The 57,671-nt window shown below is 70.7% G+C and carries 51 protein-coding genes and 2 pseudogenes (1 of these 53 running past the window's edge); 29 read left to right on the forward strand and 24 right to left on the reverse strand.

The features are described from left to right. Window positions 1-494 (reverse strand): RICIN domain-containing protein (locus tag AB0M79_RS28015; RefSeq protein WP_364219370.1); only part of this gene is annotated, 494 nt, incomplete at its 3' end. Between the two features lie 353 nt (window positions 495-847). Between AB0M79_RS28015 and AB0M79_RS28020 the strand changes: the two genes are divergently transcribed. The 3 genes from AB0M79_RS28020 to AB0M79_RS28030 are packed head-to-tail and all read left to right on the forward strand — an operon-like array spanning window position 848 to window position 3,458. Continuing rightward, on the forward strand, window positions 848-1,207 hold the full coding sequence (locus tag AB0M79_RS28020; protein WP_364219018.1) for a helix-turn-helix transcriptional regulator: 360 nt from the start codon (window positions 848-850) through the stop codon (window positions 1,205-1,207). Then, a complete protein-coding gene (locus AB0M79_RS28025) occupies window positions 1,204-2,526 on the forward strand; it encodes a tetratricopeptide repeat protein (RefSeq protein ID WP_364219021.1) in 1,323 nt (440 codons plus the stop codon). Before AB0M79_RS28020 ends, AB0M79_RS28025 begins: the two co-directional genes overlap by 4 nt. Next, window positions 2,523-3,458 carry a sugar phosphate isomerase/epimerase family protein gene (locus AB0M79_RS28030; RefSeq protein WP_364219024.1) on the forward strand — a complete coding sequence of 312 codons (936 nt, stop codon included), beginning with the start codon at window positions 2,523-2,525 and terminating at the stop codon, window positions 3,456-3,458. Before AB0M79_RS28025 ends, AB0M79_RS28030 begins: the two co-directional genes overlap by 4 nt. Window positions 3,459-3,509: 51 nt before the next feature. Here the strand turns inward: AB0M79_RS28030 and AB0M79_RS28035 are convergent, their stop codons facing one another. The 12 genes from AB0M79_RS28035 to fes all read right to left on the reverse strand — a co-directional run bounded on the left by AB0M79_RS28035 (window position 3,510) and on the right by fes (window position 17,731). Beyond that, complete coding sequence (locus AB0M79_RS28035) at window positions 3,510-4,469, reverse strand: glycosyltransferase family 2 protein (protein WP_364219027.1); 960 nt, start codon at window positions 4,467-4,469, stop codon at window positions 3,510-3,512. Continuing rightward, a complete protein-coding gene (locus AB0M79_RS28040) occupies window positions 4,457-5,650 on the reverse strand; it encodes a 4-hydroxybenzoate 3-monooxygenase (protein ID WP_364219030.1) in 1,194 nt (397 codons plus the stop codon). Before AB0M79_RS28040 ends, AB0M79_RS28035 begins: the two co-directional genes overlap by 13 nt. Next, the gene (locus AB0M79_RS28045) at window positions 5,647-6,300 is read right to left on the reverse strand and encodes a chorismate pyruvate-lyase family protein (protein WP_364219033.1); all 654 of its coding nucleotides are present in this window, start codon (window positions 6,298-6,300) and stop codon (window positions 5,647-5,649) included. Before AB0M79_RS28045 ends, AB0M79_RS28040 begins: the two co-directional genes overlap by 4 nt. Continuing rightward, entirely contained in the window at window positions 6,297-9,029 is a 2,733-nt protein-coding gene (locus tag AB0M79_RS28050) for a non-ribosomal peptide synthetase (protein ID WP_364219036.1), read from the reverse strand. The genes AB0M79_RS28045 and AB0M79_RS28050 overlap by 4 nt, the downstream gene beginning before the upstream one ends. A gap of 98 nt (window positions 9,030-9,127) precedes the next feature. Beyond that, complete coding sequence (locus AB0M79_RS28055) at window positions 9,128-10,204, reverse strand: glycosyl hydrolase (protein WP_364219039.1); 1,077 nt, start codon at window positions 10,202-10,204, stop codon at window positions 9,128-9,130. Between the two features lie 108 nt (window positions 10,205-10,312). Next, complete coding sequence (locus tag AB0M79_RS28060) at window positions 10,313-10,537, reverse strand: phosphopantetheine-binding protein (RefSeq protein WP_364219042.1); 225 nt, start codon at window positions 10,535-10,537, stop codon at window positions 10,313-10,315. A gap of 25 nt (window positions 10,538-10,562) precedes the next feature. After that, window positions 10,563-11,183, reverse strand: a complete 621-nt coding sequence (locus AB0M79_RS28065; protein ID WP_364219045.1) for an isochorismatase family protein — start codon at window positions 11,181-11,183, stop codon at window positions 10,563-10,565. Next, entirely contained in the window at window positions 11,180-12,964 is a 1,785-nt protein-coding gene (locus AB0M79_RS28070) for a (2,3-dihydroxybenzoyl)adenylate synthase (RefSeq protein WP_364219048.1), read from the reverse strand. Before AB0M79_RS28070 ends, AB0M79_RS28065 begins: the two co-directional genes overlap by 4 nt. A gap of 52 nt (window positions 12,965-13,016) precedes the next feature. Continuing rightward, on the reverse strand, window positions 13,017-14,210 hold the full coding sequence (dhbC, locus tag AB0M79_RS28075; protein WP_364219051.1) for an isochorismate synthase DhbC: 1,194 nt from the start codon (window positions 14,208-14,210) through the stop codon (window positions 13,017-13,019). After that, on the reverse strand, window positions 14,203-15,003 hold the full coding sequence (locus AB0M79_RS28080) for a 2,3-dihydro-2,3-dihydroxybenzoate dehydrogenase (protein WP_364219054.1): 801 nt from the start codon (window positions 15,001-15,003) through the stop codon (window positions 14,203-14,205). Before AB0M79_RS28080 ends, dhbC begins: the two co-directional genes overlap by 8 nt. A gap of 107 nt (window positions 15,004-15,110) precedes the next feature. Next, window positions 15,111-16,487 carry an amidohydrolase gene (locus tag AB0M79_RS28085; RefSeq protein WP_364219057.1) on the reverse strand — a complete coding sequence of 459 codons (1,377 nt, stop codon included), beginning with the start codon at window positions 16,485-16,487 and terminating at the stop codon, window positions 15,111-15,113. Continuing rightward, window positions 16,484-17,731, reverse strand: coding sequence for an enterochelin esterase (gene fes / locus AB0M79_RS28090; protein WP_364219061.1), 1,248 nt, complete (start codon window positions 17,729-17,731; stop codon window positions 16,484-16,486). The genes AB0M79_RS28085 and fes overlap by 4 nt, the downstream gene beginning before the upstream one ends. A gap of 215 nt (window positions 17,732-17,946) precedes the next feature. Between fes and AB0M79_RS28095 the strand changes: the two genes are divergently transcribed. The 13 genes from AB0M79_RS28095 to AB0M79_RS28155 all read left to right on the forward strand — a co-directional run bounded on the left by AB0M79_RS28095 (window position 17,947) and on the right by AB0M79_RS28155 (window position 34,775). Beyond that, complete coding sequence (locus AB0M79_RS28095; RefSeq protein ID WP_364219064.1) at window positions 17,947-21,921, forward strand: amino acid adenylation domain-containing protein; 3,975 nt, start codon at window positions 17,947-17,949, stop codon at window positions 21,919-21,921. 436 nt (window positions 21,922-22,357) lie between these two features. After that, window positions 22,358-22,612 (forward strand): hypothetical protein, encoded by a 255-nt coding sequence (locus tag AB0M79_RS28100; RefSeq protein ID WP_364219067.1) that lies wholly within the window; start codon window positions 22,358-22,360, stop codon window positions 22,610-22,612. A gap of 772 nt (window positions 22,613-23,384) precedes the next feature. Beyond that, window positions 23,385-24,383 (forward strand): DUF1028 domain-containing protein, encoded by a 999-nt coding sequence (locus AB0M79_RS28105; RefSeq protein ID WP_364219070.1) that lies wholly within the window; start codon window positions 23,385-23,387, stop codon window positions 24,381-24,383. After that, window positions 24,380-25,987, forward strand: a complete 1,608-nt coding sequence (locus AB0M79_RS28110; protein WP_364219073.1) for an ABC transporter substrate-binding protein — start codon at window positions 24,380-24,382, stop codon at window positions 25,985-25,987. Before AB0M79_RS28105 ends, AB0M79_RS28110 begins: the two co-directional genes overlap by 4 nt. Window positions 25,988-26,041: 54 nt before the next feature. Continuing rightward, on the forward strand, window positions 26,042-27,076 hold the full coding sequence (locus tag AB0M79_RS28115; RefSeq protein ID WP_364219076.1) for an ABC transporter permease: 1,035 nt from the start codon (window positions 26,042-26,044) through the stop codon (window positions 27,074-27,076). Then, window positions 27,073-27,927 carry an ABC transporter permease gene (locus AB0M79_RS28120; protein ID WP_364219079.1) on the forward strand — a complete coding sequence of 285 codons (855 nt, stop codon included), beginning with the start codon at window positions 27,073-27,075 and terminating at the stop codon, window positions 27,925-27,927. Before AB0M79_RS28115 ends, AB0M79_RS28120 begins: the two co-directional genes overlap by 4 nt. After that, window positions 27,924-28,877 (forward strand): ABC transporter ATP-binding protein, encoded by a 954-nt coding sequence (locus AB0M79_RS28125; protein ID WP_364219082.1) that lies wholly within the window; start codon window positions 27,924-27,926, stop codon window positions 28,875-28,877. The genes AB0M79_RS28120 and AB0M79_RS28125 overlap by 4 nt, the downstream gene beginning before the upstream one ends. After that, the gene (locus AB0M79_RS28130) at window positions 28,874-29,812 is read left to right on the forward strand and encodes an ABC transporter ATP-binding protein (protein ID WP_364219085.1); all 939 of its coding nucleotides are present in this window, start codon (window positions 28,874-28,876) and stop codon (window positions 29,810-29,812) included. Before AB0M79_RS28125 ends, AB0M79_RS28130 begins: the two co-directional genes overlap by 4 nt. A gap of 3 nt (window positions 29,813-29,815) precedes the next feature. Further along, entirely contained in the window at window positions 29,816-31,006 is a 1,191-nt protein-coding gene (locus tag AB0M79_RS28135; RefSeq protein ID WP_364219088.1) for a M20 family metallopeptidase, read from the forward strand. Then, window positions 30,999-32,411 carry an amidase gene (locus AB0M79_RS28140; RefSeq protein WP_364219091.1) on the forward strand — a complete coding sequence of 471 codons (1,413 nt, stop codon included), beginning with the start codon at window positions 30,999-31,001 and terminating at the stop codon, window positions 32,409-32,411. The genes AB0M79_RS28135 and AB0M79_RS28140 overlap by 8 nt, the downstream gene beginning before the upstream one ends. A gap of 13 nt (window positions 32,412-32,424) precedes the next feature. Next, window positions 32,425-33,027 carry a hypothetical protein gene (locus tag AB0M79_RS28145; protein ID WP_357543800.1) on the forward strand — a complete coding sequence of 201 codons (603 nt, stop codon included), beginning with the start codon at window positions 32,425-32,427 and terminating at the stop codon, window positions 33,025-33,027. Window positions 33,028-33,040: 13 nt separating this feature from the next. Further along, window positions 33,041-34,036: an LLM class flavin-dependent oxidoreductase gene (locus AB0M79_RS28150; RefSeq protein WP_364219095.1), complete on the forward strand. Its 996-nt coding sequence runs from the start codon at window positions 33,041-33,043 to the stop codon at window positions 34,034-34,036. A 67-nt stretch (window positions 34,037-34,103) separates the two neighbouring features. Next, window positions 34,104-34,775 carry a MurR/RpiR family transcriptional regulator gene (locus AB0M79_RS28155; RefSeq protein ID WP_357543802.1) on the forward strand — a complete coding sequence of 224 codons (672 nt, stop codon included), beginning with the start codon at window positions 34,104-34,106 and terminating at the stop codon, window positions 34,773-34,775. A 147-nt stretch (window positions 34,776-34,922) separates the two neighbouring features. Here the strand turns inward: AB0M79_RS28155 and AB0M79_RS28160 are convergent. Continuing rightward, window positions 34,923-35,996 (reverse strand): annotated as a pseudogene (locus tag AB0M79_RS28160) (RNA-guided endonuclease TnpB family protein); the annotation flags it as partial. Between the two features lie 181 nt (window positions 35,997-36,177). On the opposite strand from AB0M79_RS28160, the gene menC reads away from it, so the two are divergent. Further along, window positions 36,178-37,299: an o-succinylbenzoate synthase gene (menC, locus tag AB0M79_RS28165; protein WP_357543804.1), complete on the forward strand. Its 1,122-nt coding sequence runs from the start codon at window positions 36,178-36,180 to the stop codon at window positions 37,297-37,299. Window positions 37,300-37,378: 79 nt separating this feature from the next. Here the strand turns inward: menC and AB0M79_RS28170 are convergent, their stop codons facing one another. The 8 genes from AB0M79_RS28170 to AB0M79_RS28205 all read right to left on the reverse strand — a co-directional run bounded on the left by AB0M79_RS28170 (window position 37,379) and on the right by AB0M79_RS28205 (window position 41,618). Then, window positions 37,379-37,678 (reverse strand): hypothetical protein, encoded by a 300-nt coding sequence (locus tag AB0M79_RS28170; protein ID WP_357543805.1) that lies wholly within the window; start codon window positions 37,676-37,678, stop codon window positions 37,379-37,381. Window positions 37,679-37,730: 52 nt separating this feature from the next. After that, window positions 37,731-38,144, reverse strand: coding sequence for an Imm1 family immunity protein (locus tag AB0M79_RS28175; protein WP_364219100.1), 414 nt, complete (start codon window positions 38,142-38,144; stop codon window positions 37,731-37,733). Further along, window positions 38,141-38,308 carry a DddA-like double-stranded DNA deaminase toxin gene (locus tag AB0M79_RS28180; RefSeq protein WP_357543807.1) on the reverse strand — a complete coding sequence of 56 codons (168 nt, stop codon included), beginning with the start codon at window positions 38,306-38,308 and terminating at the stop codon, window positions 38,141-38,143. Before AB0M79_RS28180 ends, AB0M79_RS28175 begins: the two co-directional genes overlap by 4 nt. Then, window positions 38,275-38,484, reverse strand: coding sequence for a hypothetical protein (locus tag AB0M79_RS28185; protein WP_364219105.1), 210 nt, complete (start codon window positions 38,482-38,484; stop codon window positions 38,275-38,277). The genes AB0M79_RS28180 and AB0M79_RS28185 overlap by 34 nt, the downstream gene beginning before the upstream one ends. Next, window positions 38,411-39,160, reverse strand: a complete 750-nt coding sequence (locus AB0M79_RS28190) for a DUF6244 family protein (protein WP_364219108.1) — start codon at window positions 39,158-39,160, stop codon at window positions 38,411-38,413. The genes AB0M79_RS28185 and AB0M79_RS28190 overlap by 74 nt, the downstream gene beginning before the upstream one ends. Window positions 39,161-39,791: 631 nt before the next feature. Continuing rightward, window positions 39,792-40,352, reverse strand: a complete 561-nt coding sequence (locus AB0M79_RS28195; protein WP_364219111.1) for an XF1762 family protein — start codon at window positions 40,350-40,352, stop codon at window positions 39,792-39,794. Beyond that, window positions 40,349-40,879 carry a hypothetical protein gene (locus AB0M79_RS28200; RefSeq protein ID WP_364219114.1) on the reverse strand — a complete coding sequence of 177 codons (531 nt, stop codon included), beginning with the start codon at window positions 40,877-40,879 and terminating at the stop codon, window positions 40,349-40,351. The genes AB0M79_RS28195 and AB0M79_RS28200 overlap by 4 nt, the downstream gene beginning before the upstream one ends. A gap of 22 nt (window positions 40,880-40,901) precedes the next feature. Next, window positions 40,902-41,618 (reverse strand): hypothetical protein, encoded by a 717-nt coding sequence (locus AB0M79_RS28205; protein ID WP_364219117.1) that lies wholly within the window; start codon window positions 41,616-41,618, stop codon window positions 40,902-40,904. A 655-nt stretch (window positions 41,619-42,273) separates the two neighbouring features. On the opposite strand from AB0M79_RS28205, the gene AB0M79_RS28210 reads away from it, so the two are divergent. Continuing rightward, the gene (locus AB0M79_RS28210; RefSeq protein WP_364219120.1) at window positions 42,274-43,068 is read left to right on the forward strand and encodes a hypothetical protein; all 795 of its coding nucleotides are present in this window, start codon (window positions 42,274-42,276) and stop codon (window positions 43,066-43,068) included. A 143-nt stretch (window positions 43,069-43,211) separates the two neighbouring features. On the opposite strand, the gene AB0M79_RS28215 is transcribed toward AB0M79_RS28210, so the two are convergent. Together AB0M79_RS28215 and AB0M79_RS28220 are read right to left on the reverse strand one after the other, a co-directional pair. Next, window positions 43,212-45,719 carry a hypothetical protein gene (locus AB0M79_RS28215; protein WP_364219123.1) on the reverse strand — a complete coding sequence of 836 codons (2,508 nt, stop codon included), beginning with the start codon at window positions 45,717-45,719 and terminating at the stop codon, window positions 43,212-43,214. Window positions 45,720-45,924: 205 nt separating this feature from the next. Further along, complete coding sequence (locus AB0M79_RS28220) at window positions 45,925-46,236, reverse strand: hypothetical protein (RefSeq protein ID WP_364219126.1); 312 nt, start codon at window positions 46,234-46,236, stop codon at window positions 45,925-45,927. Between the two features lie 435 nt (window positions 46,237-46,671). On the opposite strand from AB0M79_RS28220, the gene AB0M79_RS28225 reads away from it, so the two are divergent. The 11 genes and pseudogenes from AB0M79_RS28225 to AB0M79_RS28275 form a co-directional block, all read left to right on the forward strand. After that, complete coding sequence (locus tag AB0M79_RS28225; RefSeq protein ID WP_364219129.1) at window positions 46,672-47,010, forward strand: pilin; 339 nt, start codon at window positions 46,672-46,674, stop codon at window positions 47,008-47,010. 3 nt (window positions 47,011-47,013) lie between these two features. Further along, window positions 47,014-48,177 (forward strand): hypothetical protein, encoded by a 1,164-nt coding sequence (locus tag AB0M79_RS28230; protein WP_364219132.1) that lies wholly within the window; start codon window positions 47,014-47,016, stop codon window positions 48,175-48,177. A 404-nt stretch (window positions 48,178-48,581) separates the two neighbouring features. Next, window positions 48,582-48,851 (forward strand): annotated as a pseudogene (locus AB0M79_RS28235) (PrgI family protein); the annotation flags it as partial. 36 nt (window positions 48,852-48,887) lie between these two features. After that, complete coding sequence (locus AB0M79_RS28240) at window positions 48,888-49,511, forward strand: hypothetical protein (RefSeq protein WP_364219389.1); 624 nt, start codon at window positions 48,888-48,890, stop codon at window positions 49,509-49,511. A 32-nt stretch (window positions 49,512-49,543) separates the two neighbouring features. Next, the gene (locus tag AB0M79_RS28245; protein WP_364219373.1) at window positions 49,544-51,343 is read left to right on the forward strand and encodes a conjugal transfer protein TraC; all 1,800 of its coding nucleotides are present in this window, start codon (window positions 49,544-49,546) and stop codon (window positions 51,341-51,343) included. Then, window positions 51,340-53,847 carry a type IV secretion system DNA-binding domain-containing protein gene (locus AB0M79_RS28250; protein WP_364219135.1) on the forward strand — a complete coding sequence of 836 codons (2,508 nt, stop codon included), beginning with the start codon at window positions 51,340-51,342 and terminating at the stop codon, window positions 53,845-53,847. Before AB0M79_RS28245 ends, AB0M79_RS28250 begins: the two co-directional genes overlap by 4 nt. Window positions 53,848-54,132: 285 nt before the next feature. Continuing rightward, window positions 54,133-54,975 (forward strand): replication-relaxation family protein, encoded by an 843-nt coding sequence (locus tag AB0M79_RS28255; protein ID WP_364219138.1) that lies wholly within the window; start codon window positions 54,133-54,135, stop codon window positions 54,973-54,975. A 345-nt stretch (window positions 54,976-55,320) separates the two neighbouring features. Next, on the forward strand, window positions 55,321-56,085 hold the full coding sequence (locus AB0M79_RS28260) for a hypothetical protein (RefSeq protein WP_364219141.1): 765 nt from the start codon (window positions 55,321-55,323) through the stop codon (window positions 56,083-56,085). Between the two features lie 178 nt (window positions 56,086-56,263). Further along, window positions 56,264-56,404: a hypothetical protein gene (locus AB0M79_RS28265; protein WP_364219144.1), complete on the forward strand. Its 141-nt coding sequence runs from the start codon at window positions 56,264-56,266 to the stop codon at window positions 56,402-56,404. A 105-nt stretch (window positions 56,405-56,509) separates the two neighbouring features. Then, window positions 56,510-57,178, forward strand: coding sequence for a hypothetical protein (locus AB0M79_RS28270; protein WP_364219147.1), 669 nt, complete (start codon window positions 56,510-56,512; stop codon window positions 57,176-57,178). 384 nt (window positions 57,179-57,562) lie between these two features. Continuing rightward, window positions 57,563-57,671 carry the 5' portion of a hypothetical protein gene (locus AB0M79_RS28275; protein ID WP_364219150.1) on the forward strand. The gene runs 878 nt beyond the window's last position, so the window shows 109 of its 987 coding nt (coding positions 1-109); its start codon is at window positions 57,563-57,565; the stop codon falls past the right edge of the window.

Raw genomic sequence — 57,671 nt, forward strand, 5'->3', positions numbered from 1 at the left:
CCGCCGGTGACCCTGACCAGCTGCCACTGCTGGTTGGCGCCGTTGAGGTCGTTCCACTGGGAGATGCGGGCACCGTCGGCGGTCGACCACTCCCAACTCTCCAGCGCCATTCCGCTGTGCCGGTTGATCAGCCGGACGTGCCCGCCGTCGGAGTCGGCGAGCCGGAACTGCTGATTGGTGGCGTTGAAGTCGGTCCACTGCACGACCTCGGCGCCACCGGCCGTGGACCATTCGAAGATGTCGAGCACCTTGCCGCTGTGCCGGGACTTCAGGCGGTAGTAGCCGGACCCGGAGTCGACGAACTGCCACTGCTGCCAGTTGCCGTCGTTGCGCGGCCACTGGACGATCTGCCCGCCGTCGCTGGTGGACAGGTTGTAGACGTCGAGCGCCTTGCCGGAGTGCCGGTTGACCAGGACGTACCAGGCGTTGGTGTCGACAGCGGCCGCGTGCGCCGGCCCCGGTACGACGGCGACACCGAGCGCGGCGAGGGCCATGGCGACAAGGCCGACGACGGCCCTGCGCAGCCGTCGTCCCGGGTCAGGGGGACGGGTTTCCAGGATCATGTCGCTGCTCCCATCTGGGACTCGCGCCATGGACGGCCGCCGGACGGAGGAGCCGGGGACGGGGGCGGACGGCATGGCGGCAGGTTGGCGCGCCGTTCTCCGTGTTGCCCCACGTAGAAGAAAACGCTTTCCCGCAGGCTACTCCGCACCATCGTCGAGCGCCAATGACTGCTTGGCAGGGCCACGGGCAGGCCGACCCGCGGCCGACTCCGCGACAACCAGGGGACATCGCATCGAAAGTTGCCTCTGGCGAACGCTTATCTGACATAGATAAGATAAGCGCCATGCCCAACCAGTTCCGCGTCACCAAGCCGTTCGTCGCCGTGCTCGAGCAGCTCCTGATCGCCCTAAAAGACGATGTCGAGCTGCACGGCTACGCGATCTCGCAAGCAACCGACCAACTCACGCCCACCGTCTACGGCAACCTCGACAAGCTGGAGGATGCCAACTGGGTCACCAGCCGGTGGGAGACACAGGAGCCCGGAGTGAACAGGCCCCGCCGCCGGCTCTATCGACTCACCCCCACCGGTGCCACCGAGGCTCGCGCGATTCTCACCGAGCGTGAGCGGGCAGCCGCCCGCAAGGTACGGCGCCCCACCCTGCCGGCCCGGTTGGCCGGTCCACTCGTGGGAGAGGCGTTATGACCGATGTACTCGCCGCCGTCGCCCTCGCGCTCCTCGGGGAGGTGGTCGTCATCCTGCTCTTCGCCCCGCCGCCGACGATCGCGCACGCGCTCGCGCGCTGGGCCGCCCGGGTCCGACACGTCGACAACCCCGTCCGGGCGCGAATCCGGGCCGAGCAGGCCGTCCGTGACATCGACTCCTTCCAGTCGCCCCAGAAGAAGCTCCTCCAAGGGCTGGCCCAGGCCGGCGCGGCGCTCGCCTTCGCGCTGCGTCGCATGCTGCCCGGCGCCGACCGTCTGTTGCCGGCCGTCCGGACCGATCTGGAATCCATCGGCATCCTGAACGACATGTTCACCGAACTCGGCGACCTTCGACAGTTGCGCGGGCGGTGGCGCACCAGGCACGGCAGGCTGACCACCTACCTGGAGAGACTGCTGCGGCAACCGGTCGAAGCCTTCGATCCGGCCGCCGCCACACAGGCACTCGGGATCGCGGCATCGGTCAGCGGCCGTCTCGTCGACGACCGCAACGAACGGGCTGCCATACGGCTCGTCGAACTCACCCGTCCCCTCGCCGACAGGCACCCCGATCAGCCGGTGGTGCTGCGCCTGCGGCAGACGTCCGCGCACGCGATCATGCAACTGAACGACCTGCCACAGGCAGAGCAGCTTCTGCGAGGGCTGCACTTCGACCACGTCCGCGTACTCGGCGAAGACCACGAGCAGACCCTGGACACCCAGCGGCTGCTGGCGTGGTCGCTCGTTCGGCAACAGCGGCTCGGCGAGGCCCGGAACACCTTCGAAGATCTCAAGGCCCGGGCACAGCGGCTCACCAGCACACCTGGGCATCTGCCGCTGCACGTCAAGTGCATGGACTCATGGCTGATGCGGTGCGAAGGGCGTCTGGAGGAGGCGACCGGCAGCTATCTCGACGTCGTCACCGGGCGGACCCGGGTCCTCGGTCCCGACGACCCGGACACCCTGGACAGCCGGCATTCCCTGGCCCAGGTACTCCTTGCCACGGGCGACCTGGCCGCCGCGCGGGCCGAACTGAAGCGGTTGCACAGGCAGTGGCGGCGCGGATCGGGCGCCGGTCACCCGAACACCCTGGAGACCCGCAAGTTCCTCGCAATCGCCTCGGCCCGCCCCGGGTTCCTGGGCACCGCCGTCCTGCGCTGGCGGCTGCGGCGGATCCTCGCCTGGCAGACCAAACGGGTCGGCGCCGACCACTACCAGTCCCTCGGCACCCGGCAGTTGCTGGCCACGCTGCCCCGTCGCCGAACGACACCCGCGACGACACGGAGACGGACCGGCCACCGGGCGCCCACGGAGGAAGCATGAAACTCGGACTCTTCACCGCCTGCCTTCCGACCCTGCCCCTCGAAGCCGTGGCCGGCTGGGCTGCCGGGGCCGGCTACGAGGCCCTGGAGGTCGCGGCCTGGCCGGCCGGCAGCCCACATCCGCACCAGGCGAACCACATCGACGTCGACAGCTTCTCCGACGAGCAGGCGCGGCGGACCACGGAACTGTTCGACCGGCACGGCCTGACCCTGTCGGCGGTGAGCTGCTACGAGAACAACCTGCACGCCGACGACCGGGAGCGGGAACGTATCCACGACCACATGCGCAGGTGCGTCGACGCCGCCGCCGCGCTCGGCGTCGGTGTGGTCGGGACGTTCGTCGGCCGGGACCACGCCCGCCCGGTGGCCGAGGACCTGCGCCGGGCGGAGAAGCACCTGCCGCCTCTGGTCGAGTACGCCACCTCGCGGGGCGTACGGCTGGTGATCGAAAACTGTCCGATGGAGGGCTGGCATCCGGACGGCTACCCGGGCAACCTCGCCTACTCCCCGGAGCTGTGGGAGTGGATGTTCGGGCTCGGCCTGTACCTCAACTACGACCCGTCGCACCTGGTCTGGCTCGGCATCGATCCGGTCGACGCCCTGGTCCCCGCGCTGGAGAGCGGCCGGGTGCTGCACGTGCAGGCCAAGGACATCGAAATCGACGAACAGCGACGGACCCGGTACGGGATCTTCGGCAAGACGGTGAGCCGACGGTTCCCCGAGGACGTCGGGTGGTGGCGGTACCGCATTCCGGGCCTCGGCCAGCTCGACTGGGCGCGGATCATCACCACCCTGCGCGACGGAGGTTTCGACGGGGTCGTCGCCGTCGAGCACGAGGACCCGGTCTGGAGCGGCTCGGTCGACCGGATCCAGGGCGGACTGAACGTCGCCGCCGACACTCTGCGGCCGAGAATCCACGACAAACAGAACTGATCCAGGGACGTCCTCGGAGGCTGCTCCGGGGACGTCCCGCGCCGACCGGGGTCAGCCGCGGACGTACGCCTGGGTCTCGACCACGCCGCGCAGCAGGCGGGCCGCCAACTCCTCGGCCCGCCACAGGCGCAGCGCCCCGGCCGCCTCCAGCATCCCGCGCAGCAGGACGACGACCAACGGCACCACGCCCGGCAGCCGCAGGCTCGCCGCCACGATGCGGCGCAGCCAGGTGACGACGGCCGACTCGTCCTCGGCGTGCACCAGCGGCAGGCTGGCCGTCCAGCGCCGCTCCATGGCCCGGACCGCCGCGCCGCGGGCGCGCGCCTCGTCGACGATCGACCGGTTGGGTTTGTCGTGCAGGTGCACGCCGGTCACGGCCCGCTCGAAGTGGCCGCGCGCACCCAACGACCGCAGGCGCAGGCCGAGGTCCATGTCCTCGAAGTAGCGCAGCCGGTTCTCCGGGCGGACCGCCTCGGCGCGCAGGTAGAGGTCGCGTTCGAGGCTGACGTTGCCGCCCCACAGTCCACCGAGGATCGCGTCGGGATCGCGTTCCCAGCGGCGCATCGCCCGCTCGTAGTCGGTGGCGTAGATGCGGCTGGCGACCTGGCCGCGCCGCCGGCCGTCCGGCCGGATCGGGACGTATCCGGCCAGCACGCAGCCCCGGCGGCCCTGGTGGAAGGCGCGGTGCCGGTCGACGAGGCCGTCGCCGGGCACGATGTCGTCGTCGGTGAGCAGCACGATCTCGGTACGGGCGGCGTGCGCGCCCCGCTCGCGGGCCCGGGCCGGTCCGACGTTCTCGGCCAGTTCCAGCACCCGCAGCCGGGGATCGTCGAGCGTGGACAGGAAGGTGCGGGCCGGTGGCTGCGGGCCGTCGAGGACCACGACCAGTTCGTCCGGGGCCTGGGCCAGGTAGGCGGGCACCACCCGGCGCAGCAGGTCCGGCCGGTGGTAGCTGGGCATGACGACCCCGAGGGTGCGGCGGGCGCCGGCCGGGCCGGTCACCCCCGCCATGCCCAGCCGGTGGCGAACGGCAGGCCGACGTAGTTCTCGGCGAGGGTGGTGGCCGCCGCCCGCGACGAGACGACCCGGTCGAGTTCGGCGGCCCGCAGCCGCTCGTCGAACGGCTGCGTGCCGCCGATGCGGTGCAGTATCGCCGTCATCCACCAGGAGAACTGCTGCACCTGCCAGACCCGGCGCAGGCAGCGTTCGGTGTAGCGGTCGAGTTCGTCCCACCGGCCGGTCGCGTAGTGGTGGCCGAGGCCGTACGACAGCACGCGGGCGTCGGCGACCGCCAGGTTGAGTCCCTTGGCGCCGGTCGCGGGCACGATGTGGGCGGCGTCGCCGAGCAGGAACAGGCGGCCGTACCGCATCGGTTCGACGACGAAGGAGCGCATCGGGGCGAGGCTCTTGTCGAAGATGGGCCCCTCTTCCAGGTCGAGCCCGTCACCGTGGCCGAGCCGACGGCGCAGCCCGGTCCAGATCCGCTCGTCGGGCCAGTCGGCGAGGTCGGTGCCGGCGGGCACCTGGAGGTACTGCCGGGTCACCTCGGGGCCGCGCATGCTGTGCAGGGCGAACCCGTCGGGGTGACGGGCGTAGACCAGTTCGTCGCACGACGGCCGGGTCTGGGCCAGGATGCCGAGCCAGGCGAACGGGTAGACGCGTTCATGGACGGTGAGGACGCCGGCCGGGATGCTGGCCCGGCTGATCCCGTGGAAGCCGTCGCAGCCGGCGATCACGTCACAGTCGACGGTCCGCTCCCGGCCGTCGTGCCGGAACCGGACCCGGGGCCGGTCCGTGTCGACGCCGTCGAGGCGTACGTCGTCCACGTCGAACAGGATCGGTTGCCCGTCGGCGAGCCGTGCGGCGACGAGGTCCTTCACCAGTTCCTGCTGGGCATAGACGGTGATCGCGGCGCCGGTCAGGTCGGCGAAGTCGATCCGGTGCATGGCGTGGTCGAAACGCAGCCGGATGCCGTGGTGGGTCATGCCCTCGACGCGCAGCCGGCCGGCGAGGCCGATCTCGTCGAGCAGGTCGACGGTGGGATGTTCGAGAACGCCGGCGCGGACCCGGGTCTCGATGTGTTCCCGGGCGCGGGCCTCCAGGACGAGGCAGTCGATGCCCTGCCGGTGCAGCAGGTGGGCGAGGGTGAGTCCGGCGGGCCCGGCGCCGACGATGACGACCTGGGTCCTCACCGGACCGCTCCCCGTTCGGCGAAGACCCGGGGCGCGAACCACTCGGTGATCAGCGCGAGCGGTCGGCCGGTGCGGACCAGCCGCATCCGGTAGGTGCGGGCCGGCACCGGGGCGTCGTCGGCGAGGTCGGCGCCGAGGGTGGCGCCGCGGGCGCCGACCCGGCGCAGTCCCCAGTGCCGCAGCTCGCGGGTGACCGGGACCTGGTTGCGGGCCAGCATCCGGCCGATCGGCTCGTCGGTGGTGGCCAGCCGGTGGGCGACCGGGGCGGGCAGCCGGTCGAGGGCGGCGACCAGGCTGGCGGCGCCGTAGTCGACGCCGTCGTCGCCGGTCAGCAGCACCTCGCGGACCAGCAGGTCGTCGCCGGGGCGGGCGTCGAGCTGGTCGGTGCCGACGGCGGCGAACCAGGACAGGTCGGGGGCGTCGAGTCCGGTGTAGACCTCGTCGCCGGGGGCCATCGCGTGCAGGTCGGCGTGCAGCGGCAGCCGCCAGTGGGCGCGCACCCGTACGGTGATGACGCGGCCGGTGAGGATCTCCAGGCTGGTGGTGGTGAGCCCGTCGCCGCGCAGCACGAGCTGCTCGACCCGGCCGAGCGGGCCGGGCAGGCAGCGGGTGACGGCTGGTCCGGTCCGGGCGGTGCCGCGGCGCCTCATCGGGCCGCCCCGGCGGGCTGGAGGGCGGCGACGGCGTCGGCGACCCTGGCGGCGACCGTCCCGACGTGCGGTTCGCGCAGGACCGACGGGTGGTCGCAGGCGACGCGGTGCACGTCGACCGGTCCGGTGAGCGCGTCGGTCCAGCCGGCGCCGTCGTCCGGGTGGTCCGCGGCGAGGAACAGCAGGGCCCGGCCGGGCCAGGGCCGGACCCGGTGGCGGCGGGTGAGCAGGTGCCCCTGTTCGAAGAAGACGCCGTACTGGGTGATGCCGTCGAACGGCACGACACCGGCCAGCGGCAGCCGCAGCCGGTACGACCACAGTTCGCGGGAGTCGCCGCGCAGGCCGTCGGCGGTGGCGCGCAGTCCGCGTACGGCCCGGCGGAGCCGGGCCCCGGCCCGGTCCGGGGCGGGTTCGTCGCGTGCGGTCGGGCCGGCGTAGGTCATCTTCCGGGCGTCGGCCGGCAGGTAGCTGTCGAGGACCACGAGCAGTGGCACGTCTTCGCCGGCGGCGGCGAGTTCGTGGGCGACCTCGATGGCGATCAGGCCGCCGAGGGAGTGCCCGGCCAGCAGGTACGGCCCGTGCGGCCGCAGTTCGCGTACGGTGCGCAGGTGCCGGCGGGCGGCGGCCCGTACGCTCCAGTCCGGCCGGCCACGGTTCTCCAGCCCGTACGCCTGGATGGCGTGCACCGGCCGGGTGCCGGGCAGCCGGCGGGCCAGCGGCAGGAAGCTGAACCCGAGCCCGCCGGCCCCGGCGAAGCAGAACAGCGGTGGCTCGTCGGCGTCCCCGCCGCCGGGGGCGGTGCCCGCGGCCGGCGCGCGGAGCGTCACGGTGGTGGGGTGCCGGGGTGCGGCGCGGGAGCTGTCGGCGACCAGCCGGGCGAACTCGGCGACGGTCGGCGCCTGCGCCAGATCGGCGGAGGTGAGCCGGATGCCGAGCCGGTCCTGTGCAGCGGCGAGGAGTTCCTCGGCGGCCAGCGAGTCGCCGCCGAGCCGCATGAAGTCGTCGTGGATCCCGACGCTCTCCAGGTCGAGCACGTGTGCCCACAGGTCGGCGACGATCACCTCCCAGTGGCTGCGCGGCGGCACGGCGTCGGGTTCGGGGGGCGGGGGCGGCAGCGCGACCCGGTCCACCTTGCCGCGTTCGTTGCGGGGCAGGCCGGGCAGGACGACGATGGCGGCCGGCACCATCCAGGACGGCAGCCGCTCGCGCAGGAAGCGGCGCAGGGTCGCCGGGGCGGGCGTACCGGCGGTGCGGTGCGGTGCGACGTAGGCGGTGAGCGCGACCGGTTCGGTGCCGTTGCGGGTGGCGACGACGACGGCCTCGGCGACCAGCGGCGAGGCGAGCAGGGCCGCCTCGACCTCGGCCGGTTCGACCAGGTAGCCGCGGATCTTGACGGCGGAGTCGCGGCGGCCCATCAGGTGCAGGGTGCCGTCGGCGTCGAAGCGGCCGAGGTCGCCGGTGCGGTAGGCGACCCGCCCGTCGGGCAGCGGGGTGAAGCGGGCGGCGGTCTCCTCGGGGGCGTTCCAGTAGCCGGCGGACAGGTAGGCGGAGGTGACGACGAGTTCGCCGGTCCCGCCGTCGGGGACCGGGTGGCCGTCGTCGCCGAGCAGGGTGACGTCCTTGCCGGGGGCGGGTCGGCCGACCGGCACGATCCCCTCGGGTACGGGGTCGGCGGGCGCGATCGGGTGGAAGGCGAGGTGGCCGATTTCCGACGAGCCGGACCAGCTGGTGTAGGTGCAGCCGGCGGGCAGGTGCGGGCGCAGGGCGGCGACGTCGCGGCCGTGGACGGCCTCGCCGCAGGTGGTGACCAGGCGCAGGCCGTCGAGCCGCTGCCCGGGTCCGAGGACGGCGAGCAGCGAGCGCAGCAGCGACGGGGTGAGGTGCACGGTGGTGACGCCCTGGGCGGCGAGCCAGGCCGGCAGGTCGCGGATGCCGCGTACCCGGGGGTCGTAGGCGTAGACGCCGGCGCCGTTGAGCAGGGCGAAAACAAGAACGGTCAGGCCGGCCATGAAGGCGGCGGGCAGCACCAGGGCGACCCGGTCGGCGGGTGAGATGTGCAGCCGGTCGAGTCCGCCGTACGCCTCGTTGAGCAGCATGTCGTGGGTGAGCACGACGCCCTTGGGGCGGCCGGTGGAGCCGGAGGTGAACACGACAAGGGCGGGGTCGGTGCCGGCCGGCCCGGCCGGGCCCGCCAGCCCGGCCGGGCCGGTGGCCCGGGCCGCGGCCGGGTTCGGGCGGTGCGGATTCGGGTCCAGGGTGTAGGGCGCCGGGTCGGCGGTGTACGGGTCGGCGGCGGGTGCGGCGAGGGCGGGGGCCAGGTCGACGAGGGCGGGCACCCCGATCGTGGCGGCGGTCGCCCGGTGGTCGGCGTCGGTCAGGCATCCGGTGGCGCCGGACCGGTCGACGATCTGCCGGAGCCGGTCGGCGGGCAGGGTCGGGTCGAGCAGTACGACCGGCCGGCCGGACTTCAGCGCGCCGAGCAGGCCGAGCAGGCCGTCGGCGGTCTGCGGCAGGAGTACGGCGAGCGGGTCGCCGGGCCGGTCGGGGCGCAGGTGGGTGGCGATCCGGTCGGAGAGCGTGTCCGTGGCGCCGAACGTGTACGCGCCGTCCGGTGACACCAGCGCGGGTAGCTCCGGGATCCGGCGCGCCACGTCGCGGAAGCGCCGGGTCACCGAACGGGTGTCGCCCGGTACAACGAGCGGCGGAACCGCGTCCTGCTCTGCCTGCATGCCCGCACCCTCCCGAAAGTAAGCCCAGGCTAGCCTAAGTAATTACGATGGGGAACAGTCCACCGGCATGATCAGCACGACAGTCCGGTCCGGTGTGGTCAGTCGCCGAACAGTTCGCGGTAGACGTCCGCCGTACCCGGATTTGCCCGGCACCCGGGCTCACCGGCGCGGAACAGGCTGGACTGGACGCCGCCGGCGTCGCAGTTGGAGAAGTACGCCTCGTACGCCAGGTCGGCGGCGTGCGCGGCGAACCAGGCGTGCATCCACCGGACGAAGTCCGGGTTCTCCCGCCCGGCGTCCCCGGTCGGCACCACGCCCCACTCCCCTACCGAGAACGGCTTGCCGCGTTCCCGGGCGAACGCGAACAGCCAGTCCAGCCCGTCCGGGGCGGCGGCGATCCGGTCGAAGTCCGCCTTCGTGCGCGCCGCCGGCCAGTGGTCGTAGTTGTCGATCCCGATTATGTCGACGTAGTCGTCGCCGGGATAACAGTTGGTGCTAACCCCGCCACAGACGCCGTCCGGGGTGCCGTGCGCGTTGATGGTCCAGTCGAGCAGCACGTGGGGGTTGGTGGCCCGGATCCCGTCGGCGGCCCGCCGGTAGCAGGCGATCCAGACCTCGGTGTCGGCGCCGTGCCAGGGCATGAAGGTGCCGTTGAACTCCCAGCCCAGTCGGACCACCGAGTCGGCCCGGTCGTGCCGGACCATCAGCGCGCCGAAGTCGCGCCACAGCTGGTCGAACTCGCCGCGCGCACAGCCGGCGAGATCCTGCGGGCGTCCTTCGGGGACCAGCCCCTGCGAGACGACCAGCGCTCCGGGGAAGCCGTCGAACTCCTCGAACGTCCAGCCCGTGTCGCGGGTCATCGACTCGTACGTGGTCCGGTCGGTGTAGGTGTGCGCGACCCGGCAGACGCTCCCCCGCTCGACACAGAACCGCTCGACGTGCTCACGGTCGTTGATCGGATCGCCGTTGACGCCGGACAGCCCGTTCGGGCCGGGCCAGACGCCGGGCGTACGCGGTCGGGCCATCAGCTCGGCGGCGCCGGGGTGCCGCTCCGGCACCGTTGTCGACGGCCCGGCGTCGCGGCTCCAGGTGAACGCCAGCGCCGCGATCGCGCCGAGCATCACAACGGCGAGCCCGGCCCCGACCACAGTCCCGCCCGGCCCCCCTCTACCCATTCGCCAAGGCTCCCTATCCTCACTTCGCGTCGGGGCCTCGCCGCCCGCACCGTTGATCAAGGAGAGACCTACGCGGACCGCGCACGGCCCGTCGCGAGCCTGGGCGGGTCAGCCGGCGAGCATCGTGGACCAACTGGCGATGGTGGGCCGTTCGGCAAGCGCCACGTAGCTGGCCTCGACACCCTGGCGGCGCCAGCGTTCGACCAGGCTCATGAACGTCATCGAGTCCAGCCCGTAGGCGAACAGGTCGTCGTCGTCGGTGAGGTCGTCCAATGGCTCGCCGAGCGCCTCGGCGAGTTCGGCGCGCAGTCTCGACGGCGTGAGGGGTTCCATCGACCGGCCCTTCCGGTTGAGGTGGTCAGTTGACGATCGCGTCGGTGGTGGTGACGACGGCGCAGCGGCCGGCCGCGTACGCCATGGCGGTCTCGTGTTCGGCACGGGAGAAGTCGGCGACCGCGTCGGCGACCACGAACGGCTGCACGTCGCGCATGAACGCGTCGCAGGCGGTGGCGACGACGCCGATGTGGCCGTACACGCCGCAGACGACGAGCTGGTCCCGGCCGTGCCGGTCGAGCAGGCCGGCCAGGTCGGTGCGGTGGAACGCGCTGTAGCGCCACTTGGTCAGCAGCGTGTCGCCGGGAGCTGGGGCGAGGTCGTCGACGATCCGCGCCCCGGCCTCGTCGGCGATCCCAGCGCCCCAGAAGTCCTGGAGCAGGCCACGCTGGTCGAGGCTCTGGGCGGGCGGTTGCGCGGAGTAGACCACGGGTACGCCGGTCAGGGCGCAATACGCCCGCAGCCGGTTGACGTTGGTCAGCACGGTGGACAGCGGCTCGGCGCCGGGCGCGTAGAAGCGCAGGAAGTGCCGTTGCATGTCGTGGATCAGCAAGACGGCGCGGTCCGGGTCGACCCGCCAGGACGCCCGGTTGGCGGGCAGTTCGGCGGCGGTCGGCACCGGGTACGGCGCGATGGTCGGGATCATGAGGCGGCTCCACCGTCGGTCGGGGACTGCCCGGTCGCGGAAGTCGTGACGGTCGGGGATGTCGTGGGCTCGGGTGGGCCGGTCGGGGACCGCGCGGGCCGGCCGGTCGGGGTCGTACCCGGCGCCGGGTCGCCGGTCGCCATCAGCAGGGCCAGGGCCCGGCGCAGTTCGGAGCGGCTGGTCTTGCCGACCCCGGTGTGCGGGAAGGCGTCGACGAACCGTACCCGGTCTGGGATCTTGAAGTCGGCGATGCCGCGGTCGCGGACGAAGGCCCGGATGGCGGCGGCGGTCGGTGCCTCGCCGCGCGGGATCACCACGGCACAGGTCCGTTCGCCGAGCACCGCGTCGGGTATGCCGACGACCGCGACGTCGAAGATCTGCGGGTGGGCCAGCAGGTGGTTCTCTACCTCCTCCGGGGCGATCTTTTCGCCGCCCCGGTTGATCTGGTCCTTGGCCCGGCCCTCGACGACGAGGTGTCCGGTCGGGGTACGCCGGACCAGGTCGCCGGTGCGGTAGAAGCCGTCGGTGGTGAACGCGACCGTGTTGTGCGCGGCCGCCCGGTAGTAGCCGCGGATGGTGTACGGGCCGCGGGTCAGCAGGTGTCCGGTCTGTCCCGGTGGCAGGTCGCGGTCGGCGTCATCGACGATCCGGATCTCGTCGTCGAGGCTGATCGGGGTGCCCTGGGTGGCGACCACGGTCGCCGGGTCGTCGTCGAAGCGGGTGTAGTTGACCAGGCCCTCGGCCATCCCGAACACCTGTTGCAGGTCGCAGCCGAGGGTTGGTGTGACCCGGGCGGCGACCTCGTCGGCGAGTCGGGCGCCGCCGACCTGGAGTACCCGCAGGCTGGACAGGTCGGGGCGGCGGTGCGCGGCGGCGTCGAGCCAGAGCAGGGCGAGCGGCGGGACCAGGGCGGTGATCGTGACCCGTTCTTGTTCGATCAGGTCGAAGGTGACGTCCGGGGTGGGGCGCGGGGCGAGGACGACGGTGCCGCCGGCGGCGAGGGTGCCGAGTACGCCGGGTGAGCTGAGGGCGAAGTTGTGGGCGACCGGCAGGACGCACAGGTAGATCGACGAGGTGTCCAGCCGGCAGATGTCGGCGGAGGCGCGGACGCTGTAGAGGTAGTCGTCGTGGGTGCGGGGGATGAGTTTCGGTAGGCCGGTGCTGCCGCCGGAGAGTTGGAGGAACGCGACGTCGGAGGCGGCCGGGCCGGGCGTGGGGGGTCCGGTCGTTGGCTCCGGCCCGGTGTCGCCAGGCAGTGGACCGTCAGTGGCCAGGTCGGACAGCGTGGTGAACTCGGCCGGGTCGCCGACGACGAGCACGTGCTGCAGGCCGGGCAGCCGTTCGCGTACCTGCCGGGCGAGGTCCCGGTAGTCGAAGCCGGCGTGCCGGTCCGCGACGACGTACCCGACCGCGCCGGTCAGTTCGGCGAAGTAGGTGATCTCGGTACGCCGGTGTGGCGGCAGCGCGAACACCGGCAGCGCGCCGAGCCGGAACAGCGCGAAGATCACCTCGAAGAACTCGGCGACGTTCGGCAGTTGCACGATCACCCGGTCGCCGCGGCGTATCCCGAGGTCGTGTAGGCCGGCGGCGAGCCGGTCGGCGCGGGCGTCGAGTTCGGCGTACGTCCACCGCTGCCGTCCGTCGACGACGGCGGTCCGGTCGGCGTGGGTTCGGGCCCGGTCGCGCAGGAACGCGCCGAACGTCTCGCCGGTCCAGTGGCCGGCCGCCCGGTAGCGGGCCGCGAACTCCTCGGGCCAGGGCGTGAAGTCCGGGCCGGTCACCTGTGGACCGGAGCCCCCGGGAACAGCGGTGGTGTCGGCAACACCGGCGGCTTCAGGCGGCATCGGGCAGTCCCATCGCGAGCAGCAGGGTACGGAACTTCGCGGACGTCTCGGCCAGTTCGTCGGCGGGCCGCGACCCGGGGACGATGCCGGCGCCGGCGTACAGCCGCAGGGTGCGTTCGTCGGCCTCGGCGCAGCGGATCGCGATCACCCACTCGCCGTCGCCGTCGGCGTCGACCCAGCCGACCGTTCCGGTGTAGAAGCCGCGCGGGAACGGTTCGACCTCGGCGATCATGTCCCGGGCGGGGCCGGGCGGGGTGCCGCACACCGCCGGGGTCGGGTGCAGCGCGGTCGCGAGCGTCAGCGCGGTGGTCGAGGGGTCGGCGAGGGTGCCGGTGACCTGGGTGGACAGGTGCCACATCGTGCCGGTCGGCACCACCGCGGGCCTGGCCGGGACGCGCAGGTCGATGCAGTACGGCCGCAGCGCCTCGGCGACCGCCTCGACGACCAGGGCGTGCTCGTGCCGGTCCTTGCGGGAGTTGAACAGGGTGGCGGCGCGGCGGGCGTCCTGCGCGGGCTCGGGGCTGCGGGCGGCGGAGCCGGCGAGCGGGTTGGCGACGACCCGGTCACCGACCCGGGAGACCAGCAGTTCCGGGCTGGCCCCGAGCAGGGTACGGCCGCCGGGCAGGTCGGCGGCGAACGTGTAGCCGCGAGGGTCCAGGGTGGCCAGGTTCGCCAGCACCCGCCGCAGGTCCAGGCCGGACGGTGCGCCTACGTGCAGCGACCGAGCCAGCACCACCTTGGCCAGCTCACCGTCGGCCATCCGGGCCAGCGCCCGTTCGACGCCGCGCAGGTAGCCCTCGGGTTCGGGGACCGCCCGGACCTCGATGCCGGCCGGCGGTCCGGCGGGCTCCGGTGGCGGTCGCCAGTCGACGCCGACCGGGGCGGCCCGGTGCACGGCGGCCGGCACGACCAGGTGCGCGGCGGCCGGGTCGGCGAACGGGATGGCGCCGACCGCGACCGGTTCGGGCACGTCACCGGCGACGGCGGCGAGCATCGTGGACACGTAGCCGGCCAGGTCGGTGTCGCGGGCCGGCAACCCGACCGCGATCCCCTCGGCGAGCAGCACCTGCCGGGGAGAGGCGAAGAAGAACGACGACCCAGGCCGGTAGCGGTCGACGAGGTCGCCGGCGGTCGGCGGCCGGTCCGCCGGTGCCGGTCCGGCGAGGTGGGTCGACTCAGGCACCGAGGGCCGCCCCGCCGTCGACGCACAGGTTGTGCAGTGTGATGTGCCGGGCCTGCGGCGAGGCGAGGAAGAGCACCGCGTCGGCGATGTCGTCGGGCTCGGCGATCCGGCCGAGCGGGATACCGACCCGGAACGCCTCCGGCTGGCCGGCCAGGGTCGCCGCAGGGCCACTGTCGTCGGTCCACAGGGTACGCAGCATCGGCGTGTCGGTGGAGCCGGGCGAGACGACGTTGCAGCGGATGCCGTACCGGGCCACCTCGAGGCCGAGGCTGCGGGTGAACTGGGCGGCGGCGGCCTTCGAGGCGGCGTACGCGGCCATCCCGACTCGGGGTACCGAGGCGGCGTTGGAGGCGACGGTGACGACGGCACCGCCACCCCGGCCGGCCATCCGGCCGGTCACCGCCCGGCACAGGTAAAAGACACCGGTCGTGTTGATGGCGAAGGTACGGGCCCAGTCGGCGTCGGTGTAGCCGGCGACCGGACCGGGCAGCAGCACACCCGCGACGTTGACCAGCACACCGACCGGGCCGAGTTCGGCCTCGACGCGGTCCACCGTCGACTCGACGTCGGCGGCGTCGGTGACGTCCAGCGGGTAGCCGGTGATGCTTCCCGATGCCGCCTGCCCGGCCGGGAGCGGCGCGGCGCTGGCCGCGAGCCCGCGTACAGCGGCACCGTCAAGGTCGGTGGCGGCGACGGTGGCACCGCTCTCGGCGAGGCGCCGGGCGACCGCCGCACCGATCCCCCGTCCGGCGCCGGTGACGATCGCAACGGTGCCGGTCAGGGCGGGATGCATGGGTCCTCCCAGATAGGCACGAGCAGCAACAGGCCGTTAGGTTAGCCTAAGCTTGCTCGACAAGCCAAAGGTTGAGACCTTCACCAAAGGATCTTGACAGCGGCCGGTCACGCCTGCCGATAAGTCTCCTGCCGCGCGGTCGCCCGCATCAGCTCCAGGTAGCGGTCCCGGGTCAGCCGGGGCCGGTGCCCCGCGAGCAGTTCCCGGGCCACCCGGGCATCGCCGTACAGCAGGTCGACGACCGTCCACGCCAGCGCCTTCGCGGGTTGCACGTACGCCAGCCACGGGTCGACGATCCGGAACCCCGCCGAGTGGTTGGCACCGGCACAGCCGCCGTGCGTCGGGTGCAGCACCGGCATCAGGTGGCTCAGGTCACCGGCGTCGGTCGACGCGGTCGACCAGGGCCCCTCCGACCAGCCCGCCGCGCCGAGCAGGTCGACGGCATTGCGCCGGAACAGCTCCCCCAGCGTCCGGTCGACGACGAGCGGCAGGTAGCCGGGCAGCGTGGTGAGTTCGACGGCCGCGCCGAGCGCCAGCGCACCGGCCCGCAGCGACCGGTCCACCCGCACCTCGGCGGCGGCGATCGCGTCGCCGGAGCCGCCCCGGATCAGCATGTCCACCACGACCTCGTCGGCGACCACGTTCAGGGCGGTCCCGGCGGGACGCAGCACCGGGTGGACCCGGATGTGGTCCCGGTCGGCGAACGTCTCCCGCTGCGCGTCGATCGCGTGCAGCGCCACGGTCGCCGCGCCCAGCGCGTTGACGCCGTGCTCGGGCGCGGCGGCGGCGTGCGTGGCCCGGCCGAGGAAACGGGCCCGTTTCGCCAGAAAACCCGTGTGACTCCAGGTCAGCCCCAGCGGGGCCGAGTCGGCGTGGGCGTGCACCATCATCGCCAGCCGTACGCCGTCGAAGTGGCCGAGCCGGACCAGTTCCTGCTTGCCGCCGGCGAACTCGATCCGGCCGGCCGCCCGGGCGGCGCCCGACCAGTCGATGTCGACGTACTCCTCGGCCGGTACGGCGAAGAACAGCACCTCGCCGCGTAACTGCCCGGCCGCCTCGGCGGCGACCAGCGCCCGGGCCACCCCGACCAGGTGGGCGACCTGCGCGTTGTGGCCGCAGGCGTGGGCGGCCCCGGTCACCGGGTCGGCCGCCGGATGGTCCGGCACCCGGACCGCGTCCAGTTCGGCCAGTACGCAGATCCGCGGCCCCGGCCGGCTGCCGGCCAGTATGGCCCGTACCCCGGTCTGTGCCAGGCCCTCCTCGACGGTCAGGCCCAGCGCACGCAACTCGCGGGCCACCAGGTCGGCGGTCCGGAATTCCCGGAACGCGAGTTCCGGGTGGGCGAAGACGTCGTCGCCGACCGCGGTCAGGTGGGCGCCGTCGGCGTCCACCAGGTCGGCGATCCGCGCCTTGAGCCCGGCTGCCGAGCCGCCCCTGGGCGCCGCCGCTCCCGGGGGCGGCGGGCTGGGCGGTACGACGGTCACCGGGCTGCCCCGAGCAGGCTGGCGAGGGCGTCGCCGAACCGTTCCCGCCAGCACAGCCGGTCGTGGCCGCCGGCGAACTCGAGGTAGTTGACCGGGTAGCCCCGGGCCAGCAGCACGTCGCGCAGGTGCCGGTTGGGGCGTAGGTTCACCCACTCGTCCAGTCCCACCTCGAGGTGCAGCCGCAGCGGCCGGCGGGCGGTGACGGCGTACTCGTGGCCGAGCCACTCGGCGCCGGCGTCGTCGGGGGTGCCGCTCTGCCACCAGAACGCGCCGGACTGCGCCAGTACGTTGCCGAACCGGTCTGGAGCGGTCAGCCCGGCGAACGCGGCGGTCAGGCCGCCGAGGCTCTGCCCGGCGACCACCGTGCGCGCCGGGTCGTCGGTCACGGCGAGGTCCGCACCGGCGTGCCCGATCAGGTCGGTACGCAGGAACTCGACGTACTCCGGCCGGCAGGCGTACTCGGTGAACCGCGTCGGCCGGTCCACGCTGTCCGGCATGAGGGCCACCAGCGGTGGCAGCAGTCCGGCGTGTATCAGGTTGTCCAGGGTCGGCGCGACCGGCAGCAGCGGCCCCCAGACGTCGCCGTCGAGCAGCACCAGCAGCGGATAGGGCCCACCGCCGGGCCGGTGGCCGGGCGGAGTGTAGCGCCAGACCCGGCGCGGGCCGCCGGCCAGACGGGTCGGCACCCGCACCGTGTCGACCGCGCCGGCCGGGACCCCGGGCCGGGGTCGCCACCACCCGGAGCGGGGTGTGGCGGGTCCGTACGCGACCGACTTGTGCGGCGGGCGGTGCTGCGGCAGCGTCTCCGGGTTGAGCGGGTCGGCGACCGCCCGGCCGGCCAGCTCCCGCCAGTACGCCGGGCCGGTGGGCGGGACTCGCCCGGCGTCGTCCGGTGAACCGGTGTCGTCGGGGGCGATCTGGTAGCTGCCGGACCACTCGGCGCGCACCTGATAGGTGAGGTGCCACAGGTCGGTGCCGGGCAGCCGGGTCATCGCGCTGCGGCCCAGGTCAGCGCGGTCGGCCAGCTTGTTGACCAGCAGCAGCACGGCCCGGGTCGGACGGCGTTCCCGCCACACGAAGGTGAGCACCGTGTCGCCGGGGTCGTCCGGGGCTGGGGCGACCAGCGGGGTTCCGGTCTTCTCCACCTCAGACCAGAAGTACGCAAGGACGGCCGGACCGGCGCCGGAGGCCAGGTCACGGCGCAGCGTCTCGATCCGGGGGCCGGGCACCACACGGGGCGGCATCGGCCGCGGGATCCGCGGCGGCACGGAACCCGCCGGGACGGTACGCGGGGCGGCGGGTTCATCCACTTCGGACGGCGTCCGGGTAGGCACACGCATCTCCTGCCGTAGGGCCGCACAGTCGCAGTTGACCATGCCTGACACTGTGGTTAGCCTAACCTAATGTTCCCTGATCGGGAGGTGGCCCCTCCAGGACTCCGCCGGGGCGGTGAGCGGGGTTGACCGGCGCGCCGGCCCGCCGCCCGCTGTCCGCCGCCCAGCAGGCCCTGTGGTTCGCCCAGCAACTCGATCCCGACAACCCCGTCTACAACTGCGCCCACTACGTCGACCTGCGCGGACCGCTCGACCTCGACCGGCTCGTCGCCGCCGTCCGGGCGGTGACCGCCGGGACCGACGTACTCAACCTGACGTTCGGCACCGACGGCCACGAGGTGTGGCAGGCCCACCGGCCCGCCGAGCCGGAACCCACGGTCGTGGACCTGCGCGACCGGCCCGACCCGGAGAAGCACGCGGCCGACCTGATGCGAACCGACGCCGCCCGGCCAGTCGCCCTGACCGGCGACGACCTGGCCCGGCAGATGCTGCTGCGGCTCGGCCCCGAGCACACCGTCTGGTACCTGCGCGCCCACCACATCCTGCTGGACGGCTTCGGCTTCTCGATGCTCGTCGAGCAAGTGGCCGCCGGCTACGCCGCCCTCGGTCGCGGCGAATCCGCCGACCCGCATTTCGCCGGCCTGGCCGACCTGCTCGCCGAGGAGACCGCGTACGACGGCTCGGAGCGGGCCGCGACCGACCGCCGCTACTGGCTCGACCGGCTCGCCGGACTACCGGACGCCGTCTCGCTCACCGATCACGCCGCTCCGACCGGTCACCACTACCTGCGTCTCGACGGCGAACTCGGCGAGCGGGGCAGCGAACGGCTGCACGGACTCGCCGAGGCGTGCCAGGTCACCTGGGCCGAACTCGTCTTCGCCGCCACCGCCACCTACCTGCACCGGATGACCGGTGCCCGCGACCTCGTGCTCGGCGTACCCGTCACCGGCCGGCTCGGCTCGGTCGCCGCCCGGGTGCCGGCCACCGTCGTCAACGTGCTGCCGCTGCGGCTCGCCGTACCGGCCGGGTCGACGCTGCGCGACCTGGCCGCCCGGGTCCGCGCCGAGCTGCGTGCCGGCCGCCGGCACCAGCGCTACCGGTACGAGCGGCTGCAACGCGACCTCGGCATGGTCGGCACCGGCCGCCGCCTGTTCGGCCCACAGGTCAACATCAAACCCTTCGGCCAGGACGTCGCGTTCGGCGCCTGCGCCGGCCGGGTCCACTACCTCGCGACCGGCCCGACCGACGACTTCGAGGTCACCGCCAGCCTCGCCCCGGACACCGGCCGGCTGCGGCTCACCGTTGACGCCAACCCGAAGACATACTCCGCCGACCGGGTTGCCGCCCACCGGGACCGGCTCGCCCATCTGCTGGAGATCCTCGGCGACCTCGACCCGGACACACCGCTCGACACGATCCCGGTGCTGACCCCGACCGAAGGCCACCGGGTGTTGCGCGGCTGGAACGACACCGGGCACCCGGTTCCGGCCGGGACGCTCACCGACCTGCTCGACCACGCCGCGACCGGGCATCCCGACGCCGTGGCCGTGGCCGCCGACGCAGGGGTTCCCGACGCGGGCGGGACGCTGACATACACCGAACTGCACCGGCAAGCGAACCGGCTGGCGCACTGGTTGATCCTGCGCGGCGCCGGGCCGGGCACCCTGGTCGCGGTGGCCCTGCCCCGCAGCGCCGACCTGGTCGTGGCGCTGCTGGCGGTGCTGAAGTCCGGGGCAGGCTACCTGCCGCTCGACCTGTCGTACCCGGCCGACCGGCTGGCGTTCATGCTCGACGACGCCCGACCGACCTGCCTGCTGACCCTGTCCACCATGGACAGCCCGGCATCCGGGGACGCCGGGCCGGGCCGAATCGAACTCGACCGGCCGGAGACGGCCGCGCTACTGGCCAGCCTGCCGGACACCGCCCCCGGCGACACCGACCGGCGGCGGACACTGCGCGCCGGCGACACCGCGTACGCGATCTACACCTCAGGGTCAACCGGCCGCCCCAAGGGCGTACTGGTGCCGCACCGGGGCATCGTCAACCGGCTCGCCTGGATGCAGCACGAGTACCGGCTAACCGGCGACGACCGGGTGCTGCAGAAGACGCCGTACGGTTTCGACGTGTCGGTCTGGGAGTTCTTCTGGCCTCTGACGACCGGGGCGACGCTGGTGGTGGCCCGTCCTGACGGGCACCGCGACCCGGCGTACCTGGCCGACCTGATCCGCCGCGAGCGGGTCACCACCGTCCACTTCGTACCGTCGATGTTGCGGGTCTTCCTCACTGAACCCGGCGCGACGGCGTGCGGTGCGACGCTGCGCCGGGTGGTCTGCAGTGGCGAGGAACTGCCCGCGGACCTGGCCCGCGAGTTCCACCGCACCGTCGGCGTACCGTTGCACAACCTGTACGGCCCCACCGAGGCGTCGGTCGACGTCACCCACCACCCGGTCCGCGCCGACGACCCGCCCGGCCCGGTCCCGATCGGCCGCCCGGTCTGGAACACCAGGATGTACGTCCTCGACGCCGCCCTGCGGCCGGTGCCGGCCGGGGTCGCGGGTGAGTTGTTCATCGCCGGCACGCAGGTGGCGACCGGCTACCTCGACCGGCCGGCGCTGACCGCGGGCCGGTTCGTCGCCGACCCGTGGGGTGGACCGGGTGACCGGATGTACCGGACCGGGGACCTGGCCCGGTGGCGCGACGACGGGGTGCTGGAGTTCCTCGGCCGCACCGACCACCAGGTGAAGATCCGTGGGTTCCGGGTCGAACCCGGCGAGATCGAGGCGGTGCTGACCAGCCATCCGGCGGTCGCCGGCAGCGCCGTGGTGCCGTGGCCGGGCCGACCGGACCGGCTGTGTGCGTACGTCGTAACGGCGGGCGGGTCCGGCGGAGAGCCGGCCGGCGACAGACTGGCGGCCGCCTTGCGGTCGCACCTGGCGGCGGCACTACCCGACCACATGGTGCCGGCCGCATTCGTGACGCTGCCGGACCTGCCGCTGACGACCAGCGGCAAGCTCGACCGGCGAGCCCTGCCCGCACCCGAGAGCGGGCCGGCCGGGACAGCACCCCGGAGCCCGCGCGAGGAACTGCTGTGCGGACTGGTCGCCGAGACCCTCGAGATGCCCCGGGTCGGCGTCGACGACAACTTCTTCGACCTCGGTGGACACTCGCTGCTCGCGGCGACGCTGGCCGCCCGGATCCGCGACGTGCTCGGGGTGACACTGCCGCTCGGCGCCGTCTTCGCCGCCCCGACCGTCGCCCGCCTCGCCACCCGGATCTACGGCACGGCTGCCACGGGCGCCCCCGTCACGGGGGACGCGCTCGACGTCCTGCTCGCGCTACGGCACCGCGACGAGGGGCCGGCACTGTTCTGCGTACACCCGGCCGGCGGCCTCAGCTGGTGCTACACCGGGCTGCTGCGACACCTGCCCGCCGAGGTCGCCGTCTACGGGTTGCAGGCCCGCGGGCTGACCGACCCCGCCAGCCGGCCGGCGTCGATCGACGAGATGGCCGACGACTACGTACGGCAGATCCGGGCGGTTCGGCCGCACGGAGCGTACCGGCTGCTGGGCTGGTCGGTCGGCGGGGTGATCGCGCACGCGGTCGCCGTACGGCTGCGCGACGCGGGCGAACCGGTCGACCTGCTCGTGCTCCTCGACGCGTACCCGGGCGACCAGTGGCGGGACCTACCCACCCCGGACGAGTCCGACGCGCTACGGGCTCTGCTGCACATGGCCGGCCAGGACGAGTCCGTCGTGGCCGGGGAACTGTCGACGGAGGCGGTGCTCGCGGCGCTACGCCGCGACGGCAACGCGCTTGCCGGACTCGGTGCGGACACCCTCTCCGCCATCGTCACCGTCGTGGTCGACAACGCCCGGCTGATGCGCGAACACCGGCACCGGCGCTACGACGGGGACGCGCTGTTCTTCACCGCCGCCCGGCCCCGGCCGGAGCACTGGCTGGACCGGGCCGGCTGGGCGCCGTACCTGCGAAGGGTCACCAACCACGACCTGGACTGCCTGCACCCGCAGATGATGCGCCCAGATGCGCTGGCGGTGATCGGCGACCTACTCGCCCGCCGCCTGGCAGCCCGGCCTGACTGAGCCGGCCGCGCGCCGCCAACCGGGCCTGCCGGGCGGCTGGGAGCGACATCGGAACCAGCGTCCGCGTCTCTGTCCACCTCTCAGTATGTGCGGTGTGTGCCGGCAGGAGCCCATCGGTTGGCAATGCGTGGCCGAGAGCGTCCGGACTCGCGTGGTGCCCGCGCCAGCCTCCATCGCCGTCGCGGTACGGAGCCGCCTCGCCCGCCGGTGGTCGTACCGGCCCGCCGATCTACCCGGCGCTGTCCGGTGCGCGTCCCGTCGCGCGTGCGGTGGGTGTGCTCGCCCGCCAGTGGCGGCTGGTGGGCTGGCGGGTGTGAAGTGTCGCCGCCGCAGTGCTCGCCGCCGGCATGACGCTGGCCGGCTGGGTGTCGGCCTCGGTGGAGCCGGCGCTCGTGGTAGCCGTTCCGCTGGTGGCGGCGGTTGCGGTGGCCGGCGTGTGCGGGGTGACGAGCCGCCGGACGAGCTGATCCGGGCCACACCGACTTCGGTACGGACGGTCCTGCTCGCCCGGTTGACCCTGGTGCTGGGGGCCGGCGTGCGCGTGGTCGACAGCTACGACGCCGAACGCCGCCCCATCGCCCAGGCAACCGCCGACGAAAGCCACCGGCGCCTGGTCGAGGCCGTCACCGCCACCGCACCGGCGCCCCGCCCCAGTCCCACCCCAGCGAGGGCCTCGTCCTCGGGTATTTGACGGGTTCGTCGGTGCCGGGTGGCCATTCGGCGATCAGCCAGCAGTCGGGCTGGGTGCCGGCGTCGGCGCGGGGGATGTCGCGGTTGGCGGGGCGGACGCGTAGGCGTAGGCGTAGAAAGTGGGGGCGCAGCGCGGCGTGCGGGTTAGTCGGTGTAGCGGTGGGCGGGGACGGTGGCGTCCGGCATAGCGGTCGCCGACGAGGAGCAATCCCTCCGGGCGTAGCAGGTGTACCCGCCAACACGGTGGCCCTGAGCGGCATGCCGACCTCGTCGGACCGACTGTCCCGGGCTCCTTGGAGCCGACCCGCGTCGGACACCGCACTGCTGGGCGCGACCACGGTGGTCAACCCGGACACGGCGTTCTCGGCACTGACGGCGCTCCGGTCCGGGTCAATGGCGCAGCCACCCGACATACCCGCGGCATGATCGCCACCGTCTTGGGGCGACGACGCTGACCGTCGTCGCCCGTTGCTCGTCGCACGTGGAGATGCGGCATCGGAACCGGCGTTCAGCGTCGACCAGACCCGCCGCCGCGATCGGGTCTTGCCCAGCAGCGTGCCGCCGACCCTCCAGGCCGAACCGCGTCGAACTCGCAGGTCTCGTTGAGCGGCAGATCCCGGCCGTTGGTGGATCACGTTCCGGATACGGACTCTTGCCCATGCCACACCTCCTCCGATAACTTGCGTGTCATAAGTTCACGAGGCAGCGCCAACAGTCCCAGCAAACGGCAGTCGTTTCGGGGATGTTGCGGGACGCAAGTTGAGGAGAGTGCGGTGACGTTCTCGATCGTGGCCGTCGACCCGGCGACCGGTGAGATCGGCGCGGCCGTGCAGTCTCACTTCTTCGCCGTCGGTCGCCGCTGCCTCACCGTCCTGCCCGGGAGCGGCGCGGTCGCGTCGCAGGCGTTCGGGGACGCCGGCCACGGACCGCTCGTTCTCGACGCGCTCTCGAACCCCGGCGCCGTCCCCGCAGTCGTCCTGCGGCGGCTGATGGCCGGTGACGAGAACCGCGAGCTGCGGCAGGTCATGGTTATCGACCCAAGCGGCGAGGCAGCCGCCCATACCGGCGCTGGATGCATTCCGTACGCCGGTCACCGGATAGGTGCCGGCGTGGCCGCGGCGGGCAACACACTCTCCGGCCCTCACTGGCAGGACATGGTCGACGCGTACCGGGACAGCCCCGGCCCGATCGAACAGCGCCTGCTCGCCGCCCTCTCCGCCGCACAAACGGCCGGCGGCGACCTGCGCGGCATGATGTCCGCCGCGCTCAAGGTCGTGGGTCCGGAACGGACCAGGTGGCCGCAGCCGGGCACCCGCATGGACCTGCGCGTCGACCATCACCCGGCGCCGATCGAGGAGCTCGCCCGCCTGGTGACGCTCTCGGCGGCGCATGCCAGGCTTACCGCCGGTGTCCTCTCCCCCGGCCGGATCGTCGGCACCGGGGCGGCTCCGATCGACGACACCAACGCACCGGGGATCCTCGACGGCCTGGCGGAGGCGCAGCACGTCTTCGGCGACGACCCGGAACCCACCTTCTGGCGCGGTGTCGTGGCGGCGCGTGTCGGGCGCGACGCGCTCGCGGCCTCCTGTTTCGCTCGGGCCATCGCGCTGCATCCGTCGTACGAACAGCTCGCCGGCGCGCTCGAACGCGCTGGCCGGCTCCGGCTTCCCCCGGGTGGACTCCGCGCGCTCCTGGCGGCCCACCCGGACGTCCCGCCCCCAACGACCGTCCAGCCTGGTCGGAACGGACAGATGGAGACCCCCAGCACATGAGACGAAAGCAATTCGCGCCGCTCGTGGCAGCCGCGCTCACCGGCCTCGTCGCACTCACCGGATGCCAGGGCGGGTCGCAAGGCGACTCCGGCGGCCGGTCGCACAGTTTCATCATCGGTGCCGGCGAGGTGGACGGGCTCGACCCCGTCCAGACCAAGACGATGACCGCCCAGATGGTCGTGGCGAACCTGTACGCCAACCTGATTGAACAGAAGATGGTCCCGGTAGCGGACGGCTACCTGGATGGCACGGACGAGTACGTCAACGGCATCGTCGAGAACTACGAGACCTCCGCCGACGGCACGGTGCTCACTTTCACGCTGGCCGACGGGCTGACCTTCGCCGACGGCTCGCCACTCACCGCCGACGACGTTGTCTACACCATGCGGCGAACGCTCTCGGAAGCCTCCTACGTCAGCGGCTCCAGCACGGTCTTCATGCACATCAGTGACGCCGAGAAGCAGATCATGGCGGTCGACCCGTCGACCGTCCGGGTCACGCTCGACTCACCGGCGCCGGCCGTCGACGCATTCCTCGCTCTGAGCACCTTCGGCATCCTGAGCTCGGAGAAGGGCTCGGCGAACGCGGGCGCGAACGGCGCCGCCACCGAGTTCTTCGTCAAGAACGCCACACCGTCCGGCCCGTTCACGCTCGAGTCGTGGAACGTCGGCGAGAGCGTCAAGCTCGTCAAGAACCCCAAGTACGTGCACGCGGGCGACGTCTACCCGGAACAGCTCACCATTCTCAACATGGCCGACGAGGACCAGCGCTACCTCGCGTTGAGGAACGGCGACATCGACGTGGCCCTCGACCTGTCGCCTCGGCTGGTGAAGGAGGCGTCCTCGCAGGCCGGGCTGACCGTGCACAGCATGCCCAGCAACACGCTCTACTACCTGGGCATGAACCCCAAGGTGGCACCCTTCGACAACAAGCTCGTCCGCCAGGCGGTGGCCGCCGCCGTCCCGTACGAGTTGCTGATGCGGGAGGTCGTGCTCGGCCAGGCAAACCCGGCGTACGGCGTGGTACCGCACAACATGACGACCAGTACCGCGCCGTCGGAGAAGGCCACACAGTACGAGACGAACGCCGAGCGCGCCAAGCAGCTTCTCGCGCAGGCGGGGGTGCGTGACCTGACCGTCGACCTCTCGATCTCCTCGGCCGACCCGATCTCGGTGGACTCGGCCGTCCACATCCAGTCGGCGCTCGCGCAGGCCGGCATCAAGGTCCAGATCAAGCAGCTGGCCGACGCCGACTTCGAGACCCGGAGCAAGGCTCAGGAGCTCGGGTTCTTCGTCGCGAACTGGGCCTCGTGGGTGCAGGATCCGTTCTTCCAGATGCGTGCCCTGCTGCTGACGGACCGGGCGACCAACCGGACCGGCTTCGCTAACGCCCAGTTCGACAAGCTCGTCCTGGACGGCATCGCCGAGGGCGACCGCGCCACACGCGACCAACTGTCGGCCGAGGCACAGCGGATCGTGATCGACGAGGCATCGTTCGTCGGCCTGTTCACCAAGAACATGTCCGTTGTGACACGGTCCGATGTAGAGGGCGTCACGCTCACCGACGACCTGCTGCCCCGTCTGAAGTACCTGTCCCGTAAATGACGTCCTGATTCGCCGGGCTGGCTGAAGAGGGCCGGCCCGGCGACCGGGCAAGCCGTGGAGCGCAACCTCTTGACCAGGTATCTCCTGCGACGCCTGCTGTCGAGCGCGATCACCATCGCGGTCATGGCGGTGCTCGTGTTCTTCGCATCCCGGGTGCTGCCCGGCGACCCCGCAGTCATCCGTGCCGGCAACGACGCCACGCCGGAGCTGATCGCGAGGATCCGCGCCGAGCACGGTCTGGACCTTCCGCTGTACGAGCAGTTCTTCCACTACGTCGGCGGCCTGCTGCACGGGGATCTGGGCACGTCGGTGCGGACGGGCAACCCCGTCTCCGCGGACCTGCTGACATTCCTTCCCGCCACCTTGGAGCTGAGCCTGCTGGCGTTCGTCGTCGCCGTGCTGATCGGCGTCACCGTCGGCACGGTCGCCGCCGCCAGGGCAGGGCAGTGGCCGGACGCGGTGGCACGTGGCTTCACTGCGGTGGGGGGCTCTATGCCCAGCTTCTGGCTCGCACTCATGGCCATCTTCGTCCTCGTCTACTCCCTGGGCCTCTTCCCGAGCCCGGTGGGACGGTTGCCACTCGGCACGAGCGCGCCGCCGCGCCACACCGGCTTCCTGACCATCGACGCGCTCATCGCCGGCGACGGTGCCCTGGCAACGTCGGCGCTCGCCCAGCTCGCGCTGCCGGCGCTCCTGCTGGGGATGCTCAGCTCGATCGCGCTCGCCCGGATCACTCGTACGGCGATGATCGACGCGCTCAGCGCCAGCCACACGCGGGCCGCGCGCGGACTGAACCTGGGGCGCCGGCACATCCTGCTGCAGGAGGGCTTCCGCAACGCGCTGCCGACGATCATCACATCGATGGGCTTCGTCGCCGGGCACCTCATCGCCGGCAACATCATCGTCGAGCAGATCTTCTCGTGGCCCGGAATCGGGCGGTACCTGAGCACGGCGATCTCGCAGAGCGACCTCGACGTCGTGCAGGGCTTCGTGATCGTCGTCGGTGTCAGCTACGTGCTCATCAACCTCGTCGTCGACCTTCTGTACGTCGTCTCGGACCCGCGCATCGACCTGAGGAGGGCAGGATGACGACCGCCAGGATGCTCGCCTCGGCTCGCCCACGCCGGCTGGCCCGGCTGTGTGGCCGCGGGGACCTCGGACTGCGGCTCGGGCTGCTGCTGCTGGCCGTCCTCGTGTTGATCGGCCTGGTCGGCCCGCTGCTGCTGCCCGACCCGAACGCGACGGCGGCCGGTCAGTCGCTGTTGCCACCGGGCCCGGACCATCTCTTCGGCACCGACCGGTACGGCCGCGACCTGCTCGCCCGTACGGTCGCCGCGATCCGCCTCGACCTTGTGCTCGGTATCGGAGTGGCCGTCGCCGCGATGCTGCTCGGCTCGCTGCTGGGCGCTGTTGCCGGCTACCTCGGTGGCATCGTCGACGAAGTGGTCATGCGGTTCACCGACGCGCTGCTGGCCTTTCCCGGTTTCGTGCTCGCCCTCATGGTCGTCGCCTTCACCGGCAACAGCCTGGTGTTCATGGCGGTCGGCGTCACCATCGGATCGATGCCCCACTTCATCCGGCTGTCCCGGGCCCGAGCACTGTCCGAACGGGAACTCGACTACATCCCTGCCAGCAAGCTGGCCGGCAGCGGAAGCGGCGGCATCATCTTCGGGCACATCATGCCCAACACGATCGGGGCGCCGCTCATCCAGACCACCGTCACCGCCGGATGGGCGATCCTGGACATCGCGGCCCTGTCGTTCCTCGGCGTCGGCGTCCAGCCACCCACCGCCGAGTGGGGCACGATGATCTCGGAGGGTTACAGCGAGATCCTCACCGGCAAGTGGTGGCCCGCGTTCTTCCCCGGCCTGTTCATGCTCATCGCCGTGCTGGCCTTCCAGCTGATTGGTGACGGGCTTTCGAAATGGAAGAACTCATGAGCCTTCTCGCGGTTGACGACCTCGATCTCCGGATCGCCCGGTCCGGGCAGACGCTGCTGCGCGATGTCACCGTCTCCATCGAGCGCGGTTCCATCGTCGGCCTGGTCGGCGAGTCCGGGTCCGGAAAGTCGATGTTCTCGCTGGCCCTCATGGGACTTCTGCCCGACGGCGTCGAGGTTTCCGCCGGGACGGCGGAGGTGGCGGGTCGCCCCATCTTCCGCGGTGCGTCACGCTCCTACGACACCGCCGTACGGGACCGGATCGCGCTTGTGTCCCAGAACCCGCGGGCCGCCCTGAACCCGACCATGCGGATCGGCAAACAGATGGTACGCGTGCTGCGGCAACGCCGACGGATGGGGAAAATCCAGGCGCGGGACGAGGCCCGGGAGCTGCTGCGCAAGGTGGGCATATCCGATCCGCTGCGGGTCGAGCGCGCCTACCCGCACCAGCTCTCCGGAGGGATGTGCCAGCGGGTCGTCATCGCGATGGCGCTCTCCGTCCAGGCACCCGTGCTGATCGCCGACGAACCCACGACCGGTCTCGACGTCACCATCCAGGCGCAGATCCTTCTGCTGCTCAAGGAGCTGATGGCCGACGGCGACCGGGCGGTTCTCATGGTCACCCACGACCTCGCCGTCGTGAGCAGCATGTGCGACCAGGTGATCATCCTCTACGGCGGTCAGGTGATGGAGGTGGGCCCGACGCAGGACATCTTTCACGACCCCGTGCACCCCTACACCCGCTTCCTGCTCGAGAGCCTCGAAGACCACGTCCCGAGCGCCGACGACATCGGTGACCGGGTGACGGAGTCCTCGGTGGACTTTTCGCTTGCCGGCTGCCGCTTCGCGAAGCGGTGCCCGTTCAGCACGGACCTGTGCCACCGCGAGCCGCCGCTCGCACGCCGGAGCGGGACTCGGACCGTCAACTGCCACCACCGGGGTGTCTCGTGAGCCCACTGCTTCAGGTCGATGACCTCGTCATCACCTACATGAACGGCCGGCGCCGCGTCCCCGCCGTACGCGGCGTGAGCTTCGCCGCCGAGCCCGGGGAGACGATCGCCCTGGTCGGGGAGTCCGGATGCGGGAAGTCGTCGACCGCCCGAGCGGTCGCCGGGCTCGAGGCGCCCACCACCGGACGCGTGCGCATGGCCGGGCATGACGTCGGCGCCATCGCACGCGACCCCAAGCTGCGTCACCTCGTGCAGATGGTGTTCCAGCACTCCGACCAGTCGCTCGACCAGATGTGGACGGTCGAGCGCATCGTGGCCGAGCCACTGGCCCGAATGCACCGTATGAGGCGCGGTGCCGCCCGGGACCGGGTCGTTCCCGCGCTCGCCGAGGTCGGGCTCGGTGACGAGTACCTGACCCGGCGGCCGCGCGACCTCTCCGGTGGGCAGGCGCAACGCGTGGCCATCGCCCGCGCCCTGATCACCCGCCCCCAACTCGTCGTGCTCGACGAGCCCACCGCGAGCCTGGACCAGTCGGTGCGGTCAAGAGTGCTTGCGCTGCTGCAGCGTCTGCAAAACGAACGGAAGATGACCTACGTCTTCATCTCCCACGACCTGGCCAGCGTGCGTCGAATCGCCCACCGGGTCGCCGTGATGTACCTGGGGCGCATCGTCGAGGTAGGACCCACCGCCGAGATCTTCCGCAATCCGATGCACCCGTACACCAGGGGCCTGCTCGAGTCCGAACCGCGGGTGACGCCCAACGAACCGTGGGAGATCACCCCGATGCGGGGCGAGACGCCCAGCCCTTCGGCCATCCCCACGGGGTGCGCCTTCCAAGGGCGGTGCCCACTCGCCGGCCCGCAGTGCGCGGCCGTCGATCCCCGTCTCGTCGAGGTCGCCGGTGGCCGGCTGCTGGCCTGCGTGAAGAAGGACTGACACGTGCCCACACTGTCCCGGCCCCGGCCGGCACGCCTTTTGTCAGCCGCGGCGCGCCGTCTGCCGCAGATACTCGACGACCTGAAGCTACTGGTCGAGTGCGAGTCCCCGTCTGCGGTTCCGGCCGCGCTCCACGAGTGCGCCGACCACCTGGAGGGCCTCGTCCTGACACGCGTTGGTCGCCGGGCCGAGTCGCGAGGCGAGGCACTGCCGCACCTGCGGTGGCGGTGGGGTGGCTCGCCCAACCGCGTCCTGATGCTCACCCACTTCGACACGGTCTGGCCCGTGGGCACGCTCGTGGACTTTCCCTTCTCCGACGAGGACGGCCTGGTCCGCGGACCCGGGAGCTTCGACATGAAGGCAGGGATCGTCATCGCGGTGCATGCGCTGGCGGTGCTCCGGGAGGTGGCCGGCGATCGCGCGCTCGACGGGATCTGCCTGCTCTCCACCGCCGACGAGGAACTCGGGTCCGGCGGGTCGCGGGCGCTGATCGAGACGGAGGCAGACGGCTGCCGGGCCGCGCTCGTCTTCGAGGGTGCCGGCGCGGACGGCGCGCTGAAGACCGCCCGCAAGGGCACCGCACACTACGTGCTCCGCGTGCACGGCAAGGCGTCCCATGCCGGCCTGGAACCGGAACGAGGCGTGAACTCGGCGCTGGACGCCTCCCGCCTGACCATCGCCGCGGCACGGCTGTCCGACCCGGCCCGGGGAACCACCGTGACACCGACCCTCGTCACGGCGGGCACGTCCAGGAACACCGTTCCCGACCTCGCCGAGATTTCTCTCGACGTGCGGGCGGCCGACCCCGACGAACAGCAGCGTGTCGACAACGCGCTACGGCGGCTGGTGGCAGAGCCGTCCCCCATCGGGTGCGGCATCGAGCTCGTCGGCGGACCGAACCGCCCCCCGATGACGGCGCGGACGTCCGCGGCACTCTACGAGACCGCGCGGCGGGTGAACCGCTCGCTCGACCTGCCCGAGCTCAAGCAGGTCTCGGTCGGCGGTGGCTCGGACGGCAACCTCACCGCGGCGCTGGGCATCCCCACGCTGGACGGGCTCGGCGCGGTCGGTGGCGGCGCGCACACCCGCGAGGAGCGGGTCCTCGCCGACCGCTTCGTCGACCGCGTCGCCCTTGCCGCCGCGCTCCTCGCCGAACTGCTCGACGCGCCCATGACAGGAGACGACCGTGGCTGAGCCGCTGGACCCGTTCGCCCCGGCGACGGAGGTCGCCCGCCGCATCCGGGAGCGCGAGGTGACGCCGTTGGAGGTGGCACGGTTCTACCGCGACCGCGTGGACCGGCTCAACGACCGTCTCAACGCGATCGTCTGGCTGGACGAGGCGTTCCTCGACCGCGCCGAGCGCGCGACCAGGGAGCTGGCGGACCGCCGCGACCTCCCGGCGTTCTTCGGCGTGCCGATCGCGGTCAAGGACGTCCAGAACGTCGCGGGACAGCCGAACACGAAGTCGTCCCTGGCCGTCTCGGCTGCGCCGCAGGTGCGCGGCGACATCTTCGTCGAGCGGCTGCTCGCCGCCGGCTTCACGCCGATCGGCCGGACCGCCTCGTCCGAGTTGGCGGCGACGCCGACGACCGAGAGCATCAAGCACGGCGTCACCCGCAACCCGTGGCACCCGGAGGTGAGCCCGGCCGGGTCGAGCGGCGGGTCGGCGGCGGTGATCGCCGCGGGCATGGTGCCGGCGGCGACCGCTACGGACGGCGCCGGCTCGATCCGCCTTCCCGCGTCCGCCTGCGGACTCGTCGGCCTCAAACCCACCCGCGGGCTGCTCCCGCAGCGGACACCGAACTGGGAGGGCTCATCCGTCGACGGCGTACTGACCCGGACCGTCGCCGACACCGCCGCGATCCTGGACGTCGTCGCCGCTCCCGACCCGTATGCGTGGACGGTGACCGCGACCCCGCCGCCGGACTACCAGCGGGCCCTCCACGACGATCCGCCGCCGCTGCGCATCGCCGTACTCCTGCAGGCGCCCGGCGACATCGAAGTGGACGACGAGTGCGTGGCGGCGACCCGCGAGGTCGCCGACCGGCTCGCCCGGGACGGGCACGAGATCGTCGAGGTGGCGCCGACGATCGCGCAGAGCCAGGCGATCGACCTCTACCGCCGCTTCGTCGGCCCGGCCGGCAGCCACCTGCTCGACTACGACCTCAGCCAGCCGATGCAGCCGGGCGTACGCGCACGCCTGCGCCACGTCGAGGACATGTCGGTACGGGACTACGTGCGCGCCGTGGCCGAGCTGAAACGGCTGACCCGCGACCTGGTGCGCCCCTGGGTCGAGGACTTCGCCGTCCTGGTGACGCCGACGAGCGCGGTCCGCACCCCGCCGCACGGCGTGGTCACCCACGAACACAACAACCCCGACCAGGGGCAACCGACGCTCAAGGCGGTCGGGGCATTCACCGGATGGGTCAACGTCGCCGGGCTGCCTGCGATTTCGTTGCCGACCCACACCGACTCGCGTGACGCCCCGCTCGGCGTCCAACTCGTCGGCGGCCCGTTCTCCGAGGCTTCACTTCTGAGAATCGGCCGGCGGCTCGAACGGCAGTACCGCTGGCCCGACCGCCGCCCGGCCGGGACCTGAAGGAGAGGCAGCAGTGACAGACACACGAAGCGAACAGAAAGGTCAGGGCAACCCCATGGGAATGGACACCACCGAGTATGACAAGCGGCAGGTGCTGGCCCTGCACAAGCAGTGGTGGAAGGCGAACGTCGGGCTCGACATCCCGGCCATGCGCGAGTGCTTCCCCTCGGGCAACGCCTTCTCGATGTTCAACCGCAACAGCTTCACGTACTTCGGCGTCGAGGAGGTGGCCAAGCTCTGGCAGCACTTCATCGACACCGGCATCCCGCCCCGCCTGACGCAGACCGTGGCCGTCCTGCGCATCGAGGCGCGCGCCGACACCGCCTGGGTCATCAGCGAGCTCACCTACCGGCGCGTCGCCCCCGTCCAGACCGAACGGCACTGGGAGGTCCCCGACGTCGACCAGACCCTCGGCAGCAAGGCAACCGAGATCTATCACCGCGACAACGGCGCGGGCGTGCCGGCGTGGAAGATGTGGCACTTCCACTCCGGACCGCTTCAACCCTTCCAGGAGCCGCGCCCGGCTTTCGACGACACGCTGACCGACCGGGGCCTCGGCGGCAACCCGTACGGGGAGCCGATCACCTACACCTTCACCCTCGACCGGCCGGCCTGAGAGCGCGCGGACGATGACGGAGAAGCGCGCCCCCCGGATGTCGCTGATGCTGAGCAGCGCGGTCCCGCCCGATCAGACCCTCGCGGTCGCCCGGTTCGCCGAACAGTCCCGCTACTCCAGACTCTGGATCACCGAGGACTACTTCCGTAAGGGCGCCTTCTCCACCGCCGGAGCCGCGCTCGCGGCGACCGGCGGCATCGAGGTCGGCCTCGGCATCGCGTCCCTGTACGTGCGAAGTCCCGCCACCTTCGCTATGGAGGTCGCCACCCTCGACGCGATGTTCCCGGAAAGGTTCGAGGCCGGCATCGGGCTAGGCAGCCTACGGGCCCTCGACACCCTGGGCCGCCGGCCCGACAAGGCTATCGGGTCGTTGACCGACCGCCTCCGGCTCCTGCGCTCGCTGCTGTCCGGCGCGGACACGCGCTGGCGGGACGAGTTCGACAACCTCGACGGAGTACGGCTGGACTATCCGGCGACGAAGCCCCCGCGCCTCTGGGCGGCCGCTGAGTCCCCCCAAATGCTGCGAATGGCCGCACGGGAGTCGGACGGGCTCATCCTCTCGGCGCTCTCCTCGCCCGGGTACGTCTCCTGGGTACGTCAAGAGATCGCGCCTGCGCTCGCCAAGCGGGGCGTGGACCTGCCGATCGCGGCGTTTGTCTACACCAGCGTCCACGACGACGAGGAGGTCGCCTTCGGCAACGCACGGGAACTCGTCGCCGCCCGGCTCGCGTCCGGCCGCGTGGCGCCCACCCTCGCCCGAAGCGGGCTCTGGGAGCAGATCGAGCCGCTGCTGGGCCGCCCGGTCGACGACCTGCGGCCGCGGCTGGGGCCGGAGGTGGTCGGTAGCTTCGTCGCCTACGGCACGGTCGCGTCGTGCCGGGAACGCCTCCTCGCGTACGCGGCCGCCGGCGTGGACGAGATCGCGCTGGCCCCGATTCCGGTCGCGGGGAAACTCAACCTCACCGAGGTGATGCCCCTCCTGGCACAGTTCGTTCGTACGACACCGTGAAGACCCACCACGGGGACGCTGACGCTATCGTCTCCCTGCGGCGGCCGCCCTGACCGAAGGACCGACAGTGACCCTCGACGAGACGCAGATCCACAGCACCGAGTCGGACAACCGCAGCCTGGTCAGCCCGAGGGACCGCTACGCGGCGCGGCTGCAGATGAACATGTCCGCCGCGAACCTGCGGGCCCGGGTGCTCGACGCCGAGCTGCGAAACCTCCAGCGGACCTTCGACCACCTGGGCGAGGACGACTCGCTCGTGCGGGCCGCGAGCGGCATCGTCAGCGCCCGGCGCCGCTTCATTGTCGGTGCGGGCAAGAGCCTCGCCCACGCCACACTGCTCGCCTGGGACCTCTCCGCCGGCCTCGGCCAGGTGCTGCTGGTCGACGAGGTCACCGTCCGCTCCCTCGACGTGCTCCTCGACGTGCGCCCCAGCGACGTCCTCGTCGCTTTCTCCTTCCGCCGGTACCAGCGCCGCACCGTGACGGTCGCGGAGGAGTTCGCGGCACAGGGTGGGGTCGTGATCGGGATCACTGACTCCCCGGACGCGCCGATCGCCCGGATCGCGCATGAGGTCGTCGTCGTACCCACCGTCAGCGCCTCCTACGCGGACTCGCCGACCGCCGTTGCCGCGGTCATCCACCTGCTCACGACGCTGACCACTGCGAGCGCGAAGGGCGCGCGGCGTAGGCTCGCCGAACGGGAGCGCCTGCACCAGGCGCTCGACACGTACCTGGATTGACATCCTCCCCGTCCTAAAGGACGGGGATTCCCGTGGTCGCCCTCGGTTTTCCTGCTTCACCGTCGACTGCCCCGAACGGAGGTTTCCCCGTTGAGGTCTTACACCGTCTCCACAGGCTGTCACCGCCTGTCCGGCGGCCAGAATGTTGCGTGCCGCGTTCACGTCCCGGTCGTGGACGGTGCCGCACCGGCACGCCCAGGACCGTACGTTCAGCGGCATCCGTTCAGCGAGGGCACCACACGTGGAGCACAGTTTCGACGACGGGAACCAGCGGTCGACGACGACCAGGTTCCGGCCGTGCCAGACAGTCTTGTACTCCAGCATGGTGCGGAACTGCCGCCAGGCCGCATCGCTGATCGCGCGGGCCAGGCTCCGGGTTTTGACCATGTTGCGTACGGTCAGGTCCTCGATCACGAGCGTTTGGTTCTCACGCACGAGTCGGGTGGTCAGCTTGTGCAGGTGATCCCGCCTGCGGTCGGTGATCCGGGCATGCACACGGGCGACCTTGAGCCTGGCCCTGGCCTGGTTCGCCGAGCCCTTCTCCTTCCTCGCCAGCGCGCGTTGGGCTCTGGCGAGAGCCTTGCGGTCGCAGCGCTCGTGTCGCGGGTTGGTGACCTTCTCCCCGGTCGACAAGGTGAGCAGGCTGTCGAGCCCGGCGTCGATACCGACCGCACCCGAAGCCGTGGCCTGCTCGATCACGTCATCGCACAGCAGCGACACGAACCAGCGCCCGGCCGCGTCCTGCGACACCGTCACCGTGGACGGCGACGCACCCTCGGGCAGTGGCCGCGACCAGACGATATCGAGGGGCTCGGCCATCTTCGCCAAGGTCAGCTTCCCGTCGCGCCACCGGAACGCGCTGGTGGTGTACTCCGCCGACCGGCGCGACCTCTTCCTGCTCTTGAAGGTCGGGTACCTGGCGCGCCTGGCGAAAAAGTTGGTGAACGCGACCTGCAGGTGCCGCAACGCCTGTTGCAGCGGCACCGAGGAGACGTCGTTGAGGAACGCCAGCTCCCCGGTCTTCTTCCATCCCGTCAGCAGAGCAGACGTGGCGTTGTAGTTGACCCGCTCCCGGCGCAGCGTCCACGCCTGGGTACGAGCCGCGAGCGCCATGTTGTAGACCAGCCGGACACACCCGAACGTGCGCGCAAGCTCAGCCGCCTGCGCCCTGCTCGGGTAGAAGCGGTACCTGAACGCCCGCTTCACCGCCTTCGCAGTCACGCCTCACAAACTAGCAAGCCAACGAGTGAACCTTGCAGTGACGGGCGGGTGGACGCCTATCCGCCGTGGCTACGGATCGGCTACCCATGTCCTGCTCCGCAGGAGTTCCGTTTCCTCTCCGGCCTGAAGGCCGAAGAATCCACGGAAGGAATCTGATGACGGCGACGCCGGAGGCACACGGGTGAGGGTCATCGGTATAGATCTCTATCGGGTCAGGCTGCCGCTGAGGTCGACCTTCGAGACCAGTTCCCACCGCAAGAACGCAATTGAGCACATCCTCGTCCGTCTCCACGACGAGTCGGGCCTCGACGGCTGGGGCGAGATCGCGTGCGGTAACGGACCATGGTTCTCCTCGGAGTACGTCTCGACCGCATGGGCCGTCGCCACGGAGTTCCTCGCCCCCGCGGTGCTCGACCATCAGTGGCGACATCCCGGCGAACTGAACGCGCGATGGTCGGGGATCGCCGGGCACCAGGCGGCGAAGGCAGGGTTCGACGGCGCCGCATGGGACCTGTCGGCCAGACGCGACGGCGTACCGCTGACGGTCGCTCTCGGGACTTCGCCGAGGACGATCCCGGTCGGCGTCTCGGTCGGCATCGAGGAGTCGACCCGGTGCCTGGTCGAGCGCGTGGGCGGATATCTCGACGAGGGATACCACCGGGTGAAACTCAAGATCAGGCCCGGCTGGGACGTCGAGCCGGTCCGGGCGGTGCGGCGCGCCTACCCCGACCTCCTGCTGCACGTCGACGCCAACGGCGCCTACCGGCCGGGAGCCGAGTCCGACGAGGTGATGCGCCATCTGGACGGGCTGGGGCTGGCCATGGTGGAACAGCCGTACCCCGGCCGGGACTTCGTGTCTCACGCCCGCCTGCGGCAGCGGATCGCGACACCACTGTGCCTCGACGAGTCCATCGAGGACGCCGCCGACCTGGAGACGATGGTCACGCTGGACGCGGCACAGGTGGTCAACATCAAAGTCTCCCGTGTGGGCGGTTTGACGCCCGCGCTGGCCCTCGCCCGGCAGTGCGCCGGAAACGGCGTCAGCGTCTGGTGCGGCGGCATGCACGAGTTCGGAGTGGGTCGCGCGGCCAACATCGCCTTTGCGTGCGATCCCGCCTTCGGCTACCCGAGCGACCTCTCCGGCTCCGACAAGTACTTCACACACGACATCGTCGATCCGCCGATCATCGCGCGGGACGGATACGTTTCCCCAGCGCCGGGCCCCGGCCTGGGCTTGGCGGTCGACCTGGCCCGGATCGAGTCGGTCGCCCTCGACATCAACCGGTGCCGAGCCCCGCGCTGACATCCGCCCTTCATTCACCCCACGCCCGTTGGGGAGCACGGTCGGTGAGGCGGCCGAGCATCGTCCGGGCACAGTCCCCTCACGCCCGAGGGAACACTGAATCGCCTTCACGATAACGACGGTCGTGGCGGTACACCCCCACGCCCATGGCCAGCGGCTCATTCGCCGCAGGCAACGGCGGTGAGATCCTCGCCGACGCCATAGCGCCAGCGCCGGTCGGGTCGTGGTCGCCTACGCCGTGGACCAGGTCCCGGTTGAGATCCTCGCCTACGCCGTAGCGCCAGCGCCGGCACGTCGCGTCGCGTCGACCGGCGTCATCGGCGCGATCAATGTTGAGACCATCGCCGTCGCCGTAGCGGCAGCGCCGGCTGACGATCATCTTCGACCAGGTGCCGTACGTCGAGCGCCGACGGATGGCAGTCGACTTGACCTCAGACCGGTTCCGTCATTGGTTGCCAGTCGATGTGGCCGGGGCGTTGTCCGTCGGTGGTCAGGAAGTCGCGTGCTGCCTGTCGGGCGGTTGCCGGGTGGATGCGGGTCCTGGCCGTTGCGTACTCGGTCGGGGTGCCGCCGTAGTTGAACCAGATCGGCTCGCTGGCGGGTTCGAGGGCGGGATCGACGGCCCAGACCTGGTCGGGGTCCAGGTATGCGAACGACCGATCGGGGTGCCCCAGTCCGATCTGGAGGATTCTCTGTTCGTCCCACGGGTCGCCGTGGTCGGGGTTGAACAGGTTGACCATCTGTGGCCGCCGTTCGTCGGTGATGTGGTCGAGCACGGTGTCGAGTTCCTCGACGGTGGCGACCGGGACGGCGGCGTTGCGGCCCCACTGTACGGCGAACTTCACGACCGGATCCCTTTCCCGTTTCCCTCGTACTCGTCGTAGTACCGTACGCCTTCGGGTGTCTCCGGCGCCTTCACCCAGACCCGCATCCGCTGGCCTGGCCGCAGCAGACCGGGCAGTAGGGTGTCGCAGCTCAAGGGACCGACACAGACGTCGTTGTTAACCACGACATCGACGCTGTCGGGGCTTGGTTCCGGCGCATCCTTGCCGCCGCGTACGACTCCACGTGGCTGATGACGGTCATCCAGCCACGCGCCCGAGGTACCAGGTCATCGGCCAGCGAGGGGTCCTGTCCGGACCGGATTGGTCGACGGGTCAACCGACGCCCGTCCGGATGGAACATCACGCCATGGGTCGGCCCTGGTCCCCGTCACGTCGAGGTAGTCGCCGGGCCGCGTCCCCGAGCCACGCCGGCACCGGCCGGTCGGTCGGCGTGTCGGCAGATGCCGGATCGGGTGCCGGCGACCCCGAAGGTACGCCCACACCTGCAGCCGGTTTCCCGAACCGCCGAGCTGACCCGCCTCGGCAACGGCCGCCTCGACAACCCGCACGGTGTCCGCACCGTATTGACCGACCGCGACCAGGGCCTGTCGGACCGCGTCCAGCCGCGCCATCATCACACCAGGATCGCCACCCCGCGGAATCGCAACGGTCAACTGCCTGGCCTGGTCAACCTGGCCGATACACCGCCCGATTTCGGCAGGAAGCTCGCCCAGACGATGCAGTAACGGGGCAAACGCGGCGGTGATCTGACCGGCCGTGGGTTGTGCGTGCGCGCCGGCTACCGCTGTGCCGGTCTCGCCGACTAGCACCGACAGGCCACCGATCCCGGCCTGGAGCTGCCTGAGCAGGTCGCGGACCCTGGCCATCTCACGGGCGACGCCGATGAAACCTGCCCCCGCCGCATGCGCGACTACCTGCTGTGCGGAGTGATCAGCCGCCGCGGTCTGCTCCTGCGCATGCCTGATAGCCGCCGTCATCGCGTGCAGCCTGCTCTGGATGGAATCGATCAGCGACACGCCCACCTCCCGCTCAACCAGCCCATCATCGGCAATGATCCGGCCTGCACGAAAGTCGGACGGGCGAAATGTTCGAACGGACAGCTATGGACAGGCATCACTTGGCCACTCTCGGTTTCCCGATGCTGCGTTACGGGTGCCGATGCCGCAGATCGTCGTGGCATCGACCACACGGTGATCGGGTAGCAGATCTGTCCGCCGCCTATTGTGGATCTTTGCGAGTGAATTGTCGTCGGGGACAGCTATGGGCGTGGACAGCCCAAGGGGCGCCTTGATCGGTAGACGAGCGGTGTCGGGGCTGTGGTAGCTGAGATCGCTGCAGTTCTGCGGTTCGTCGCCAGAGCTGGTCCTGTACAAGCCGCCGAAAACCAACCGGAGCGTGCCGGTGAACTCAAGGACCCGGTGGACATGCCCAAAGACCCACGTCCTCCCGGTGACATAGTGCAGGCGAGTGGTTTCGGATCCGTATGGTCCTTGCCACCAGGGGGTTTGTAGCCGATCGTGGAGCGGGCTGGTGACTGCGGCCCCGACGCTGGCCGTAGGCGGGGTTGCGAGGACCTGCTCAGCATCGCCGTGGACAGTGATCGCCTCATCCCGGTGCTGCAGGCACCGGTCAGCCAGGTCACCCGGGTTAGTGTCGAAGATGGTCATCCGGTCTCTCCGCCTGCCGCCGGGGACGCCGGGGCGGACGACGAACCACGCCTGCCCAGTCGGAAGTGGTGACCTGCCACCGGGTACGGGCCACACCGTCGGCCTCGTGTGAGGTGCGGGGTCGGCTGGGCCGGTCCCAGCCGGGGGTGGCGGGCAGGTCGGCTACGGCGGTCCAGCCTGCGGCGCGGAGGCTGGTGCCGGGCTCGTCGGAGCGGGTGTAGGTGATCATGCGCTGGTAGCCCATGTGGCGGGCGACGCGCCAGGCGGCGGCCAGGAGGACGGAGCAGGCGTTGCGGGAGCCGTCGGTGGCTAGGCGGGTGATCTCGGCGGTGAGTCCGTCGTCGAGGTGGCGGGCAACGGGCCGGCCGACCACCGCCACCCCGAGCAAGTCCCCGGCGGGGTTGGTCAGGCCGAGGGAGAACTTGTGCCTTTGCGGCGGGGTGAGGTGACGGTGGTGGTCGGTGATGAAGTCTCTGGCCTGCCGGTAGGTGACAGGGCGGACGCGAGGCCGGGGCACGCGGCGGCGGGGGTCGGCGATCATCGGCACGTTCCCTGCTCGTCGGTTGCCAGCGGGTCCGCCGCCGGCGGGTGCTGAAACACGTAGGTGTCCTCGTAGGCGGTGTGGCGGAGGGGAAAGCCGTCGGGCAGCAGGACGGGCGCCTCGGGCAGGCGTGTCGGCGGTGTGGGAACGAGGCGGCCGGCGCAGACGTTGGCGAGCAGGCCGATGCTGTGCTCGATGAGCGTCACCCTGGCCCCGGTTCCGGTAGCGAGGACTGTGTCGGGGTCGGCTGTGTCGTTGGGGTGGCGGCGCGGCGTGACCACGACGGTGGCGTCCGGCCGCAGCAGCGGTACGCATCCGGCGAGTACCGCAGTCGAGTCGGTGGTGAGGTCGCCAGAGCAAGAGCGGTTCGCGACACGGCTGAGCATGGTGGGCCCGTACGGCGGCGAGGTCACCACCAGCACGGGACGTTCCCGCCGCATCGAAGCGAGCGCATTCGCCAGGTTCCCCCGACGCTGCGCGGCTACCGGGCGCTGCTCGAGCCACACCGGCCGCTGCGGCACGGACACCAGCGAGGGACCGGATCGGGTGTCAGCCACGGTGGCCTCCCGCGACGACGAACACGAGTATGTCAACGTGGGTGCGTCGCCCGGCTTTCGAACTGCCGGAGTTCGTGTCGTCGTCGGACGTGGTGTCGCCCGTGGCAAGAGCGATCGGGACGGTGATCGCGATGATGCGCTGCAGGTAGGCCATTCCGCCGGCGTCCGCGGCCGGGATCAGATGGTGGGTCTGCTCCGGGTAGCCGCCCGACGGCTGGTTGGGGTCGACGATGAGGACCGCGAACCCGTCCGGGGTGACGACCAGCCGGAAGGCGCGGAACAGGTCCGCCACGGCGTCAGCTGCCGCGGCCGGCCGGGGCCATCGCAGCACGATGAGGTCGACCCGGACGTCGTCCACGTCGGTGAGATCGGCTGGATGGGTGACCGGCAGGTAGAGACGACCGGCTGCGGTGGTCGCCTCCTCGATTGCTGGGTCGCCGTCGAAGTCGACCACGGTCGTGTCACGCTGACTGAAGGTCACGACGATCCGCCGCGCCAGCCGCCGCCGGAACGACTCCTCGTCATCGCCATCTCGTGGCACGGCGCGCCAGACCGAGATCGGTACCGGTGGGCCGTCGGTGAGGTCCACACGCAGGAAGTCGCGGTACGCGACGTCAGCGGGTAGGGACGCGTCGCGACTCGCCGGCTCGCCGGGCGGCGGCTGATGCGGCTCGCCATGGTGCTCGGATGTTGCAAAGGGATCGGTCATCGGTAGGTGGCTTCCACCGGCGGCCCGCGCTCACGACTCCCAAAAGCGCACCCAACCCCGGATCTGCGGGGGCTCGCCTGTCGTGCCCAGGCCAACAGCACCCAACAGCGACGCGGCCGTGGACGCGCTCGCGGCCACGAACCCGGACCGCTCACGCAACAGCGGACCGGGGACTACCCAACGACGCGCGACGACCAACCAAACAAGCAGCGCGTAGTCCTGCGGACAGGCGGGCCACAGACCGTATCCGGCAGGTTCCTGCCGGCAAGGAGGACGGTTGACAGGTCACAGCATCCCGTGCATCGAGCCGACAAGGCCGGCGGCCTGCCCATGTGTGCACCCGGCGAGGTGGCAAAGACCTCGACCGCCGCCGCTGGTGGCCAACTACCCGCCAACAGCGGCTGGCAGGCCCGTGAGCTGGCCCGACAGCAACTCCCACACCTGCGGCCCACGCACCGGCTCCCGGGTATCACACGGACACGGTCGCGCGGATCAAAGCTCTGACCTGCACCCAACAGCTGGCCATGCCTTCCCTCTCCCCCACCGCCGTTGCCCAACAGAATTGGCAAGCCGCTGTCGCTGTTGGGTGGCCGTGCGTGGATGGGCCGTGGCCGTGCCGACCGGTGCGGCGTCGCAAGGATCTCAGGAGAGCTTCATGCCGTCCATCTCCGACGGGGAGTCGCCGCTCGACTCCCACCAGCGCGCGTTCAACCTGCTCATCCGCCGGCCTGTGCCAATCGCCTTCGACGGTTGCGGCTTCTCCGGCTGCCCCCAACGGATCATGGCCCTGGACGAGCTGAAGACCTTCCTGCTCGACCGCGACACGACACCGGAGGTCCGCGACAGCGTGTGGCGCGAACTGGTCGTACGGGCTCGTCGCGACGGCGCTGGATGGGGCATCGGCGCGATCGGCATCGCCATGCCCGGCCTGCGCAAGCGGGCCGGCGACATCACCCGCGGCTACCGCGGCGACACCGACGACATCGACGCCGAGATGCTCAAGACCTTCTGGGAGCAGTTGCTCCAGCGCGCCGACCTCGACCAGCACCGTATTCTCGGGCGGATGCTCGACGCCGCCGAACGCGCCGGCCGCAAGATCCGCTACGCCGATGTCACCACCGACCAACTCGACAGCGAACCGGCCGGGCCACGCCTCCCTCTCCACCCGTGGGACCACCCCGAGTTCGTCCTCGCTCGCGCCATCGCCCTCGGTGTAATCGACGCCGACGACGCGAACCTCATCGCCGAAACCCGACTCGAAGGCGTATCGGTGCAGACCGCCGCCGCCCGCCGCAGTATCCAGGGCCAGCTCGCCTCCCAGTGGCGCGACCGGGCAGAACTGCGTCTGGTCGCAGCCATCCGTGCCGGCGAACTCGCCCACGTGCGCCTACGCCCGCGGCCAGTCAGGCCCGTCCCACGAACCGCGTTGATCGCCTGGCCCGGGGCATAGGAGCGCGACCCGACTGCGCTGGCCTGGAGATGAGGTGCCTCCGGCAGCTCAGCGGCTCCACGAAAGCGGGGTAGCTCAGTACCCGAAGGAGTTCTGGCGTCAGGCTGCGATGCCTGGATCGGACGGCATTATCAACAGATCGTTTAGTTGGGAGTGAATGTTGGCTGCTGCCAGACCGGGAAACTGATCCGATTGACGCCACCGCGAGAGATCGGCTCGTCCTGACGTTGTGGTTGAGTGTATAGGTCGTACCGTTGGGCGTAGGGACGTCCATAGAAAAGGTACAGGTCGCCGGGCCGCGGTTCCGATAAGTAAGGGTGGCTGGTGAGGACCGCCTGAATGCCGCGTCCAAGCGCTATTGCGTACACGTCAGTCTCGGTATCGACGATGTGCCACTCGTTGGACTCCCACATCATAGTGCGTGCGCCTTCAGGATTGTCGGGGTCGTACTCCTGAGCCAGTACTCGCGTGTTGTCGGCCCAGCGGACGGATTCAGGATTGAGCAATTGGCCGGTACGTGAGGCATCCACCGAGGTTGCTTGCCCGCTCTCCACATCGACGATGAAAAACTTGGACATGGTGTCCCACGGAGCGGCTACGGCCGCCACTCGGGTTCGATCCGGCGACATCACGCCGCGGGAGACCACCGCGTCAAGATGAAGCCGGCGGGACACCTCGCCGTCAGGACTGAGCCAAAGCAGGTTGCTGGATTCCTGATCCCAGACCTTGCCGTCGCGCCATTTCGGTTCCAATGCCAGCACTGTTCCCGTAGAGGTCAGTCCAGCGAAATCGGTGTACGGCGGCACGGACGCGACCCGCTGAAGTTTTCCCGAAGGCAGGTCCACTTGGTAAAGCCATCCTTCGGCTACATCGTCGGCGTCCATGGGATAGTCGGTCTCTATGCCGACGAGGGTGTTGGCGTCGACGAAACCAAAGGTTCCGTAGCCAACTGTTTCATCCGTCCAGTACGTCTTCCCAGTCTCAGTGTCCCAGATGAGCAACGACTGCGGGTATCCGCCGGAGCCGGGCAAATAGCTCGCGGCCAGGAATCGACCGTCGGGACCTAAGAGTATTTCCCCGTTGGGGGTTCCCTTGCCTTCAGGCGCGGTCTCGACCTCACCGGTCGCCGGCCTGACGACGTGCAGGCCAGCACTGTCCCTGAAAGCGATCCCCACATGCGCTGGAGGGTCGAGATCTCGCTCATCATGGTCGGCCGAAGTAGAGAAACCGAAGTCAAACTTCTTCGAGAACAGATTCACATTCGCGTCGAGCCGGTCAATCGGCACGTCGATTTCGATGTCTAGGCCGACTTCGAAGGACTGCCCGGCCGTGACCTCCAAGGGGTTCGCCGACGCCTTGACCTCAAGCCCGTAGGACATCCTTAGCAGCAGCTTGAGATCCGCTATCCAGGTGTTGCCGCCGAAAGAGAACGTCAGGCCACCCTGTGCCGTGGCTGCACCTTCGGCGGACACCGTCGTCTGGGAATACCGCTCCACTTCTGAGGGCCACCCACGCAGCGATCCCTTGGGGAGTTCTCCTGTGCGCCAAGACACGGGGATGGAGTGGCTGCCTTTTACGCCCCTCGAGAGCGCAATGTCACCATTGCTGGCAACCTCGGCTTGCGCGACGCCCTTCAGGTCACAGCCGAGTGAGAAGGGCCCGATCCGAAGTAGCTTCCCGACCACTGACTTGCAGATCCGGCTTACCGAGCGGCCCTGCTTCTTCAGGTCGATGTCCTTGCGGGTCGACATGTTCGTTCTGCCGGTCGCCGAAAAGCTGACTCCGGCGTCGTAGTCGACCTTTGGGGTTACACCTACCTCGACGTAGGGATCCCCCCAGAGGTCGATGTCTATGTACCCGTCAATGTTGATGTCCATGTTGGCGGCGAGCTGCACCTCCACCTTCTGAGGGCGGGCCCCTTCTCGTTCGTGTAGCGTTGCCTCGAACAGCGTCGATTCGAGCCTCTTCCACGGTTCTGCGGGTACGTGCGGCAGCGATAGTACGCCGCCACCGCCGCCAGCGGCTGGAGCCGGCATCACGGTGGTGTGCGCATGGTCGAACTGCACCACCAGCTTCGGAACCACCTCCAGCAGAGCTACGGGAGTTGTCCGAGCAACAACAGTGCCGCCCTTGCGCTCCAGTGCAACCACTCTGCGGGACAGGCCATCTCGGGTTCTTGGCCCCTCGGCCACGACGATCGCGTCGCCGGGCCGAAGACTGTCGGCGTACTCGCCAGCGATCAACACGACGTGGTCTGGTGCGACGGCGACGATGGGCGGATCCTCGGGGTCGTCAACGACCTTTGTGGTGTACGGAATGGCCACCCGGTAGCGGGCATCGACCGTGACGGTGTCCGACGCCGCCACGTCGACTTGATGCGCGTCCACCGCGCCGTAGAACTTCGCCTCGCCAGCGTCCACCGGCGCGACGCTGATCGTGTATCTTCCCGGCCGCACCCACAGCGCCTTGGACGAACCCAGGCGCCAGACGCGTCCCTCGCCGTCAATCTCCACCTGTGGCACTGCGCCTGACGGAAGACCTCCGACCGTCACCACGAGCCGGCCACGTGGTTGCCCTTCTGAAGCGGCATTGGTTGAGATCACCACGGCGGTCAGTACAAGCAACGCCAGCAAACGACGGCCGAGCTGCATCGAAGCGACTCCCCAATGGGCGTAAGGAAAGAGTTGGGCACGATCCTTCCATCCCGAAGCAGGGTGCCGGAAGGTGTGTCCTTAACTCGCCCGAGTTATCCCGGCATAGGGATGGCAGCCGGAACCGAGTCCGATGTCGCTTGAACCCTGCCGCTGGATCTGCACTGCCCGGCAGTCGCACCACATCTGACAAAGTCTGACCAAGCTAATCTTCATGCTCAGCCGCCAAAAGAGCGGGTTGCTGCGCTTGCATAGGCAATCGGACGGGTTGCTGCTCGAGCTGGCGAGGAGACAGTCGAAGAGGTCCGTCGAGCATCTGGGTGGCGATGGCGTCAACGGGTTCGATGCCGCCGAACCGGTAGTCCTCGTAGCCGCGCAGCCGTAGGTGACGGCCCTCGGCCTTCATTACCGCGAAGCGGATCGGATCGGCTGTGCCGTCGCGATGTGCGTAGTGCTGCTCGCCGTCGCACCCGATCACGATTCCGATCCGACTGGGTAGCAGCATCAGGAAATCCATGCGCTGACGCTGCCACCCGGAGCACGCCAGTTCAGTTGCTTCTGCACTATCGACAGTAAGAAAAGTCGGCATTTTAGGTGCAAATCCCAGAATGCCCCTATTCTCGCCTTCATCATACAAACACAGCATTCTCCTGGTCTTGTTGGGTCTCCGTTAGCCGCTGTTGGGTTGCCAGCCCCCGCAGATCGCGGCCGACACCGGCTTTTGGCGGTCACGAGTCCGATCCGCCCCCGGCGCGCCAGCCGGGTTAGTGACTGGTCTCGGGCGCCGCCCGGTGTGGGTGGTGACTCGGCCCGGCATCGGCCCGTGCTCACCACGATTCCGAACCTGGTGTGGAAGGAGTAGCGCTTCCACGGTCTCCGCCCGCGCGGGCGGCGCCTCCCATCTGTTTTCGAGTGCGTCTCGCCGCGAGGCGAGGCGGGAGGTGAAGACCAGATGCGTCGCATCCTGTCCTGTCTGTTCCTGTCCGCCACGACGGTCGCCGTCGTTCTCACCGACACGACCAGCGCGGCCTTCGCCGGGCCGCCGGCTTCGGTTGCGGTCAACGATCTGCCGACCGTGATCAACAATCTCACCACCTGGATCGTCGGCATCCTGGTCGGTATCGCGACCCTCTTCCTCACGTACGGGGGTGCCCTGTACCTCATGGCCGGGGGCGACCCCGGCCAGGTGGAGAAGGCCAAGGGGGCGCTGAAGGGTGCCGCGACCGGCTACGCCCTCGCGGTACTCGCGCCGGTGCTGCTGACCATCCTGCGCGGCATCCTGGGCAGCTGACCGGTGCTCTGGGACATCGTCGGGATCTCACCCCTGCTGGACGCGGTCCTGAGATGGATGGCCGAGCGCGTCGCCGAGGTCATCAACATCCTGTGGGGGTTGCTGTCCTCGGCGTTCCTGATCGTGCCGGACGTTACCGTCCTGCCGCAGGTCCAGGCGGTCGGCAGCCGAGCGTTGTGGATCGTCAACACCTGCTACGTGTTGGCGATCATCGCTTGTGGCGTGGTGCTCATGGCCCGCGACAGCGTCCAGGCCCGTTACGGCGTCACTGAACTCGCGCCCCGTCTGGTCATCGGCATCATCGCGGCGAACTTCGCGATGCCCATGTCCCGGGAGTTCATCAATCTGGGCAACACGCTGATCCAGGCCGTCACCGGGGGGCCGGTCGCCGACGACGGCTCGTTGGGGCAACTGCAACGCACGATTCTCGCCGCGCTGACCAACCCGGCCAACGCGCTGCTCACGTTGATCATCGGCGGGGTCATCGCGACCCTGGCCGCGACGATCATGGCCGGTTGGATCCTTCGCCTCGGCCTGCTGGTGATACTGGTCTGTGTCGGACCCGCAGCTTTGGCCTGCCACGGCACACTCTGGACGGAGCCGGTCGCGAAGCTGTGGTGGCGGGCCTTCCTCGGCGTCTTCGCCACCGTTGGCGGCCAGGCCCTCGCGCTGCACACCGGGCTGACGGTGTTCGTCAGCCCGACCGCGAACCTGCCCGCCCTCGGCCTGCCCGACGATCCGACCGGAACTCTCAACCTGCTCATCGTCTGCTGCCTGTTGCTGGCGGTGACCCGGATCCCGGCCCTGGTACGCCGGTATGTCACCGGCGGCCAGTCCCGCAACGTGGTCGGTGCCTTCGTCCGGGTCGCGGTCGTTCAGCAGCTCGGCCGTGCCCTGACCCGTGGCCTGTTGGGCGGTGGCTGTGTCACGGCGAGGGCTGGGGCGGATCGGACGCGCCGCGCACCGAAGGCGGGCGGGCCTGGTGGCGGTACTCCGGTTGGCGGGCTTCCGCTGCCTCGGCCAGCCCGCGGCAGTGGCACAACGCCCGGCCCGGTGAGGCGCCGTACAGAGGCTGCGGCGCCGGCCCAGGCCGGGGCGCCGAATCTCCCGCCCGAACGAACCCCGGGCACCGCGATGCCAAAGCGGTACCCCCGCCGGCGTCGCTGATGGGGCCCGTGCCGAGTCTGTGCCGGCGTCGCCTACCGGTCCGCATCGAGCAGCGAGCGGATCGGGTTGGCCGGCGGAGGCCGAACCGTTGTCAGGACCGCATGTGTCGCCGGTGGTCAGCCTGGCAGCGGAGTCGGCGGCCCGCCCGGCGGCACGGGTTGGCCCCGGGACCGCTGACGTCGTCCGGCGGGCCGGTGGTCGGCTTCGTTGCGGCTTTCGCCCGCGCATGCAGCGGCGGCCGGTGACCGTCGGCGCCGGGCGGCGGCCATCCGGACCATCCGCGCCTCGGCAGCGGCTCATGCCACTACCACCCATCCACGACCCCGGCCAGCCGCTAGCTGCGAGGGCAACGGCACCGGTTGGTCGGACTGATATCCCACCTGACCTGAGGATTGGTGCTTTCCATGTCTGATGTTGATCTTCGTGCTCGGATTCCGGCGGACGTCGAGACGCCGGATCGTGTTCTCTACAACCTGACCGCGCGGCAGGTGTCCATCCTGGCTACCGCCGCCGCAGTCGCCTATTTGCTGTGGCGGGCGTTGCTGGGGCATGTGCCGATGCCGTTCCTCCTCGCAGCCATGTTCCCGCTGCTCGGCGCTGCCACGGTCCTGGCGTTGGGCCGTCGTGACGGACTGAGCTTGGATGCGTGGCTTCTTGCCGCTGTGCGGGGGTCGCGTGTCCCGCGCCGGCAGGTCCCCGCCCCCACAGGCGTGGGGAAAGCTCCCCGGTGGGCGCCGCCCCCGGCCGGATCGGAGGGTGATCTGGCCGCGCCGGCGCCGCTGCGGCTGCCGGCGCGGGCGATCGCCGCCAACGGTGTCGTCGACCTTGGCGGGGCCAGCGCCGCCCTGGTCGCGGTTACCACCGTCAACCTGGGGCTACGCACCCCGGCGGAGCAGGCCGCGCTGGTCGGTGCCTACGCCGGGTGGCTGAACAGTCTGACCGCGCCGGTGCAGATCGTGGTCTCCACTCAACCGGTCGACCTCGCCGGCCATGCGCAACGCATCGCCGGGGCCGCCCACCTGCTACCCGGCCCGGCGCTGGCCGATGCCGCCGCCGACTACGCCGGGTTTCTTCTCGACTTGGAGGACGAGAGGCAGCCGCTGTGGCGGACCGTCACGATCGTTCACACCGCCACCGGCGCCCGGCGTGACACCGATGTGCTGCGCGCCGCCGAGCACACCGCCGCCGCGTTGCAGGGCCTGGGTGCCACCACCCGGGTCTTGGACGGGCCGGCCGTCGCGACGGTACTCGCCGCTGCGGTGGACCCGTTCACGCTGCCGGTGCCCGGTGAACGGGCCCTGCTGGACGCCCCGATCACCGGGGAGGCGTCGTGAAGCTACCGAAACTGCTGCGGTTCCTTCTGTCCGTGCTCACGGGACGGTCTGCGTCCGCGGCGCCGGCTGGTGCGGATGTTGACACGCTGCCGGCGCTGGTCGGCCCGGCCAGCGTCGAGGTCACTGCCCGCTACCTGAAGGTCGGTGACGGCTACACCTCAACGCTGCTGGTCAACGGGTACCCTGCGGAGGTCGGGGCGGGTTGGCTGTCCCCGCTGACCGGCTGGCCCGGGCGCGCCGACGTCGTCATCCACATCGAGCCTCTTGCTCCGCAGGTGGCCGCGTCGCGGCTGCGGCGGCAGCGGGCGCGCTTGGAATCGTCTCGGCGTTCGGATGCCGAGCATGGCCGCCTAGACGACCCGTCTACCGAGGCCGCTGCCGCCGATGCCGCGGAGTTGGCTGACCGGGTTGCCTGCGGCGCCAGTCGCCTGTTCCGGGTCGGTCACTACGTCGCGGTGCACGCGACGAGTTTGGAGGAGTTGACAGAGTCCGTCGCTCATGTGCGGGCCACCGCCGCGTCGGTCATGCTCGACACCGTCCCGGCGACCTGGCGGCAGATGCAGGCGTGGACGTCCACTCTGCCGTTGGGGGTGGACAGCATCGGGATGCGGCGGGTGTTCGACACCGACAGCCTCGCCGCCGGCATGCCTCTGGCCTCCGCCGATCTGCCCGCTCCGCTGCCGGGTGATCCGCCCAGCGCGTCCGGTGTCCTGTATGGGGTGAACACGGCCACCAACGGGATCGTCTGGCACGACCGGTGGGCCGCCGACAACCACAACTCCGTCGTCCTCGCCCGTTCGGGCGCCGGCAAGAGCTACATGATCAAGCTGGAGACGCTGCGGTCGCTGTATGACGGGGTGCAGGTTCACGTCATCGATCCCGAGGACGAGTATCGGCGGCTCGCCGAGGCGGTCGGCGGCACGGTGATCGACCTCGGCGCGCCGGACGTGCGGCTCAACCCGCTGGACATCGCCGCCGACGACACCCGGCCGGACGCCCGTAACCGGCGGGCGTTGTTCGCCCACACCCTGGTCAACGTGCTGCTCGGCGCCGCCGGTCAGTCGGGTGGCATGGACCCGGTCGAGCGCGCAGCCCTCGACCGGGCCGTCAACGCCGCCTACCTCGAGGCGGGCGTCACCAACGACCCGGCCACCTGGAGGCGGCCGGCGCCGCTGCTGCGGGACGTGGCCGGCGCGCTGGAGGCCGACGGCTCCCCACCGGCGGTCACCCTCGCCGCCCGGCTGTCGCCGTGGACCACCGGCAGCTTCAGCCATCTGTTCGCCGGGCCGACCACCACCCGACCCACCGGCCATCTGGTGGTGTGGTCCACCCGCCGGCTCGCCGACGAGTTGCGTGCCCCGGGCATGCTCCTGGCCCTGGACACGATCTGGCGGGTCGTGGACGCCCCGCCGGCCGCTGATCCCACCGGCGGCCGGCGTCGGCTTGTCATCGTCGACGAGGCATGGACGTTGTTGCGCGATGGCGAGGGCGTGCGGTTCCTGAACCGGCTGGCGAAGGCGGCCCGAAAGCGTCGCGCCGGCCTGTCGGTGATCACCCAGGACGCGGCCGACCTGTTGGGCTCCGAGCTCGGCCAGGCGGTCATCGCCAACAGTGCCACCCAGGTGTTGATGAGGCAGGCTCCGCAGGCGATCGCGGCCGTGGCCGACAGCTTCAGCCTCACCGGTGGTGAGGCACGGATGCTGTTGTCCGCCCAACGCGGCGAAGGACTCCTGTTGTCCGGGAGCAACCGGGTGGCCAGCCATGCCGTGTCCTCCTACCGGGAGCACGCACTGTGCGTCACGGGCAACACCGACCCCGAGGAGACGCCGTGATCAGGGTCGCCTCGCCGGTCCCGGCACCAACCCCGCCTACTCCGGCGCCGCTGCCGTCGTTCGGCACGCCGGCCCCGTCCAGCCTGGTCCCCGACGCTGTCGGGAACGCGGTTGCGTGGGCTTCGGCCCGGCCGTGGCTCGCGATGGTCGCGGTGGCGTGGGGTGTGCTCGCGTTCGTCGCTCACGCCCGGCTGCTGAGGTGGCGGCAGCAGCGCTGGCAGCGCCACGCCCAGCAGATCACCATCACCCCGCCGCTGGAGGTGGAGTCGGACAGCGCGGCGCGGTGGTGGGCGACCTGTGCCGAGATCCTGCGTCCCATGGGCTGGCGGCGTCTGCTCTACGGCACACCGCACGTCGGCTTCGAGTACCGGTGGGCGGGCCGGCAGCTGACCATCGTCATCTGGCTGCCCGGCACCGTTCCTGCCGGACCGGTCCTCGCCGCCGTCGCCGGCGCCTGGCCGGGCGCCACCGCCACGGTCGGCGACGCCGCCGACCCGATCCCCGCCACCGTCATCGCCGAGGGTGACGCCCTGGCGCCGACGCTGCCGGCCTGGTATCCGATCGTCACCGGCCACGACAGCGACCCGCTGCGGCCCCTGATCTCCGCCTTGTCCGGGCTGGGCGAGCACGAGTACGCCTGCGTGCAGGTCCTCGCCCGGCCGGCCACACGCCGTCAGGTTCGCCGGCTGCGGGCCGGCACGGCGGCGCTGCGTACCGGACAGCCCGCCCGGGGCGCCTTCGATCCCGCGACCTGGCTGGAAGGGATCGCCGGTCTGCTGATGCCCGGGCCCGGCCGTGCCAGCACCGGTGCCGGTGGCCGCAGCGTGGCGTACCGGCCGCCGGTTGGTGATCCGGAGCGGGAGCGTGACGCGCGTGCGGCGGTGGACAAGCTCGCCTCGGGCCAGTTGTGGGAGTCGTCGATCCGGTACGGCATCGCGCACACCAACCCGCGCAAGGCGGGTGAGGACACGCTGCGGGCCCGGTTGAGGACGCTCGCCCACGGCGCCGCGTCCGCCTACGGCCTGTACACCGCCCGGCAGCGGCTGCGGCGCGTCCGCCTCGCTCGGGCCGCCGCGGTGTTGGCCGGCCGGCCGCTGCGCTCCGGCTATCTGCTCAGTGTCGCTGAGCTTGCCGCTGTCGCCGCCCTGCCCACCGATCTGGCGGTGCCCGGCCTGGTACGCGCCCGTGCCAGACCGATGCCGGCACCGGTCGAGGCGCCATCCGGTGGCCGGGGCGTCAAACAGCTCGGCCGCGCGCAGATCGGCGGCCACACCGTCGCCCTGCCCGTCGTCGATGCCCGCCAACACCTGCACGTCCTCGGCAGCACGGGCGTCGGGAAGTCCACGTTTCTGGTCAACCTGATCCTCGACGACGTGGCCGCCCGCCGCGGGGTTGTCGTCATCGACCCCAAAGGCGACCTCGTCACCGATGTCCTGGACCGGCTCGACCCGAAGGTCGCCGACCGGGTCGTGCTCATCGACCCCGACCAGGCGCAGGGCGGCTACTTCAATCCGCTGTCCGGCGACGACCACGACCTCGCGGTGGACAACGTGGTCTCCATCTTCTCCAAGATCTTTCAACGGCACTGGGGACCCCGCATCGACGACACCTTGCGGGTGGCCTGCCTGACCCTGATGCGCAAGGCCAACGCCACCCTCGCCCTCGTTCCGCCGCTGCTCAACGACAAACAGTTCCGGACGGCGTTCACCCAAGACCTCGACGATCCGGAAGGGCTGCTCGGCTACTGGACCTGGTACGAGTCCATGCCGCCGCCGGTGCGGGCACAGGTCATCGGCCCCGTCATGGCGCGGCTGCGTGCCTTCCTGCTGCGGGACTTCCCGCGTCGCACGCTCGGCACGCCGCGCTCGTCGTTCGACATGGAAACCCTGCTCAACACCGGCGGAATCCTTCTCGCCCGGCTACCGAAGGGACAGCTTGGCGAGGACACCTCCCGGCTGATGGGTTCGTTCGTCCTGGCCCGTGCCTGGCAGGCCGCCACCGCGCGCGCGAAACTGCCTGAGGACAAACGCCGCGATTGCACCGTTTATATCGATGAGTGTCACAATTTTCTTAATCTGCCCGGGTCAGTGGACGACATGCTTGCCGAGGCCCGCGGCTACCGGATGAGCCTCGTGCTGGCCCACCAGGATCTCGCCCAGCTACCGCGGCCCACCCAACTGGCGCTGTCCGCGAACGCGAGGAACAAGATCACGTTCAACGTGGCGCCCGAGGACGCCCACCAGATGGCCCGGCACATGTTCCCCGAACTGTCCGAACACGACCTGAGCCATCTGGACGCCTACCAGGCCGCCGCCCGACTCGTGATCAACAACCGGGAAACCGCGGCATTCACGCTGCGGGCCCGACCGCCCCGGCCTTCGATCCCTGGCGCAGCAGATCAGATCCGCAGAGCCTGCGCCGCGGCCAGCCGTAGCGCGGGCGATCCCACGGCGATCGAACAACTCGCCAAGCGGCTGGCCACCCAGCCCGAAGGCCGCCGGTAAACGCCGTCGATCACCGCTGCCAGGCCGGACGCCGGCCCGGCCTGGCAGCGGTCGGCCCCTGGTCCACACCCCGGCCTGGTCCCGGCGAAACCCAACCCACCCTCAGCCACCCAACAGCGCAGGCAGGTGCCCCGAATGCCCCATGATCAACCATCCCGACAGTCCCCTCAGGGGGACACTCTCCGACCGGGGGACGCCCCGTCACCCCCACGCCCTCGTACGCCCGCCCGACGCACGACAACGACCCTCGCCGACATCTCCGCTCGGCTACGCCCCCGCGACCGGGTGATCGCCGTCCTGCTTTCCGACCACACCGCGCTCACCAGCGACCAGATCGCCGCGGTCCTGTTCGACTCACCGATCACCTGCGCCCACCGCCTCTACGCACTACGCCGCATGGACTTCATCAACCGCGTCCTGCGCTCCGGACAGCCGTCCCAGGTCTACTGGGTGCCCGGACGACTGTCGGCCCGCCTAGTCGCCCTCACCCGCGGCGAAACACCACCAACCCCGAAAGCGGTGGCCCTAGCCGCCGACAGCGTCCTGTCCGACCGCACCCGCCGGCACACCATCGAGACCAACCAGTTCTTCATCGACCTGCTCGCGCACAGCCGATCCCACCCACAGTCCCGGCTGACCCGCTGGTGGTCCGAGCAGCAGACCGCCGCCGCGTTCGGCCGCCGCGTACGCCCCGACGGGCACGGTGTCTGGACCACGGGCCAGCACAGAGTCGGCTTCTGGCTGGAGTACGACCGCGGCACCGAGGGCCACGTGCGGCTGCGCGACAAGCTGGAGCCCTATCGCCGGCTACGTGTCGACGGCGGCCCCGGACATGTCCTGTTGTTCTCCCTTCCCAGCCGGGAAAGGGAGCGAAACCTCCACCACCATCTGGGCGAGACGGCCGGCCACGACCATCGGGTCGCCGACGCCTTGGCCACTGTCGCTATCGCGACCTGCGCCCGGGACCGCGTGAATGGTCACGGCCCGGCCGGGCCCGTGTGGCGGCTCGTAGGAAACGGCGGCCACCGGCTACGCCTCGCCGACCTTCCCACCACAGAAGAGGAGCCCGGCCCACTCAATCCGGGGCCGCCTTCAACCGATCAAGACCCGCTACACGAGCTCACCTGACTCGTCGAAGCACGCCGAGAACCCGTACTCGAATTCACCCCTCTGCGCGGCGAACCACTCCCCCGATGGCAACCGAACGGCACGCGCGCAGCCCCGCTAGAGATCTCATAAATCGTCTGCCGTACCGGTCGGCCCGTTCCCGGGCGCGTATTTCCGCGCGGCCGACATCGGTCACCTCAACCCGGTAACGGTCGCGGTCTTCTCGCACGTGGCACCTGACGTCGGCCCACCAGAATCCGTCCCGGCCGTCGAATCCAGTTGACCACACATCGCGTTCGCTTGCGGCCTTCCCCGCCGCCATCACCGCCGCGGCAGCAATTCAGAGCCTTTCCACAAGGGAGATCCATGCCCGAAGAAGGTCCCTTCACGACGAACACCCAGCGCCCATGCCGACTCCTCACCCAGAACCGGGAGATGAGAAGAATCGGGGCATGGAACTGGTCCATACCGGCGTGGGCCGGCCGTCTTCCTGACGGCCGGGCATACAACACCTGCCCATCAGCCGGCATCTGCCGCGAAATCTGCTACGCGCGGCACGGCACCTACACCTGGCCGACGGTGCGCGCCAAACATCACGCCAATCTGATGTTCGTGCTCGACGATCCACCGGGATGGGAAGCAGCCATGGTTGCCGAGCTTGAGAGACGGAGGTTTCAGGACGCGTGGATCAGGATCCACGACTCCGGCGACTTCTTCTCCGACGACTACACCAAGGCCTGGATGCGCATCTGTCGCGCCCGCCCGGGGATCAACTTCTATGCCTACAGCAAGGAGGTGGACAGGTTCCGGCGGCTCGTCGAACCGGACCCGCCGCCGAACCTCCTCTGGGTGTACTCCCTGGGCGGCGCCCAGGACGTCGCGCTGGATCCCGCCACGGACCGTATCGCCGACATCTTCCCCGACGAGAACGCCATCACCGCCGCCGGGTGGTCATCCCAAGAGGCCAGTGATCTCCTCGCCGTTCTCGGTCCTCGACTGGTCGGGATTCCCGCCAACCGCATCCCCGCAGCCCTGCGCAAGCTCGCTGGCCGGCGTGCCAGCAACTGGCAGGCCGAGATCGACGCCGAACGCGTCGCCCGGCGGCCGGAGTCGCATGTCAACGGGACATGACCCAACAGGGGATGTCCGTTGGCCAACAGCCCCGTCCTCGTTGACCAACAGCATCCGCCGATGGCCGCGACCGCAAGGGTTGCTCGTCGGCCAACAGCCCTGGTCAAGCCGACTCTTTGCGATCCCGCACCATGATCGTCTCCTGTTGGGTGGGCGGGCTACGGTGGGGACTCATTTCATGAACCCCTCACCTCGCACCACCTCGGGCATCGGCCCGTCCCGGCAGGAGCCGCACCCGCCCACCCGCCACCGGCCGGTCGGCAGCGACACCTTCTTCCGCGACGCCCCGCCCACCCCGCACCACCGTTCTCGTACCTGACCGCACCGCCGAGAACATTCCGGCCCCTGCGGTTCGCCTGGATTCCCATTCCGGCGACACCTGTACCACCTCACCAATCTCATTGATCAGAATGGAGGTATCTGCATGTCCTCACCGTTGACCATCGTGGTCGCCCTCGACCCTGACACCGCAACCGCGACGCTTGCCGATTCGGCCGCTTCCCGCGTCCGCAGCCAGGACCTTTCGCCGGCTGGTGCGGTTGGCCACTTCTCGGCGCGTCGCCGTCTCACCCGCAAGCTGCTGCGCCGTGTTCGCGGGCGCGCCGCCGGCGGCCCGATCCGTCTCCTCGACTTCCAATCCATGCGTACGCACGCCGACAACTACGCCGCATGGCAGTGGCAACAATGGCGTGCTGTCGTTTCCGGCACCCGCGACGCCCAACCCTGGTGGGTGTTCGTCGACCGGCACCGCGCCGACCCGGACACTTGGCCGGTCAGCCGGGCCCAACAGGCGTACCTGGCGCAGCCCCGCGTGCTGGCGATGACCGCCTATAACGCCGCGTACCGGCAGCACCCCATTCCCAGAGCCCGACTGGAGTCCCTGCAATCGGGATTCAACGCGTACCGCACCCTCGCCGCGCTCGCCGCGGTTCCCGGCGACGCTGTCGCCACCGCTGACGGCGACTTGCTCACTACGAGCAGCGGACGGCTGTTCGACCAGCTGCGTTATCTGCACGCCGCGAACGACTACATCGACCGTCTGCACCGGGACACCCCACTCGTGGCCATCACTGCTCAGTCCGGCAGCGAATAGCGACGATTGCGAGCGGGTAGCTCGGGCTTTGCCAGCCGAGTTACCCGCTTCCACCCACGCCGAAGATCCACACCGGTCGGCGCCGTTCCTGTCGAAGTCGACCGTTTATCAGCGGCCACATCACTGGACAGAGTCCGGCGATGTGTGCGCGTCCCTCCCACGGCCCCACTGACGCCGGGCAGGCATCCTCGCCGGCCCGGCCATTGCCATGCCCACCGGAGGGCGCCGGCCAGACGGTGCCGAGAAGGGAGGCACCAGCGCCGGGTCGCGCCATAGGTCACGAGCGCCCCGACATCAAACCGATCCAGCTCATGGGTCGGCTCGCCAGCCCATTTCTTCTGGTCCGGATCACAACCGGACCGGTCCTACCTGATTGGAGGCGACATGAGGCGGAGCACCATTTCCGAAGCCCTCACGGAAATCCGGCAGTTCGACAGTTTCAACGCCGGCACCCTGGTCGGCATCGCCCTCGCCGAGCGGTACGGCGGCGCAC

This window comes from Polymorphospora sp. NPDC051019 (genome assembly GCF_040683055.1).
GTDB classification, from domain to species: Bacteria; Actinomycetota; Actinomycetes; order Mycobacteriales; family Micromonosporaceae; genus Polymorphospora; species Polymorphospora lycopeni.

Coding starts and splice junctions, on each gene's coding strand:
- AB0M79_RS28020 (WP_364219018.1), top strand. CDS start 848: ATGCCCAACCAGTTCCGCGTCACCAAGCCGTTCGTCGCCGTGCTCGAG.
- AB0M79_RS28025 (WP_364219021.1), top strand. CDS start 1,204: ATGACCGATGTACTCGCCGCCGTCGCCCTCGCGCTCCTCGGGGAGGTG.
- AB0M79_RS28030 (WP_364219024.1), top strand. CDS start 2,523: ATGAAACTCGGACTCTTCACCGCCTGCCTTCCGACCCTGCCCCTCGAA.
- AB0M79_RS28035 (WP_364219027.1), bottom strand. CDS start 4,469: ATGGCGGGGGTGACCGGCCCGGCCGGCGCCCGCCGCACCCTCGGGGTC.
- AB0M79_RS28045 (WP_364219033.1), bottom strand. CDS start 6,300: ATGAGGCGCCGCGGCACCGCCCGGACCGGACCAGCCGTCACCCGCTGC.
- AB0M79_RS28050 (WP_364219036.1), bottom strand. CDS start 9,029: ATGCAGGCAGAGCAGGACGCGGTTCCGCCGCTCGTTGTACCGGGCGAC.
- AB0M79_RS28055 (WP_364219039.1), bottom strand. CDS start 10,204: ATGGGTAGAGGGGGGCCGGGCGGGACTGTGGTCGGGGCCGGGCTCGCC.
- AB0M79_RS28060 (WP_364219042.1), bottom strand. CDS start 10,537: ATGGAACCCCTCACGCCGTCGAGACTGCGCGCCGAACTCGCCGAGGCG.
- AB0M79_RS28065 (WP_364219045.1), bottom strand. CDS start 11,183: ATGATCCCGACCATCGCGCCGTACCCGGTGCCGACCGCCGCCGAACTG.
- AB0M79_RS28080 (WP_364219054.1), bottom strand. CDS start 15,003: ATGCATCCCGCCCTGACCGGCACCGTTGCGATCGTCACCGGCGCCGGA.
- fes (WP_364219061.1), bottom strand. CDS start 17,731: ATGCCGCCCCGTGTGGTGCCCGGCCCCCGGATCGAGACGCTGCGCCGT.
- AB0M79_RS28110 (WP_364219073.1), top strand. CDS start 24,380: ATGAGACGAAAGCAATTCGCGCCGCTCGTGGCAGCCGCGCTCACCGGC.
- AB0M79_RS28120 (WP_364219079.1), top strand. CDS start 27,073: ATGACGACCGCCAGGATGCTCGCCTCGGCTCGCCCACGCCGGCTGGCC.
- AB0M79_RS28125 (WP_364219082.1), top strand. CDS start 27,924: ATGAGCCTTCTCGCGGTTGACGACCTCGATCTCCGGATCGCCCGGTCC.
- AB0M79_RS28150 (WP_364219095.1), top strand. CDS start 33,041: ATGACGGAGAAGCGCGCCCCCCGGATGTCGCTGATGCTGAGCAGCGCG.
- AB0M79_RS28170 (WP_357543805.1), bottom strand. CDS start 37,678: ATGATCGTCAGCCGGCGCTGCCGCTACGGCGACGGCGATGGTCTCAAC.
- AB0M79_RS28185 (WP_364219105.1), bottom strand. CDS start 38,484: ATGTTCCATCCGGACGGGCGTCGGTTGACCCGTCGACCAATCCGGTCC.
- AB0M79_RS28195 (WP_364219111.1), bottom strand. CDS start 40,352: ATGATCGCCGACCCCCGCCGCCGCGTGCCCCGGCCTCGCGTCCGCCCT.
- AB0M79_RS28205 (WP_364219117.1), bottom strand. CDS start 41,618: ATGACCGATCCCTTTGCAACATCCGAGCACCATGGCGAGCCGCATCAG.
- AB0M79_RS28210 (WP_364219120.1), top strand. CDS start 42,274: ATGCCGTCCATCTCCGACGGGGAGTCGCCGCTCGACTCCCACCAGCGC.
- AB0M79_RS28215 (WP_364219123.1), bottom strand. CDS start 45,719: ATGCAGCTCGGCCGTCGTTTGCTGGCGTTGCTTGTACTGACCGCCGTG.
- AB0M79_RS28220 (WP_364219126.1), bottom strand. CDS start 46,236: ATGGATTTCCTGATGCTGCTACCCAGTCGGATCGGAATCGTGATCGGG.
- AB0M79_RS28225 (WP_364219129.1), top strand. CDS start 46,672: ATGCGTCGCATCCTGTCCTGTCTGTTCCTGTCCGCCACGACGGTCGCC.
- AB0M79_RS28260 (WP_364219141.1), top strand. CDS start 55,321: ATGCCCGAAGAAGGTCCCTTCACGACGAACACCCAGCGCCCATGCCGA.
- AB0M79_RS28265 (WP_364219144.1), top strand. CDS start 56,264: ATGAACCCCTCACCTCGCACCACCTCGGGCATCGGCCCGTCCCGGCAG.
- AB0M79_RS28270 (WP_364219147.1), top strand. CDS start 56,510: ATGTCCTCACCGTTGACCATCGTGGTCGCCCTCGACCCTGACACCGCA.